The organism is Micromonospora echinospora (assembly GCF_900091495.1).
Taxonomy (GTDB): domain Bacteria; phylum Actinomycetota; class Actinomycetes; order Mycobacteriales; family Micromonosporaceae; genus Micromonospora; species Micromonospora echinospora.
Genome location: NZ_LT607413.1, coordinates 5,459,839 through 5,517,509, shown reverse-complemented (window position 1 = coordinate 5,517,509; position 57,671 = coordinate 5,459,839). Strand labels below are relative to the sequence as shown.

39 protein-coding genes and 1 pseudogene (1 of these 40 running past the window's edge) are annotated in these 57,671 nt (G+C 73.9%); 20 read left to right on the top strand and 20 right to left on the bottom strand.

The features are described from left to right. Positions 1–171 precede the first annotated feature (171 nt). Positions 172–930 carry a thioesterase II family protein gene (locus GA0070618_RS24390; protein WP_088983701.1) on the top strand — a complete coding sequence of 253 codons (759 nt, stop codon included), beginning with the start codon at positions 172–174 and terminating at the stop codon, positions 928–930. A gap of 70 nt (positions 931–1,000) precedes the next feature. On the opposite strand, the gene GA0070618_RS24385 is transcribed toward GA0070618_RS24390, so the two are convergent. The 3 genes from GA0070618_RS24385 to GA0070618_RS24375 are packed head-to-tail and all read right to left on the bottom strand — an operon-like array spanning position 1,001 to position 18,308. Beyond that, positions 1,001–1,888, bottom strand: a complete 888-nt coding sequence (locus GA0070618_RS24385) for an SAM-dependent methyltransferase (protein ID WP_088983700.1) — start codon at positions 1,886–1,888, stop codon at positions 1,001–1,003. Between the two features lie 27 nt (positions 1,889–1,915). Then, positions 1,916–3,508, bottom strand: a complete 1,593-nt coding sequence (mhpA, locus tag GA0070618_RS24380) for a bifunctional 3-(3-hydroxy-phenyl)propionate/3-hydroxycinnamic acid hydroxylase MhpA (RefSeq protein WP_088983699.1) — start codon at positions 3,506–3,508, stop codon at positions 1,916–1,918. 34 nt (positions 3,509–3,542) lie between these two features. After that, positions 3,543–18,308 (bottom strand): type I polyketide synthase, encoded by a 14,766-nt coding sequence (locus tag GA0070618_RS24375; protein ID WP_088983698.1) that lies wholly within the window; start codon positions 18,306–18,308, stop codon positions 3,543–3,545. Positions 18,309–18,497: 189 nt separating this feature from the next. On the opposite strand from GA0070618_RS24375, the gene GA0070618_RS24370 reads away from it, so the two are divergent. Beyond that, on the top strand, positions 18,498–19,319 hold the full coding sequence (locus GA0070618_RS24370) for a hypothetical protein (protein WP_231931437.1): 822 nt from the start codon (positions 18,498–18,500) through the stop codon (positions 19,317–19,319). After that, on the top strand, positions 19,316–20,347 hold the full coding sequence (locus GA0070618_RS24365; protein WP_088983697.1) for a 3-dehydroquinate synthase family protein: 1,032 nt from the start codon (positions 19,316–19,318) through the stop codon (positions 20,345–20,347). Before GA0070618_RS24370 ends, GA0070618_RS24365 begins: the two co-directional genes overlap by 4 nt. A gap of 150 nt (positions 20,348–20,497) precedes the next feature. Here the strand turns inward: GA0070618_RS24365 and GA0070618_RS24360 are convergent, their stop codons facing one another. From GA0070618_RS24360 to GA0070618_RS24350, 3 genes are read right to left on the bottom strand one after another with little or no spacing between them, the layout of a single operon-like run. Further along, positions 20,498–21,193 carry an HAD-IA family hydrolase gene (locus tag GA0070618_RS24360; protein ID WP_088983696.1) on the bottom strand — a complete coding sequence of 232 codons (696 nt, stop codon included), beginning with the start codon at positions 21,191–21,193 and terminating at the stop codon, positions 20,498–20,500. 31 nt (positions 21,194–21,224) lie between these two features. Beyond that, complete coding sequence (locus tag GA0070618_RS24355) at positions 21,225–22,349, bottom strand: Gfo/Idh/MocA family protein (RefSeq protein ID WP_088983695.1); 1,125 nt, start codon at positions 22,347–22,349, stop codon at positions 21,225–21,227. Then, entirely contained in the window at positions 22,346–23,509 is a 1,164-nt protein-coding gene (locus tag GA0070618_RS24350) for a DegT/DnrJ/EryC1/StrS family aminotransferase (protein WP_088985800.1), read from the bottom strand. The genes GA0070618_RS24355 and GA0070618_RS24350 overlap by 4 nt, the downstream gene beginning before the upstream one ends. A gap of 622 nt (positions 23,510–24,131) precedes the next feature. Here GA0070618_RS24350 and GA0070618_RS24345 point away from each other — a divergent pair. The 8 genes and pseudogenes from GA0070618_RS24345 to GA0070618_RS34865 form a co-directional block, all read left to right on the top strand. Beyond that, on the top strand, positions 24,132–24,563 hold the full coding sequence (locus GA0070618_RS24345) for a type II 3-dehydroquinate dehydratase (RefSeq protein ID WP_088983694.1): 432 nt from the start codon (positions 24,132–24,134) through the stop codon (positions 24,561–24,563). 69 nt (positions 24,564–24,632) lie between these two features. Continuing rightward, entirely contained in the window at positions 24,633–24,986 is a 354-nt protein-coding gene (locus GA0070618_RS24340; RefSeq protein ID WP_088983693.1) for a DoxX family protein, read from the top strand. An 8-nt stretch (positions 24,987–24,994) separates the two neighbouring features. Continuing rightward, on the top strand, positions 24,995–25,912 hold the full coding sequence (locus GA0070618_RS24335) for an ROK family protein (protein ID WP_088983692.1): 918 nt from the start codon (positions 24,995–24,997) through the stop codon (positions 25,910–25,912). A 25-nt stretch (positions 25,913–25,937) separates the two neighbouring features. Then, the gene (locus tag GA0070618_RS24330) at positions 25,938–26,759 is read left to right on the top strand and encodes a shikimate dehydrogenase family protein (protein WP_088983691.1); all 822 of its coding nucleotides are present in this window, start codon (positions 25,938–25,940) and stop codon (positions 26,757–26,759) included. 239 nt (positions 26,760–26,998) lie between these two features. Further along, a complete protein-coding gene (locus GA0070618_RS24325) occupies positions 26,999–27,400 on the top strand; it encodes an SH3 domain-containing protein (RefSeq protein WP_197701627.1) in 402 nt (133 codons plus the stop codon). 392 nt (positions 27,401–27,792) lie between these two features. Then, positions 27,793–28,002: a hypothetical protein gene (locus GA0070618_RS33655; RefSeq protein ID WP_157749001.1), complete on the top strand. Its 210-nt coding sequence runs from the start codon at positions 27,793–27,795 to the stop codon at positions 28,000–28,002. A gap of 553 nt (positions 28,003–28,555) precedes the next feature. Further along, the gene (locus GA0070618_RS24315) at positions 28,556–29,071 is read left to right on the top strand and encodes a fascin domain-containing protein (protein WP_088983689.1); all 516 of its coding nucleotides are present in this window, start codon (positions 28,556–28,558) and stop codon (positions 29,069–29,071) included. A gap of 117 nt (positions 29,072–29,188) precedes the next feature. Further along, positions 29,189–29,372: pseudogene (locus GA0070618_RS34865) on the top strand (IS701 family transposase); the annotation flags it as partial. Between the two features lie 142 nt (positions 29,373–29,514). Here the strand turns inward: GA0070618_RS34865 and GA0070618_RS24310 are convergent. Further along, complete coding sequence (locus tag GA0070618_RS24310) at positions 29,515–29,985, bottom strand: hemerythrin domain-containing protein (RefSeq protein WP_088983688.1); 471 nt, start codon at positions 29,983–29,985, stop codon at positions 29,515–29,517. Positions 29,986–30,292: 307 nt separating this feature from the next. Here GA0070618_RS24310 and GA0070618_RS24305 point away from each other — a divergent pair, with 307 nt between their 5' ends. Then, positions 30,293–30,562, top strand: coding sequence for a DUF4352 domain-containing protein (locus GA0070618_RS24305; RefSeq protein ID WP_088985798.1), 270 nt, complete (start codon positions 30,293–30,295; stop codon positions 30,560–30,562). A gap of 33 nt (positions 30,563–30,595) precedes the next feature. Then, complete coding sequence (locus GA0070618_RS24300) at positions 30,596–31,960, top strand: MATE family efflux transporter (protein WP_197701626.1); 1,365 nt, start codon at positions 30,596–30,598, stop codon at positions 31,958–31,960. A 106-nt stretch (positions 31,961–32,066) separates the two neighbouring features. On the opposite strand, the gene GA0070618_RS24295 is transcribed toward GA0070618_RS24300, so the two are convergent. The 6 genes from GA0070618_RS24295 to GA0070618_RS24270 all read right to left on the bottom strand — a co-directional run bounded on the left by GA0070618_RS24295 (position 32,067) and on the right by GA0070618_RS24270 (position 36,782). Further along, entirely contained in the window at positions 32,067–32,561 is a 495-nt protein-coding gene (locus GA0070618_RS24295) for an SRPBCC family protein (RefSeq protein WP_088983687.1), read from the bottom strand. Continuing rightward, positions 32,558–32,920, bottom strand: a complete 363-nt coding sequence (locus tag GA0070618_RS24290; protein ID WP_088983686.1) for a metalloregulator ArsR/SmtB family transcription factor — start codon at positions 32,918–32,920, stop codon at positions 32,558–32,560. The genes GA0070618_RS24295 and GA0070618_RS24290 overlap by 4 nt, the downstream gene beginning before the upstream one ends. Positions 32,921–33,034: 114 nt before the next feature. Beyond that, entirely contained in the window at positions 33,035–33,280 is a 246-nt protein-coding gene (locus GA0070618_RS24285) for a hypothetical protein (protein WP_143740361.1), read from the bottom strand. A gap of 160 nt (positions 33,281–33,440) precedes the next feature. Further along, positions 33,441–33,872, bottom strand: coding sequence for a hypothetical protein (locus GA0070618_RS24280; RefSeq protein WP_197701625.1), 432 nt, complete (start codon positions 33,870–33,872; stop codon positions 33,441–33,443). 58 nt (positions 33,873–33,930) lie between these two features. Then, on the bottom strand, positions 33,931–35,352 hold the full coding sequence (locus GA0070618_RS24275) for a condensation domain-containing protein (RefSeq protein WP_088983684.1): 1,422 nt from the start codon (positions 35,350–35,352) through the stop codon (positions 33,931–33,933). Positions 35,353–35,369: 17 nt separating this feature from the next. Beyond that, positions 35,370–36,782: a condensation domain-containing protein gene (locus tag GA0070618_RS24270; RefSeq protein ID WP_088983683.1), complete on the bottom strand. Its 1,413-nt coding sequence runs from the start codon at positions 36,780–36,782 to the stop codon at positions 35,370–35,372. Between the two features lie 182 nt (positions 36,783–36,964). Here GA0070618_RS24270 and GA0070618_RS24265 point away from each other — a divergent pair, with 182 nt between their 5' ends. Genes GA0070618_RS24265 through GA0070618_RS24250 form a run of 4 tightly spaced genes read left to right on the top strand, consistent with a single transcriptional unit; the run spans position 36,965 to position 47,553 of the window. Then, positions 36,965–42,586, top strand: a complete 5,622-nt coding sequence (locus GA0070618_RS24265; protein ID WP_231931436.1) for a non-ribosomal peptide synthetase/MFS transporter — start codon at positions 36,965–36,967, stop codon at positions 42,584–42,586. 1 nt (position 42,587) lies between these two features. Continuing rightward, the gene (locus GA0070618_RS24260; protein WP_088983681.1) at positions 42,588–44,102 is read left to right on the top strand and encodes a class I adenylate-forming enzyme family protein; all 1,515 of its coding nucleotides are present in this window, start codon (positions 42,588–42,590) and stop codon (positions 44,100–44,102) included. 26 nt (positions 44,103–44,128) lie between these two features. After that, complete coding sequence (locus tag GA0070618_RS24255) at positions 44,129–47,281, top strand: non-ribosomal peptide synthetase (RefSeq protein WP_197701624.1); 3,153 nt, start codon at positions 44,129–44,131, stop codon at positions 47,279–47,281. Beyond that, a complete protein-coding gene (locus tag GA0070618_RS24250) occupies positions 47,281–47,553 on the top strand; it encodes an acyl carrier protein (protein WP_088983680.1) in 273 nt (90 codons plus the stop codon). The genes GA0070618_RS24255 and GA0070618_RS24250 overlap by 1 nt, the downstream gene beginning before the upstream one ends. Before the next feature lie 96 nt (positions 47,554–47,649). Here GA0070618_RS24250 and GA0070618_RS24245 read toward each other — a convergent pair whose 3' ends face one another. Beyond that, the gene (locus GA0070618_RS24245) at positions 47,650–49,350 is read right to left on the bottom strand and encodes an amidase (protein WP_088983679.1); all 1,701 of its coding nucleotides are present in this window, start codon (positions 49,348–49,350) and stop codon (positions 47,650–47,652) included. A 241-nt stretch (positions 49,351–49,591) separates the two neighbouring features. On the opposite strand from GA0070618_RS24245, the gene GA0070618_RS24240 reads away from it, so the two are divergent. Further along, positions 49,592–50,326, top strand: coding sequence for a YqjF family protein (locus GA0070618_RS24240; protein WP_088983678.1), 735 nt, complete (start codon positions 49,592–49,594; stop codon positions 50,324–50,326). A gap of 108 nt (positions 50,327–50,434) precedes the next feature. After that, positions 50,435–50,740: an amphi-Trp domain-containing protein gene (locus GA0070618_RS24235; RefSeq protein WP_157749000.1), complete on the top strand. Its 306-nt coding sequence runs from the start codon at positions 50,435–50,437 to the stop codon at positions 50,738–50,740. Positions 50,741–50,912: 172 nt separating this feature from the next. Here the strand turns inward: GA0070618_RS24235 and GA0070618_RS24230 are convergent, their stop codons facing one another. The 3 genes from GA0070618_RS24230 to GA0070618_RS24220 all read right to left on the bottom strand — a co-directional run bounded on the left by GA0070618_RS24230 (position 50,913) and on the right by GA0070618_RS24220 (position 54,091). Then, entirely contained in the window at positions 50,913–52,694 is a 1,782-nt protein-coding gene (locus GA0070618_RS24230) for a vWA domain-containing protein (RefSeq protein WP_088983676.1), read from the bottom strand. Between the two features lie 87 nt (positions 52,695–52,781). After that, positions 52,782–53,345: a serine/threonine-protein kinase gene (locus tag GA0070618_RS24225; protein WP_088983675.1), complete on the bottom strand. Its 564-nt coding sequence runs from the start codon at positions 53,343–53,345 to the stop codon at positions 52,782–52,784. Positions 53,346–53,350: 5 nt separating this feature from the next. Beyond that, the gene (locus tag GA0070618_RS24220; protein ID WP_157748999.1) at positions 53,351–54,091 is read right to left on the bottom strand and encodes a serine/threonine-protein kinase; all 741 of its coding nucleotides are present in this window, start codon (positions 54,089–54,091) and stop codon (positions 53,351–53,353) included. A gap of 171 nt (positions 54,092–54,262) precedes the next feature. Here GA0070618_RS24220 and GA0070618_RS24215 point away from each other — a divergent pair, with 171 nt between their 5' ends. Beyond that, on the top strand, positions 54,263–55,051 hold the full coding sequence (locus GA0070618_RS24215; RefSeq protein ID WP_269148437.1) for an SIR2 family NAD-dependent protein deacylase: 789 nt from the start codon (positions 54,263–54,265) through the stop codon (positions 55,049–55,051). 121 nt (positions 55,052–55,172) lie between these two features. Here the strand turns inward: GA0070618_RS24215 and GA0070618_RS24210 are convergent, their stop codons facing one another. The 3 genes from GA0070618_RS24210 to GA0070618_RS24200 all read right to left on the bottom strand — a co-directional run. Then, positions 55,173–56,546, bottom strand: coding sequence for a glycosyl hydrolase family 18 protein (locus GA0070618_RS24210; protein ID WP_088983673.1), 1,374 nt, complete (start codon positions 56,544–56,546; stop codon positions 55,173–55,175). Between the two features lie 149 nt (positions 56,547–56,695). Next, the gene (prfH, locus tag GA0070618_RS24205) at positions 56,696–57,349 is read right to left on the bottom strand and encodes a peptide chain release factor H (protein WP_088983672.1); all 654 of its coding nucleotides are present in this window, start codon (positions 57,347–57,349) and stop codon (positions 56,696–56,698) included. Next, positions 57,346–57,671: the 3' portion of an RNA ligase RtcB family protein gene (locus GA0070618_RS24200; protein ID WP_088985795.1), read on the bottom strand. The gene runs 859 nt beyond the window's last position; 326 of the gene's 1,185 nt are visible here — the last part of the coding sequence; its start codon lies off the right edge, out of view; its stop codon occupies positions 57,346–57,348. The genes prfH and GA0070618_RS24200 overlap by 4 nt, the downstream gene beginning before the upstream one ends.

The window sequence follows — 57,671 nt, the reverse complement described above, 5'->3', positions numbered from 1 at the left end:
CCACGGGTCCCCTCTGCGGGGAAGTTATGGCGTCGTATGAGCTGCGACAACCCCTAACCGATGCGGCCCGTCCGCTAGGGGTGGCCCGGCTCCGGCGGCGCGGTTAGCGTCCGGTGCAATGGCCGGGTGCCCGGAGGTCCGGGCCCCATCGCTGGGAAGGACCACGCGAGAATGACCGACCACGACAACGGCCTGTGGGTACGCCGGTTCCACCCGGCCCCGGCCGGTGCGCCCCGGCTGGTGTGCCTGCCGCACGCCGGCGGGTCCGCGAGCTTCTACTTCCCGGTCTCCCGGGCGCTGTCGCCGGCCGTGGAGGTCCTCAGCGTCCAGTACCCGGGCCGGCAGGACCGGCGTCACGAGCCGTGCGTCGACAGCATCCCGGAGCTGGCCCGGCAGGTCTTCCGGGTGCTGCGGCCGTGGCTGGACCAGCCGCTGGCGATCTTCGGGCACAGCATGGGCGCGACCCTCGGGTTCGAGGTGGCGCGGCTGATGGAGGCGGAGACCGGCACGCCGGCCACGCACCTGTTCCCGTCCGGGCGGCGGGCGCCGTCGTGCCACCGGGACGAGACGGTGCACCTGCTCGACGACGAGGGGCTGCTCGCCGACGTGAAGAAGCTGAGCGGCACGAACTCGGCGGTGCTCGGTGACCCGGACATGCTGCGGGCCGCGTTGCCGGCGATCCGCAACGACTACCGGGCGGCGGAGACGTACGAGTACACGCCGGGGCCGAAGCTGAGCTGCCCGGTGACGGTGTTCACCGGTGACGACGACCCGAAGACCACGGTGGACGAGGCGCGGGCGTGGCAGGAGCACACCACCGGCCCGTTCGACATGCACGTCTTCCCGGGCGGACACTTCTTCCTGGCCCAGCACCAGCCGGCGATCCTGCGTACCCTCTCGGCGGCGCTGACCCGGACGGCGGTCGGCTGACCGCGCCGGCCCGACGCGCGTCGCGGCCCTCACCCGCCGGGTTCGTCCGGCTGGTGAGGGCCGCGTCGTGTCACGGCTTGTGGGCGACGGCGATGACGTAGTCGAGCAGGGCGATCTCCTTCTTGATCAGGTTCTCGTCGCGCCAGTGGTTGGCCATCCCCTTCACCGCGCTGCGGTCGGCGGCGGCCTGGAACGCCGGGTCGCTGGGCCGGGCGGCCTGGAACAGTCGCCAGCCCTCCCAGGTGCGGTCCTGGATCGACTGCACCTCGGCGTTGACGAACCCGGCCGAGGTGAGCTGCTCGGCGTAGACGGTCCGGTCGTGCCAGTTCTCGTCGGGGATGCTGAACTTGACGAAGCTGAGCGGGCCGGAGCTGATGGACATCCGGGGGGTCTCGTTGCTCAGCGGAATGATGTCGGCGGTGGCGAGGGTGCCGCCGGGCTTGAGTACCCGGAACGCCTCGGCGAAGAAGGCGCTGCGCGGATGGAAGTGGAAGGCCGACTCGAGCGCCACGACCCGGTCGAAGGTGTTGTCCGGGAAGGGCAGTTCGGTGGCGGTGCCGAGCTGGAAGTCGGCCTGCTCGGTCAGGCCCTCGCGGGCGGCGCGCTCGCGGGCGTGCGCGACGTGCCGGGGAGTGACGTTGATGCCGTGCACCTTGGCCACCCGGCGGTCGCGCAGCCAGGCGAAGTCCTGGTCGCCGTAGCCGAAGCCGACGTCGAGGACGGTGTCGTCGGGCTTGAACCCGGCGGCGTCGGCGAGTTTGGTGGCCAGCGCCTCGCCGGCCACGTCGATGCTGTTCACGCCCTCCTCCCAGTAGCCGACGTTCATGTACCGGCTGGTGCGGGCGGCGAACTCCACGTCCGGGGACTGGATCTCGTAGAAGCGGCGGACCCGGGTCACCGGGTCCTTGGTGGCCAGGGTGCGGATCACCCGGCCGAGGGTGCGGAGGTTCTCCAACATGTCTGTTCCTTCAGCAGCAGGGAGCGGTCAGGGATGGAGGGCGCGGGCGGCGACCTGCCGGCGCAGGTCGTCCACGAGGGCGGCCGGGCCGTCCGGTCCGGCCGCCACGCCGAAGACGTAGAAGTCGGGTCGGACCAGCACGGCGTCGGCGTTCGCGTCGGCCAGCCAGGCCAGGTGGACGCCGTCGAGGTCGACGACCTCGGTCGGCGCGGTGGCGTCGTCCGGCACCGGGCCGGCGTCGGAGTCGGCCGGTCGTACGGTGACCCGGTGGGCGCCGAGGGTGTCGAGGAACGCCATGGCGTCCGCGTCGAGCGCGGCCGGGTCACGGGTGAGCAGGACGAAGCCGGTGCCGACCACCTCGTCGAAGCGGCCGGTCCGGTCGCCGACGGTCACCCGGCCCTGCACGGCGGGTGCCCCCGCGTACGGGGCGGGGTTGCCGTCCGGGTCACGGCGCAGCACCCCGTCGACGATCGCCTCGCGCAGCGAGCGGGCGTGCCGTTGCTGGGTACGCCGGCGCAGCGCGGCCAGCATCACCGCGTCCCGGCCGGCGGCCTTCTTCTGGTCGGTCTCGCAGATGACAGCGCCGGAGTCCATGGACATCCGGATGGCGTGCTGCACGTGGGCCCGCCGCTCCACCTCGTAGGTGTCGAGGAGCGTCTCGTCGGCGACGCCCCGGTGCACCAGGTCCAGCTTCCAGGCGAGGTTGACCACGTCCCGGAAACCGGAGCTCATGCCCTGGCCGAGGAAGGGGGGCATGACGTGGGCGGCGTCGCCGGCCAGGAACACCCGCCCGGAGCGCCAGGTGTCGGCGTAGCAGGCCTGGGTGGTGTAGACGCCGTAGCGGTCCAGCCGGGCGGTCTCCGGGGTGATGTCGAACAGGCCCAGCAGCCGCCAGGCGCTGGCCTCGCTGCGGAACTCCTCCAGGGTCTCCCCCGGCACCCGCATGAACTCCCAGCGGCGGTGGTCGGGGCCGGCGGAGACGGCGGTGCGGGGCCGGGCCGGGTCGCAGATCTGGAGGTTGTTCGGCTTGAACTCGTGCGGCTCGTGCAGCACCACGTCGCAGACCAGCCAGTCGTAGCCGAAGCCCAGGTCGGTGACGGTCGCGCCGAGCCAGCGGCGGACGAAGCTGTTCGCGCCGTCGCAGCCGAGCACCCAGGAGGCGGTGAAGGCGTGCTCCGTGCCGTCGCCGTCGACGGCGGTCACGTCGACCCGGTCGCCCTGGTCGGTCAGCCCGGTGACCTCCAGCCCCCGGTGCACCTCGACGCCGGGCAGGGCGCGGCCCCGCTCGGCGAGGCGGTCCTCCAGGCCCGGCTGGTAGAAGGAGGTGGAGTCGGGCCAGCCGGCTGGGCCGTCCTCGGCGGCCTTGACGTGCAGCAGGGTCCGGCCGAAGCCGTTCTTCCAGGTGTACTCACCGGACAGCTCGGTGACGTCGTCGAGGCGGTCACCGAGGCCGCACGCGGCGAGAACGCGGCTGGCCTCGCCGTCGTAGGAGACCGCCCGGGGCATGCTGTACGGGGTCTGCCACTTCTCCACCACCCACACGGTGAGTCCGCGCTGGGCGAGCAGGATCGCCGCCACCTGGCCCACCGGGCCGTAGCCCACGATCAGTACGTCGGTCATCACCGTTTCCTCGTGGTCCGCGTCGGGCCGGTCATCAGAGCCCGAGTTCCGTGTCGATCAGGCTGAAGATCTCGTCGTCGCTGGCCTGGTCGAGGTCCAGGTCGTGGTCGGTGGTGGAGGCCCCGCGCATGGTCCGCCACTTGGCGACCAGCACCTCCAGCCGGGCCGTGACCTGGGTGTGCAGGTCCGCCTCGACGGTCGTCTCGGCGAGGGTGCGTTCCAGGTTCTCCAGTTCGACGAGGATCGCCGGGGCGGCCTCGCCGCCGTCGGGGGCGAGCCGGGAGCGCAGGAAGGCGGCGAGCGCGGTCGGATCCGGGTAGTCGAAGATCACCGTAGCCGGCAGCCGTTCGCCGGTCGCCCCGGTCAGCCGGTTGCGCAGCTCCACGGCGGTCAGCGAGTCGAAGCCGATCTCGTTGAACGCCTGTTCCGGCCGGATCGCGTCCGGGCTGCCGTGACCGAGCACGGTGGCCGCCTCGGTGCGGACCAGGTCGAGCAGGTACGCGGACTGCTCGGCCGCGGTGAGCGCGCGCAGCCGTACGGCGAGGTCCGGGCCGCCGGTGCTCGCCGTGGCGCGGGATCGGGGCCGTTCCTGCCGGACGAGGCCACGCATCAGCGCCGGCACCACGGCCCGCCCGGCGAGGGCGGACACGTCGACCCGGGTGGGCACCAGGTGTTCCTCGGCGACGACCAGGCCGGCGTCGAACAGGGCCATGCCGAGGTCGGTGGGGATGGCGAGCTGGCCGTCGCGGGCGGTGATCCGGGGGTCGGTGCGGTTCAACGCGCCGGTCATCGCGCTGGCCTGCTCCCACAGCCCCCAGGCGTACGACTGGGCGGGCAGGCCGGCTCCCCGCCGCCGCCGGGCCAGCGCGTCGAGGTACGCGTTGGCGGCGGCGTAGTTTCCCTGACCGGGGACGCCGAACACGCCCGCGCCGGAGGAGAAGAGCACGAACGCGGCGAGGTCGAGATGGCGGGTCGCCTCGTCGAGATGCCGGGCGGCGTCCACCTTGGGCCGGAAGACGGTGTCGATCCGGTCCGGGGTCAGCGCGGTGACCACCCCGTCGTCGAGCACCCCGGCGGCGTGCACGACGGCGGTGAGCGGGTGCGCGTCGGGCACCCCGGCGACGAGCCGGGCCACGTCGGCGCGGTCGGCGACGTCGGCGGCGACCACGGTGACCGTGGCACCGAGGGCGGTGAGGTCGGCGGTCAGGTCCGGCACGCCGGGGGCGTCCGGTCCACTGCGGCTGGCCAGCAGCAGGTGCCGTACGCCGTGCCCGGTGACCAGGCGGCGGGCGACCAGCCCGCCGAGCAGGCCGGTGCCGCCGGTGAGCAGCACGGTGCCGTCGGGGTCCCATTCGGCGGGCATGGTGAGCACCACCTTGCCGACGTGCCGGGCCTGGCTGACGTACCGGAAGGCGTCGGGTGCCTGGCGGACGTCCCAGGCGCGCACCGGCAGCGGCCGGAGGGTGCCGTCGGCGAAGAGGTCCATCAGGGTGACCAGCATCCGCTGGATCTCGTCGGGTGCCGCGGTGGTCAGGTCGTACGCCTGGTAGGCGACCCCGGGGTGGTCGACGGCGACCTGGGCCGGGTCGCGCAGGTCGGTCTTGCCCATCTCCAGGAACCGCCCGCCGCGTGGCAGCAGCCGCAACGACGCGTCGACGAACTCGCGGGCCAGCGCGTCGAGCACCACGTCGACGCCGCGTCCCCCGGTGGCAGCAAGGAAGCGGGCCTCGAAGTCGAGGGTGCGGGACGAGGCGAGGTGGTCCTCGGGGATGCCCATGGCCCGCAGCGCCGGCCACTTGCCGGGGCTGGCGGTGGCGTAGACGTCCGCGCCGAGGTGCCGGGCGAGTTGGACGGCGGCCATGCCCACGCCACCGGCGGCGGCGTGCACGAGCACGGACTCGCCGGCCCGCAGTCCGGCCAGGTCGACCAGCCCCCGGTAGGCGGTCAGGAAGACCACCGGCACCGAGGCGGCCTGGGCGAAGGTCCAGCCGTCGGGCACCGGGGCCAGCAGCCGGCGGTCGGTGACCGCCACCGGCCCGAAGCAGCCGAGGAAGACTCCGAGCACCCGGTCACCGGGGCGGAGGTCGGCCACGGCCGCGCCGACCTCGGTGACCACCCCTGCCGCCTCGCCGCCGGGCGGGCCGGGGTCGCCGGGGTAGAGGCCGAGCGCGTTGAGCACGTCCCGGAAGTTCAGGCCGGCGGCGCGGACCCGGACGCGGACCTCCCACGGGCCGAGCGGGGCGTCGGCCGCGTCGGTGGGGACCAGCGCCAGGTGCTCCAGGCTGCCCCGGGTCGGCACGTCGAGCCGCCACGCCGGGGTGGCCGGCGGGCTGAGGGTGGCCGCGTCGGCGCGGCGCGCCAGGCGCGGGACGTACGGGGTGCCGTCCCGCCAGGCCACCTGCGGTTCGCCGAGGGCGAGGACGGCGGCGACGGTGGCGGCGTCGGGCGTGTGGTCGGTGTCGAGCAGGACGAACCGGTCGGGGTGTTCGGACTGGGCGGAGCGGACCAGCCCCCAGGCGGTGGCCGCGTCCGGATCGTCGACCTCGGCGGCGCCGTGCACGCCGACCGCGCCCCGGGTGAGCAGGACCAGCGGGGTGTCCGCCCAGCGGGCGTCGGCGAGCCAGCCCTGCACCAGCGCGAGGGCCTCGGCCGCGACGAGTCGGGCCCGGTCGGCGTCCGGGGCGGGGTCGGTGGGGCTCGGTTCGGCCCAGCCCGGGGCGGCGAGGACGGCGTCGGGGGCGGGGGTGCCCTCGTCGACGGTCCGGGCGAGCGCGGCCGGGTCGGCGTGGTGCGGGAAGCCGTCGACGGGCCGGCCGAGTGCCACCACCCGGGCCGCCGGGACGGTTTCGGGCACGGCGAGGGGCTGCCAGTCGAGGCGGAACAGCGCGTCGTCGACGGCGGCGTCCCGGGCGCCCAGTTCGGCCCGGGAGATGGGACGCATGGCCAGCGAGGCGACCTCGGCGACCGGAGCGCCGGCCGCGTCGACGGCGGTCAGACTGAAGGCGTGCGGGGCCACCCGGCGCAGCCGGACCCGCAGCGCGCCGGCCCCGGCGGCGTGCAGGACGACGCCGTTCCAGGCGAACGGCAGCAGCATCCGGTCGGCTCCGGCGTCGGCGAGTCCGCCGAAGTGCGCGGCGTGCAGCGCGGCGTCGAGCAGCGCGGGGTGCAGGTTGTACCGGTCGGCGTCGGCGCGCGGCCCGGCGGGCAGCTCCACCTCGGCGTGGACCTCGTCGCCGGTGGTCCACACCGCGCGCAGGCCCTGGAACGTCGGCCCGTACGCGTATCCCTCGTCGGCCAGGCGGGCGTAGAAGTCGGTCAGGTCGACGGGGCGGGCGTCACGCGGGGGTCCGGCGGGGACCTCCGGCGGCGCGGTGCCGGTCGCGGCGAGGGTGGCGGTGGCGTGCCGGGTCCACGGTGCCCCGGGCGGACCGTCGGCGGGCCGGGAGTGCAGGGTCACCGGGCGGCGGCCGTCCTCCCCGGCCGGGCCGACGGCCACCTGCACCTGGGTCGCCGCGTCGGGCACGAGGGCCAGCGGCGCCTCGATGACCAGTTCGTCGAGGACGGGGCAGCCGACCTCGTCCCCGGCGCGCAGGCACAGCTCGACCAGGCCGGTGCCGGGCACCAGCACGGTCCCGGCGACCGCGTGGTCGGCCAGCCAGGGCTGGTCGGCGACGCAGAGGCGGCCGGTGAAGAGGTGACCGCGCGCCTCGGCCAGCGGCACGGACGCCCCCAGCATCGGGTGGTCGGCGGCGGCCAGGCCGACCGCGCCGACGTCACCGCGGCCGGTGACCGGGCGGGGCCAGTAGCGGCGGTGGGCGAAGGCGTACGTGGGCAGGTCCACCCGCCGCCCGCCGGCCAGGGCGGGACGCCAGTCGACCGGGACGCCGCGCACGTGGAGCTGGGCGAGGGAGAGCAGGAAGCGGTCCAGGCCGCCCTGGTCGCGCTGGACCGATCCGACCGTCACCGCCTCGGTGTCGTCGTCGGCGAAGGTCTGTTCGATCCCGACGGTGAGCACGGGGTGCGGGCTGCACTCGACGTACGTGTCGTGGCCCTCGGCGGACAACGCGCGGACCGCCTGTTCCAGCTCGACCGGCTGACGCAGGTTGCGGTACCAGTAGTCAGGGTCCATCTCGGGGCCGTCGAGCCAGCGCACGTCGGTCGTGGAGAAGAGCGGGACGGCGGCCGGGCCGGGCGTGATACCGGCCACCGCGGCGGCCAGCTCGTCGCGGATCCGCTCCGTCTGCGCGGAGTGGGAGGCGTAGTCGACCGCGATCCGGCGGACCCAGACCTGGTCGGCGGCGAGTTCGGTGAGCAGTTCCTCGACGGCGGCCTCCTCCCCGGAGACCACCACGGCGGACGGGCCGTTGACGGCGGCCACGGCGAGCCGGTCGCCGAACCGGGCGATCCGGTCCCGGACCACGTCGACGGGGAGCGCCAGGGAGGCCATCGTCCCCTGTCCGGCCAGGAGAAGGATCGCCCGGCCTCGCAACGCCACCACCCGGGCGGCGTCCGGCAGGGAGAGCACCCCGGCGACGCAGGCGGCGGCGATCTCGCCCTGCGAGTGGCCGACCACGGCGGCGGGCTGGACGCCGTACGAGCGCCACAGCTCGGCCAGGGACACCATCACCGCGAAGAGCACGGGCTGCACCACGTCGACCCGGTCCAGGCCGGGCGCACCGGGGACGCGGCGCAGCACGTCCAGCAGGGACCAGTCCACGTGGGGCCGGAGGGCGGCGTCGCAGGCGGCCATCCGCTCGGCGAAGACGGGTGCCTGGTCGAGCAGGTCCAGGGCCATGCCCTCCCACTGGGAGCCCTGCCCGGGGAAGACGAACACGCAGCGGCGGGCCGGGCCGGCGTCGCCGCGCACCAGCTCGGGCGCGGACCGGCCGTCGGCGAGTGCGTCGAGCGCGGCGTCGATCCGGTCCGCGTCGACGCCGACGAGCACCGCCCGGGTGTCGAAGGTGGCCCGGCTGGTGGCGAGCGACCAGGCCACGTCGAGGGGACGCAGGTCGGGCCGTTCGGCCAGGTGGGCACGGAGCCGCCGGGCCTGACCGGCCAGGGCCTCGGGGGTACGCGCCGACAGCAGCCACGGCAGGGCCCGCACGCCGTCGGTCGGGTCGGCGGGCACCGGGGCGGCAGCCGGCGGGACGGGGGATGCCTCGGTGGCCGGCTCGGTCGCGGTGGCCGCCTCGACGACGACGTGGGCGTTGGTGCCGCTGATGCCGAACGAGGAGACACCGGCCCGGACCGGCCGGTCGGTGCGGGGCCACGGGCGGGCCTCGGTGAGCAGGTCGACCGACCCGGCGGCCCAGTCGACGCGGGAGGTGCGGGCCTCGGCGTGCAGGGTGCGGGGCAGCCGGCCGTGCCGCATGGCGAGGACGACCTTCAGCACCCCGGCGACACCGGCGGCGGCCTGGGTGTGGCCGAGGTTGGACTTGACCGAGCCGAGCAGCAGCGGCGGGACGTCGGCCGGACGCTGCCCGTACGTGGCGAGGATCGCCTCCGCCTCGATCGGGTCGCCGAGCGGGGTGCCGGTGCCGTGCGCCTCGACGACGTCCACGTCGGCCGGGGTGAGCCCGGCGGCGCCCAGCGCGGCCCGGATGACCCGTTCCTGGGAGGGCCCGTTGGGGGCGGTGAGCCCGTTGGACGCCCCGTCCTGGTTGACGGCCGTGCCGCGCACCAGGGCGAGGACGGGGTGGCCGCGCCGCCGGGCGTCGGAGAGCCGCTCCACGACCAGCATCCCGACGCCCTCGGACATGCCGAACCCGTCGGCCTCCTCGGCGAACGCCTTGCACCGCCCGTCGGCGGCGAGGCCACGCTGACGGCTGAACCCGGTGAGACCGGCCGGGGTGGACATCACCGACACGCCACCGGCCAGCGCCAGGTCGCAGTCGCCCTGCCGGAGGGCCTGCACCGCCAGGTGCAGCGCGACCAGCGACGCCGAACAGGCGGTGTCCACGGTGACCGCCGGCCCCTCCAGCCCGAGGGCGTACGCCACCCGTCCGGAGAGGACGCTGCCGGCGGTGCCGGTGAGCAGGTGGCCCTCGTCGGCGGTGGTCTCCCCGTCGTCCGAGGTGGCGCCGGGGGCGATGTGGTCGGCGTAGTCCTGGCCGTGGGTGCCGGCGAAGACACCGGTACGGCTGCCGCGCAGCGTGCCCGGGTCGATGCCGGCGCGTTCCAGGGCCTCCCAGGAGGTCTCCAGCAGCAGCCGGTGCTGCGGGTCCATGGCGAGGGCCTCGCGGGGGCTGATGCCGAAGAACGCGGCGTCGAAGTCGGCGATGCCGGTGAGGAAGCCCCCGGCGCGCACGTACGTCCGTCCGGGTGTGCCGGGGGTGGGGTCGTACAGGTCCACGAGGGGCCAGCCCCGGTCGGTGGGCAGGTCGCCGATGACGTCACCACCGGCGTCGAGCAGCCGCCACAGTTCCTCCGGGGAGCCGATGCCACCGGGGAACCGGCAGGCCATGGCGACGATCGCCACCGGTTCGTCGAGGGCGACGGTGGTGGCGTCGGCGACTTCGGTGGCGGTGGTGCCGAGCAGCCGGGCGTGCAGGTGCGCGGCGAGCAGCTCCGGGGTGGGGTGGTTGAACACCGCGTGCGGGGCGAGCCGGACCCCGGTGACGGCGGAGAGCCGGTTGCTCAGCTCCACCGCGGTCAGCGAGTCGAAGCCGAGTTCCTTGAACGGGCGGTCCGGCTCGACGGCGGCGGGGTCGCTGTGCCCGACGACGGTGGCACAGCGGGCCCGGACCAGGTCCAGCAGGAGCGCGGCCCGTTCGGGCTCGGCGAGACCGGCGAGGCGGTCGGCGAACCCGGCGGCGGTGCGCGGGGCGGGGTCGGCGTTGACCGCCCGGCGAGGTGGCGGGGGCAGCAGCGCCCACAGCAGGGCGGGCACCTCCCCGGCGGCACGCACGGCGGCCAGGTCCAGTCCGATCGGCACCAGGGTCGCCCGGTCGGCGGCCAGCGCGGCGTCGAACAGGGCCAGCCCGGCGGCGGTGTCGAGGGGGCGGGTGCCGCCCCGGGCGAGGCGGGCCAGGTCGGCGGCGCCGAGGCTTCCGGCCATGCCCTCGGGCTCGGCCCAGAGGCCCCAGGCCAGCGCGGTGGCCGGCAGCCCGTGGGCACGCCGGTGCGCGGCGAGCGCGTCGAGGAAGGCATTGCCGGCGGCGTAGTTGCCCTGGCCGGGGCTGCCGAACACCGCCGACGCGGAGGAGAAGAGCACGAACGCGGCGAGGTCGAGGCCGGCGGTCAGCTCGTGCAGGTGCCACGCGCCGTGCACCTTGGCCCGCAGGGTGTTCTCCCACCGGGCCGGGTCGAGGTCGGTCAGCAGCGCGTCGTCGGTGACGCCGGCGGCGTGCACCACGGCGACGAGCCGGTCGGCGAGGGCGGCGACGACCGCTTCGAGGGCCGCGCGGTCGGCCACGTCGACGGCGACCACCCGGATAGTGACGCCGGTCCCGGCGAGCGTGTCCGTCCAGGGGGCCGGCCGGCCGGTCCGGCTGAGCAGGACCAGTTCGCTGACGCCGTACGCGGTGGCGAGGTGGGTGGCGACGTGCCGGCCGACGCCGCCGGTGCCGCCGGTGACCAGCACCGTTCCGCCGGCCAGCGCCGGTGCGGCGGGGTCGGGAGCGGGGTCGGCGGGGCGCAGCCGGGGCACCAGGGCCCGGCCGTCGCGGACGGCCACCTCCGGCTCGTCGGTGGCGGCGGCCAGCGCCGCCCGGACGGTGGCGTCGTCGGTGGCGTCGAGGCTGAGCAGCAGGAACCGGCCGGGGTGTTCGGCGCGGGCGACCCGGAGCAGGCCGACGACCGGCGCGTGCACCGGGTCGCCGTCGCGGACGGCCACGGCGAGCCGGGTGTCCTCGGCGCGCGGGTCGTCGAGCCAGCGCCGGAGCACGCCGAGCAGGTCGAGGCCGACCGTGTGGGCCCGCTCGGGAACGGCGGCGTCGGGGTCGCCGTCGCCGACGCGGAGCACGAGCAGCGGGGGCAGCGGCCCGGCCGGCGGCACGTTGTCGGCGACGGTCCAGGTGGGCACCGGTGTCGCCGGGGTGGCGGCCGGCAGCCAGTCGACCGTGTAGAGGCCGGCGGGACCGGCGTCGGCGGTCGCGGTCGCCGCGTCGGCGGTCACCGCGACGTCGCGCAGGACGACGCGGTCGACGTCGAGCACCGGGGCCCCGGCGTCGTCGACGGCGCTCAGCGTCACCGCGTCGGCCCCGGCACGGGCGAGGACGACCCGCAGCGCGTGCGCGCCGACGGCGTGCCGGCGGACGCCGGTCCACTCGGTGGGCACGGTCCGCCGGCCGTCGCCGGGGTACGGGGCGAGACCGGCGAGCGGCAGCAGGCGCAGGGCGGCGTCGAGCACCTGCGGGTGCACCCCGTAGCGCTCGGCGTCGGCGTCGGTGGTGTCCTCGGGCAGGCGTACGTCGACGAGGAGCCGGTCCCCGGCGATCCAGGCGGCCCGGGCCAGGTCACCGGCGAGCGCCCGGTGCGCCTCCACGGTGAGGTCCACCGGCTGGGCCCCGGCGGGCGGCCACGGCCCCCCGACGGCGCCCGGGGTGGCCGGTTCGGCCGGGGCGAGCAGCGCCTCGGCCACCTCCCGCCACGGCTGCCCGGCGGTGCGGACGTGGCAGCGGGCGGCCCGGTGGCCGTCGGGGTCCGGACCGGCGAGGTCGACCTGCACGTCGACGGTCAGGTCGGCGGGGAACGGAACCGGCTCGGGGACCCGCAGTCGCGCCACGGTGGGCACGCCGAACTGCTCGCCGAGGTGGGTGAGCACGTCCAGCAGCGCGGTGGCGGGCAGCAGCGGCGCGCCGTCGTCGATGGTGGTCGGACCGGGCTGGCCGGCGGTGATCCGGCCGGTGGCGACGACCTGGCCGGTGCCGGCGACCGGCAGCACCCCGTCGAGGAGCGGATGCCCGGTGTCGGCGAGCCGGCCGGAGCCCGGCCCGTCCGCGGGCAGCCAGTAGTGCCGGCGCTGGAAGGCGTAGGTGGGCAGGTCCACCCGGCGACGTGGGCCGGTGCTGGTGAGCGCGGTCCGGTCCACCGCGACGCCGCGTACGTGCAGTCGGGCGACGGCGGTGAGCAGCGCGTCCGGTTCCGGTTCGCCGGTGCGCAGGCTGGGGACGAACGCCAGGTGGTCACCGGCGTCGGCGAGGCACTCCTGGGCCGTGGCGGTGAGGATCCCGCCCGGTCCGACCTCCAGGAACGTGGTGACGCCGTGCCGGTGCAGGGCCCGCACCCCGTCGAGGAAGCGGACAGTGCCCCGGACGTGGTCGACCCAGTAGTCGGCGGAGCAGAGCCGCGCCGGGTCGACCAGCTCGCCGGTCAGGTTGGACACCAGAGGCAGCCGGGGGGCACGGTAGGTCAGACCGGCGGCGACCTCGCCGAACGCGTCGAGCATCGGCTCCATACGGGCCGAGTGGAAGGCGTGCGACACCCGCAGCCGACTGGTGCGGCGGCCGGCCGCGCGCAGGGTCGCCGCGACGGCCAGCACCGCGTCGGTGTCCCCGGAGAGGACCACGCTGGTGGGGCCGTTGACGGCGGCGAGCCCGACCCGGTCGGTGAGGTGGCCGGCCACCTCGGCCTCGGCGGCCTCGACGGCGACCATCGCGCCCCCGGTCGGGAGCTGCTGCATGAGCCGGGCCCGCGCGGCGACCAGGGCGGCGGCGTCGGCGAGCGGGAACACCCCGGCCACGTGGGCGGCGGCCAGCTCACCGACGGAGTGACCGATCAGCAGGTCCGGTCGGACGCCCCAGGACTCCACGAGCCGGTACAGCGCCACCTCGACGGCGAACAGCGCCGGTTGGGTGTAGAGGGTCTGGTCGAGCAGGGCGGCGCGTTCGTCGCCGTCGGGAGCGCGGACGACGTCGGCGACCGGGTGCGGGGCCGTCCCGGCGAGGTGCCGGTCGAGTTCCGCGCAGGCGGCGTCGAACGCCTCGGCGAAGACGGGGTACGCGGCGTGCAGCCCGACGCCCATGCCGGGACGTTGGCCGCCCTGGCCGCCGAAGAGCACGGCGAGCAGCCCGTCCCCGGTCCGGCCGGTGACGACGGTGGGCAGGTCGGCGTCGCCCCGGGTGAGCGCGGTCAGCCCGGTCCGGGCGCCGGCCGGGTCGGTGACCAGCAGGACGGCCCGGTGGTCCAGCGCGGCCCGGGTGGTCGCCAGGGCGTGCGCGACGTCGCCCGGGTCGGCGTCCGCGCCGGGGCCGTCGAGCCAGCCGAGCAGGCGGGCGGCCTGGTCCCGCAGGCCCTCCCGGCTGGCGGCGGAGAGCAGCCACGGCACGGCCGTGCCGGCCCCGGCGGACTCCGCCCCGGCGTCCCCGGCGGGGTGCGGCGCGGCGTCCCCGGTGGCGGCCGGGGCGTCGGCTTCGGGCGCCTCCACGATGACGTGGGCGTTGGTGCCGCTGATGCCGAACGACGAGACGGCGGCCCGGCGGGGCCGGTCGACCGCCGGCCAGGGGCGGGCCTCGGTGAGCAGTTCCACCGCCCCGGCGGTCCAGTCCACCTCGGAGGTCGGGGTGTCCACGTGCAGGGTGCGGGGCAGCGTGCCGTGCCGCATCGCGAGGACCATCTTCATCACCCCGGCCGCGCCGGCGGCGGCCTGGGTGTGCCCGAGGTTGGACTTCAGGGAGCCGAGCAGCAGCGGCCGGTCCGCCGGCCGGCCCTGCCCGTACGTGGCGAGCAGCGCCTGTGCCTCGATCGGGTCGCCGAGGCGGGTGCCGGTGCCGTGCGCCTCGACGGCGTCCACGTCGGCCGGACCCAGGCCGGCGGCGGCCAGCGCCCGCCGGATCACCCGCTCCTGGGCGGGCCCGTTGGGGGCGGTCAGCCCGTTGGAGGCCCCGTCCTGGTTGACGGCGGTGGCGCGCAGCACCGCGAGGACCGGATGCCCGTTGCGGCGGGCGTCGGAGAGCCGTTCCAGCAGCAGGACGGCGACGCCCTCGGACCAGCCGGTGCCGTCGGCGGCCTCGGCGAACGCCTTGCACCGCCCGTCCGGCGCGAGACCGCGCTGGCGGCTGAACTCGACGAACGCCTGCGGGGTGCCCATCACCGCGACGCCGCCGGCCACCGCGAGGGAGCAGTCCCCGGCGCGCAGCGCCTGGGCGGCGAGGTGCAGCGCCACCAGCGACGACGAGCAGGCGGTGTCGACGGTGACCGCCGGCCCCTCCAGCCCGAGGGCGTACGCGACGCGACCGGAGACGACGCTGCCGGCGGTGCCGACACCGAGGTAGCCCTCCACACCGGGCGGCGCCTGGCGCAGGTTCGCGGCGTAGTCGTGGTGCATCACGCCGGTGAAGACCCCGGTGGCGGTGCCCCGCAACCCGGTCGGGTCGATGCCGGCGCGCTCGAACAGCTCCCACGAGCTCTCCAGCAGCAGCCGCTGCTGGGGATCCATGGCCAGCGCCTCGCGGGGGCTGATCGCGAACAGGGTGGCGTCGAAGTCGGCCGCGTCGGCGAGGAACCCACCGACCCGCGCGTACGAGGTGCCCGGCTGGTCGGGGTCGTCGGAGAACAGGTGGGCGAGGTCCCAGCCCCGGTCGGTGGGGAACCCGGTCAGCCCCTCCCGGCCCTGGTCGAGCAGCTCCCACAGCTCCTCGGGCGCGGTGACGCCGCCGGGGAGCCGGCAGGCCATCGCGACGATCGCCACCGGCTCGTCGGTCGACGACGGCCCGGTCGCCGCGGTCGCCGCCACCGGGGCGGCACCGCGCAGCCGGGCGGCGAGATGACGGGCGAGCGCCTCCGGCGTCGGATGGTCGAAGGCGGCCGTGGCGGAGAGTCGGGCCCCGGTCTCCCGGGCCAGCCGGTCGCGCAGGGCGACCGCGCCGACCGAGGTGAACCCGAGTTCCTTGAAGGCCCGCCCGGGGCGGACCGCGACCGGGCCGGGCAGTCCGGCGACCTCGGCGGTGGCCGCCCGGACCAGGTCCAGCAGGATGCGGTCGCCCTCGGCGGCGGTCAGCACGGCCAGCCGTCGGCGCAACGTCCCGGCCATCTCGGCGGTGTCACCGGTCGGCCGTACGGGTTCCCGCCAGGCCGGGTGGCCGGCGGTGGGCCGGGCGAGCAGGACCAGGTCGGCGCCGTCCTGGGCCACGTCGAAGGCGTCGAGGTCGCGCCGGAGAGCGGCGGCCGTCGGAGCGGGGCCGTGGGTCCCGGTGCCGGCCAGCCGGGCGGGCAGCCCGGCCGCGCGCCGTCGGGCGAGCAGGGCGTGCAGGGAACCGACGACGGCGGCGGCCCGGTGGCCGTCGGCCGCCCCGAGCAGCGGGTCGGTCGGGACGAGCACGGTGAAGGTGGTGACGTCGGCGTGCCGGGTCCGCCGGTGCAGCCCGTCGGCGAGGGTGAGCAGCCACCCGCCCTGGTCAACGTCGTCGGCGGCGCGGTGCCGGCCCGGGCGGTCGTCGAGGTCGTGGGCGGCGGTGAGGGCGTCGGCGGTGAGGCAGAGCACGGCCGCCCCGATCTCCTCGTCGCCGACCGAGGCGGCCGGGTCCGAGGCGGGTCCGGAGGCCAGCGGGGTGGCCTCGGCGCCGGCGGCGGTCAGCTCGGCGGTCAGGGCGGCCAGGGCGGGGGCGTCCACCGGTCCGGTGGCGAGCAGCCGCAACCGTCGCACGCCGTACGCGGTGACCAGGTGCCGGGCCAGCGCAGCCCCCAGCGGGGTGTCCGCGCCGGCCAGCACGACCGGTTCGGCGACCGTGGCCGCACGCTCCCCGGTCGGGACGGGCACGGGTCCGAGGTGCGCGTGGCGGGCCTCACCGGCCCGCAGGGCGACCTGGGCGGCACCGGTGGCCACCACGGCCGGCAGCAGCGCGTACGGGTCCGCGTCGGCGTCCCGGTCGACCAGCACGATCCGGTCCGGGTGGGCGGCCTGGAGGCTCCGGGCCGCTGCCCAGGTCGCCACGGCCGCCGGGTCGAGGTCGGGGTCGTCGGCGCGCTCCGGGGTCGAGGCGTCCACCGCCCCGGTGGTCAGCAGGACCAGCCGGGTGGCGGCGAACCGGTCGTCGGCGAGCCAGCCTCCGAGCGACACCGGATCCGCGTCCGGCGACCCGATCGGCAGGACCACCACGTCCGGCACCTGCCCGCCCTCGCGCAGGTCGGCCAGGTCGGGGTGGAACCGGAGACGGTCCGGATCGGCCGCGTCCCGCTGCGGCGCGGCCCCGGCGCCGACGTGTGGCGCGTGGTCGGCGCCGACGACCGCCCAACGCCGGTCCGGCACCGGCACACCGGCCAGGTCCAGGGGGGCCCAGCCGAACCGGACCAGTTCGTCGTGGTGGCTGCCGTTGACCGCGCGCAGCCGGGCCGGCTGGTCGGGCAGCAGCCGACGGGTGACCTTCCCGGACGCGGTGCGCGGTACGGCGGCGATCTCGTACAGCTCCTGCGGGACCTTGTGGTAGGCCAGCCGTTCCCGGCAGGCGGCCAGGGCGGCCCGGGGCGCGAAACCCTCCGGCCCGGCGACGACGTACGCCACCGGAACCTCGCCGAGCACCTCGTGCGGACGGCCGGTGACCGCCACGTCGGCGACGCCGGGGACGGTCCGCAGCACCTCCTCCACCTCGACCGGGTGGATCTTCTCGCCACCCCGGATGATCAGCTCCCGGTGCCGTCCGGTGACGAAGAGGTTGCCGGCGTCGTCGCGGCGGGCCAGGTCACCGGTGCGGTACCAGCCGTCGCGCAGCACCGCGTCGGTGTCGGCGGGCCGGCCGTGGTAGCCGAGCATGACGCTCGGTCCGCGCACCCACACCTCGCCTTCCACCCCGACGGGCACGTCCCGGCCGGTCTCCGGGTCGACCAGGCGGACGTCCACGCCGGGCACCGGACGGCCGCAGGATCCTTCGACCCGGGGCTCGTCGGGGCGGGTGACGGCGATCGAGCCGCAGGTCTCCGTGCTGCCGTACGCGTCGAGCAGCGGCGCGTCGAAGACCTCCTCGAAGGCCCGGCGCAGCGGCCCGGTGGTGATCGCGCCACCGACCAGGCACACACGCAGGGCCGGGGCGCGGAAGCCGGTGTCCCGGGCGGCGGTGACCAGGTGGTGGTACATGGCCGGCACACCGGCGAGCACCGTGGCCTCGTCCTGCTCGACCGCGCGCAGGACGTCCTCGGCGGAGAACCCGTCGACGAGCCGGGCGGTCGCGCCGACCGCGGTCACACTGAGCACGCAGCCGATGTGGGAGAGGCTGTGGAACAACGGCAGCGGCCAGACCACCCGGTCGTCGGAGGTGAGTCCGGGGATCGGCACGTAGCAGGAGGCGACCGACCACAGGCAGGTGCGCTGGGTGGAGAGCACGCCCTTGGGGCGGCCGGTGGTGCCCGAGGTGTAGAGCATCCAGGCGACCTCGTCGAGGCCGAGGTCGTCGCGGGCGTCCACCGGCGGCTCGGCCTCGACCAGCTCCGACCAGGCGGCGACGCCGGCCGGGACCGGACCGGTGCCGGTGACCCAGACCCGCAGGTCGGGGCGGTCCTGGCGCAGCCGGAGCAGCTGGTCGAGGTGCTGCGGGTCGGTGACCACCAGCACCGCGCCGGAGTCGTCCAGCAGGTGGGCCAGCTCGGCGTCCGTGCTGCGCGGGTTCACCGGCACGCCGACCGCCGCCGCCCGGGTGACGGCCAGCCACGTCTCCACGGTCTCCACCCGGTTGCCCAGGCAGAAGGCGACCCGGTCGCCACGGGCCACCCCCGTCGCGACGAGGTGCCCGGCCAGCCGGCGGGTCCGCTCGGCGAGCGCGGCGTAGCTGACCGACCGGTGGTCGTCGCGGAACGCGACCCTGTCCCCCAGCCGGGCGGCGTGGGCCCTCAGCAGATCGGGCAACGGCTGGACCAGGTCGCTCCGAAGCATGTCGTCACCACATCCGTCCCTCGCCGTAACGGCCCAAGTCTTCCCAGCGACCTCCCGGTGACCTACCCCTGTCACCCCCTAAGTGCTCCCCAGATCCACCCGTGGAGGCGGTGACCAGGCGCGTCGTCGGCCGATGATGGGGTGGCCCGAGGACCGTCGCACCCGTGCCCGCCCCGCCGACCAGTCGAGGTGCCGTCGTTGGAACGCTCCTGGATGTTCGCCCACCTCGCCGTACCCGTCGGGGGTTGTCCGGACGCCCGCGCGGCCGAGCTCGTCGGCACCGTCGTGGCGGGACTGGTCGCCACCGTGCGCGCCGCCGACCCCCGGTCACGGTGGTTCTACGACCGACTCGGTCCCCGGACCAACCCACGCCTCCGCGTCGGCCTGCACGCGAGCGCCGTCGGCCTCGACGCGGCCCGTCGGCGGCTGGGCGGCGACCCGGCGGCATCGCTGGCCCCGGACCCGTACGCCGTCCGCGACGCCGCGCGCGGCGGACCGCTGGCCCAGGCCAGCAGCGAGGTGGCCCTGACCCTGCTGGGTGGGGACGCGCCCTGGCTGGCCGGCATGGAACTGCCCCTGACCGTGGCCCACCTGCGGCACCTGTGCGACCTCATGCCGGTCGCCGACCGGCCGGCCTTCCTCTTCCTGCACTGGCAGGACCGCAGCCGGTCGCTGAGCGCCGCGAGCCGCCGTGACCTCGCCGCCCAGGCGGACACCGGGGCCGAGAAGATCGTCCTGGCCGCCGGGGACCTGCCGTCGACCGGTCCGGTCGCGGCGGCCTGGCAGCGCTACCTGGACCGGGTCACCGAGGTGATGGGCGCGGACCACGCGGCTACCCCACGCGGTTTCCTGCTCGCCGAACACGCCCAGCTCACCCACGAGCGGTGGGGCATCGACCCGGCCGTCGACTCGCTGGCCGCCATGGCCCTGCGGCTGGCCCTGCGGCGGGACGGTCCCCCGTCCGTACCGACCGCCCCGCCCGCTGCGACGAGGAGAATCCCGACCCGATGAACACCCGCACCGACGGTCCCGAGGCGACCGGCCGCGTCGACGTCCTCCTCGGCGACCGGAGCTATCCGGTGTTCGTCGGCCCGGGGGTCCGCCACCGGCTGCCCGAGGAGGTGGCCCGGATCGGCGCCCGCCGGGTCGTGGTGGTCTCGGCCCGGCCACCCGAGTGGACCCCGGACCCGGGCGTGCCGCACCGGGTCGTGCCGGCCCGCGACGGCGAGCACGACAAGACCCTGGCCACGGTGGAGCACCTGTGCCGGGCGTTCGCCGACTTCGGACTGACCCGCGCCGACGCGGTGGTCTCCTGCGGCGGCGGGACCACCACCGACGTGGTCGGTCTGGCCGCCGGCCTCTACCACCGGGGGATCGCGGTGATCCACCTGCCGACGTCGCTGCTCGCGCAGGTGGACGCCAGCGTCGGCGGCAAGACCGCGGTGAACCTTCCCGAGGGCAAGAACCTGGTCGGCGTGTACTGGCAGCCCCGCGCGGTGCTCTGCGACACCGAGCAGTTGGACACGCTGCCCGCCGTCGAGTGGCGCAACGGCTACGGGGAGATCGCCCGCGCCCACTTCATCGGCGCGGGCGAGCTGCGCGACCGCCCGGTGACCGAACAGATCACCGCCTGTGTGGCGCTCAAGGCGCGGGTGGTGGCCGCCGACGAGCGGGACGCCGGCCTGCGGCACATCCTGAATTACGGCCACACCCTGGGGCACGCGCTGGAACGGGCCACCGACTTCCAGCTGCGTCACGGCGAGGCGGTCGGCGTGGGCACGGTGTTCGCCGGTCGGCTGGCCGGCCTGCTGGGCCGGATCCCGGCCGACCGGGTCGACGAGCACCGTGCGGTGGTGGCCGGCTACGGCCTCGACACGCGCCTGCCCGACGGGGTGGACCACGACGACCTGCTGGCGTTCATGCGGCGGGACAAGAAGTCCACCTCGGGGCTGTCCTTCGTGCTCGACGGCCCGTCCGGTCCGGAACTCGTCGCGGACGTCGACGAGACCGCCGTCCGTGCCGCCCTCGCCGACATGTGAGGCCGGGGTTGGTTGGTAGCAGGTTTGGCTGGTAGCAGGGGCCCCCTGTTACCGCTTTTTGATGAGCAGGGGTCCCCTGCTACCACCCGGACAACCCGCACCGGGCAGGAGCAGCGGGCGGGGCGGCGGGGACGGGCGGCGAGGCGGTGGTCAGGTGGCGGGCACAGCCGGGCAGTGGACGAGCAGTTCCTCCGGCTTGTGCGCGACCAGGTCCGGGGCGGCGGCGAGCAGGCCCTCGACGTCCCCGCCGTGCCAGGTAGTGGCGACGGTCGTCACCCCGGCGTCCCGTCCACTGGTCAGGTCGGTGATCGCGTCACCGACCATCATCGCCTGGTGCGGGGGCATCCCGAGCAGCTCCAGCGCCCGGAGCACGATGTCCGGCGCGGGCTTCGGACGGGGCACCTCGTCGGAGCCGATCACGTGGTCGAACAGGTGGAGCACACCGAGCAGGTCGAGCAGCGACCGGGCCCGGGGGCCGCTCTTGCCGGTGGCGACCGCCATCCGGATGCCCCGCTCGGACAACTCCTCCAGCGTCTCGCGGACGCCGGGGAACAGTGGCACCTGGTGGGCGAGCCGGTAGCTCTCCCGGACGAACGGCTCCTCCATCTCCAGCGGCAGCCCCATCAGGCGCATGATGTCCGGGAAGTACCGCCCCATGTGCTTGTTGTACTCCTCGAACGGCGCCGGACCCGGCCCGACCACCTCGGCGTAGGCGACGCTGAACGCCGCGCGCATCACCGCCGAACTGTCGACCACGACACCGTCGAGGTCGAAGACGACCGCCCGGATCGGCCCCGGCCGGGTGGGGGTTGTGCTGACCTCGAGGGTGGACGGCGGATGGCTCATGGCTGCTCCCGAGTGGGTTCGCCGGTGGTTCTCACCGGTCGAGGGTTCCCGCCAGCGCGTACGTCGGCGCGGTGGGCCGGGCGCAGCGGTAGATCCGTTCGATGACGTCGATGGTCCGGCGGGCCTCGGCCGCGGCCACGCCCCGGCTGTCCGGCCCGGCGAGCAGGTCGGGCAGTACGTCGAGCTGACGGTCGTACTCGGCGCCGATCGGCTCCACCGGAAGCGGCAGGCGGACGGTCTCGCCGTCGCGGGTCCGGGTGAGCACCGGCGTCGGTTCCCGGTTGGGGCTGAACCCGAACGTGCAGTGCAGGGTCGCCGAGCCGCCGGTGCCGTGCACGGCGATGGTGGTGCGGTCCCGCGCCTCGTGCGACGCCCAGCAGGCATGCAGGCCGGCGGAGGCCCCGTCGGCGGTGAGCAGGAACGCGCGGGCGGTGTCCTCCACGTCGCCCCGGGCCCGGCCGGTGTCGGTGGCCGTGCCGCGCCACGCCGCCGCGGCGGCGTCGTCGTTGACGAAGTCGTCGGAGACGCTGCCCACCGCGTGCACCACCGGGGCCGGCCCGAGCAGCGGCAGCACCGTGTCGAGCAGGTGCCAGCCGAGGTCGACCAGGGCACCGCCGCCGGCCAGCTCCCGCCGGGTGAACCAGCCACCGGCGTCGGGAACGCCGCGCGCCCGTACCCAGGCCACGTCGACGTGGCGGACGGCGCCCAGGTCGGCGGTCGCCTCGACCAGGGCGCGGACGTCCGCCCGGTAGCGGGCGGCGCTACCGGCGAGCAGCACCGCGCCGCCGGCCCGCTCCGCCTCGGCCAGTTCGTCCGCCTCGGCGGAGGTGAGACAGACCGGCTTCTCCAGGAAGACCGGTACGCCCCGGCGCAGCAGCCGGGCCGCCACGCCCGCGTGCAGGTGGTTGGGGACGGCGACGACGACCAGGTCCACCGTGTCGGCGGGGATGTCGTCGACGTCGGCGTACGCGGACGGAACCCCGTGGGTGGCACGGGCCCGGTCACGTGCCGCCGGGTCGGGGTCGACCACGGCGGTCACCGCGAAGCGTGGGTGCGTGGCGAGTCGGGGCAGCCAGATCTCCCGTCCGGCCCAGCCCAGGCCGGCCACGGCGACCCGGACGCGCCCCGGTGTGGCGGCCGACGGCGACGCGCTCATTCGCCGAGGACGTCCGCGAGCACGGCGGCGATCTGGTGCATCTGCTCCTCGGTGCCGAGCAGCGTGCGGTGGTGCAGCCAGATGCAGTCGGCGTGGATCTGCTCGACGTTCGGGCACCGGGCGGCGACCTGGTCGACCGTCTCGTCCGGGGCGCCGGCGAGCCAGAAACCCTCGCACCGGTAGATCGCGCGGAACGCCACGAAGGCGGGGATGCCCCGGGCGATCAGCTCGTCCACCACGACCCGGCGGCGCTGCTCGCCGATGCCGGGAACCCGGAACATGGCCATGTAGTGCGGGTTGCGGTCGCCCCGGTCGTCGCGGCCCTGCGGCACCACGCCGGGGATCTGGGCGAGCAGGCTCGCCAGCAGCGGCCAACGCTGCTCGCGCAGCTCGATCTGGCTGTCCAGCCGGGACAGTTGGGCCCGCAGGACGGCGGCGCTGAACTCGTTCATCCGGTAGTTCGACCCGGTGGTGCGGTGCAGGTAGTCGCGGTCGGTGCGCGGCCGGCCGCAGCTGTGCACGAGGAACGCCCGCTCGTACAGCTCCTGGTCGGGGAAGAGGACCGCGCCGCCCTCACCGGCGGTCATCAGCTTGCCGTTCTGGAAGCTGAACGCGGCCACCGAGCCCAGCTCACCGACGCGCTTGCCCTGCCACTGTGCGCCGTGGGCGTGCGCGGCGTCCTGGAGGATCGCGACCCCGGCGTCGGCGGCGATCTTGTCGAGGGCGTCCATGTCGGCCATCTGCCCGGCCATGTGCACCGGCATGATCACCCGGGTGCGGTCGGTGATCGCGGCGGCGACGGCCTCCGGCTGGATGCAGTAGGTGTCGAGGTCGACGTCGACCGGTACGGCCACCGCGCCGAGCCGCTGCGCGGCCAGCGACGACGAGATGAACGTGAACGCCGGGACGATCACCTCGGTGCCGGGTCCGACCCCGAGCACCTCCAGGGCCACCTCCAGGGCGTGGGTGCCGTTGGTGACGGCGAGCGCGTGCGGGGTGCCGTGGTACGCCCCGAACTCCGCCTCGAAGGTGTCGACCTCACTGCCGCCGACGCGCCACCACTGGCCCTGCTCCAGGGCCCGGACCAGGCCGGCCCGTTCCTCGTCACCGAACTGCGGCCACTCGGGGAACTCCGGCACGCTCGCCGACAGACCACTCATGATGTCCCACTTCCCAATCCAGCTGGAACGGCGGTTCACTGGCCGTTCGTCGACAGCGGCGCGCCGCCCCGCGATCCCGGGCGTCGGATGCGACCCACGACCCGCACCGCCCGGCTGGTCCCTCGGGGCGGACGCCACCGTCGATCGCGGCGACGTACCTGGCTCGCGGTGGACGCTAACCGACCTGGCCGGCGGCTCAACTCCCCTAACGGCCCCTAACCGCCCCTTAGTCGGCCTGCTGGACGGCGTGTGGCGGCCGTCCGCGTAGTAGACCTGCGAACGCTGACGCGACCCACCCTGCGCGCCCCGAGGACGCACTCCGCCCACGGCGCGCCCCCGGGGTGGCGGCGTGGGCGACCTGAGGTGGCGCGGCAGCCTCCAGGTGGCGCGCGGGCAGCTTCCAGGTGGTTGCAGGGGCACCTTGCAGTGCAAAAATCACCTGCAGGGGGCCCTTCCTCACACCTCAACCACCTCAGCCGGGCGCACGGCAGCGCCCCTAGCTGCCCCTATCCGCCCCTTGTTTCGGGTGGGCGGGCGCGGTCGACACCGGCCGCCGACGCGATACTGCCGGGGACCCGTCGTCGACCCCACGCCGACGGGACCGTTCCGCGCGAGGTGAACCGTGTCCAACGTGCTCCTGCTCAACGGCCCGAACCTGGGCATCCTCGGTCAGCGGGAGCCGGAGATCTACGGCACCGACACGCTGGCCGACATCGAGCGGGCGGTCGCCGAGGAGGTCGCGCCGCGCGGCTGGCGGGTGACGGCCGAGCAGCACGACTGCGAGGGCGCCCTGATCCGCGCCATCCAAGGCAACTACGACACGGTCGGCGCGATCGTCAATCCCGGTGCCCTGATGATCGCCGGTTGGAGCCTGCGGGACGCGCTGGCCAACTACCCCCGCCCCTGGATGGAGGTCCACCTCTCCAACGTGTGGGCGCGGGAGAGCTTCCGGCACGACTCGGTGCTCGCTCCGCTCGCCAGCGGGGTGATCGTCGGACTCGGGGCGCTGGGCTACCGGCTGGCCGCCCGCGCGCTCGTCGCCACCGTCGCGTGACCGATCCCCTTCCACGGCCGGAGCCAGCACGGTCGTCCGTCCGTCTACCCCCGACCTGAGGACAGCTTCGTGCGTATCCCGATCATCACCCTGACCGTCATCCTCGCCTCCGTCCTCATCGCCGTGGCGCTGCCGAAGCTCCTCGGCCAGTTGGAGATGCGGAACCGGATGGCCCGCATCGGCGTCTCGGCCGGCCTCACCCGGACGATCGGCATCCTGGAGATCGCCGGGATCGCCGGGTTGCTGCTCGGCCTGCTCTGGTGGCCGGTGGGCGTCGCGGCGGCCGTCGGGCTGACCCTGCTGCTGATCGGCGCGGCCGTCTACCACATCCGGGCCAAGGACCCCGTGCCGATGGCGGTGGTGCCGGTGGCGTTCGCCGTGGCGGCGGCGGCGATCGCCGTCCTGCACGTCCTCGCCAACTGACCACCGTCATGACGGACCGGCCGGACGTCGGCGTCCTGGGGGTCGACGTCGGCGGCACGAAGGTCGCGCTGCGCGCCGAGGCGGCCGGGCGGCCCGCGTACGAGCGGACCTTCGTCTGGCCGTCCGGCGGCGGCCCGGCCGGCGACCTGGCGGCGCTCGACGCGGAGGTCGCCGCGCTGCGGGCCACCTGGGGACCGGTCGACGCGGTCGGGATGGCGATGCCGGCCATCACCGGCTCCGACGGCACGGTCCTGACCTGGCCGGGTCGGCCGAGCTGGACCGGACTCGACCTCGCCGGCGCGCTGCGGCAGCTCTTCCCCGACGTCCCGACCGGGTACGCCGACGACGGTGACCTGGCCGCGCTGGCCGAGGCCCGGCACGCCGGCCACGACGACCTGGTGTACCTGGGCGTGGGCACCGGGGTCGGTGGCGGGATCGTGCTGAAGGGCCGGCCCGTCCCGGCCGGCACCTCCGCCGAGGTCGGACACATGGTCGTCGACCTCGACGGCGTGCCCTGCGACTGCGGTCGCGTCGGTTGCCTCCAGTCGGTCGCCTCCGGCCCGGCCACGCTGCGGCGGGCGGCCCGGGAGCACGGCGGCGAGGTCACCTTCGACCAGTTGCGGGCCGGGTTGCGGGACCGCCGGCCCTGGGCGGTCGCGGCGGTGCACGAGAGCTGCGCCGCCCTAGCTGCGGCGGTGGTCAGCCTCGGCGAGTTGCTGGCCGTTCCGGTGGCGGTCGTGGGCGGCGGCTTCGCCGACGGTCTGCCCGGCTTCGTACCGCTCGTCGCGGACCTGGCCCGGCAGGCGGGACGCCCCGGACGACCGGCCCCGACGGTGCGGGCCGCCGCCCTCGGCGGCCTCTCCTCGCTGCACGGCGCGCTCTGGCTGGCCCGTGACCTGACGGCCGGCGGCACCGGCTCCCGGTGAACCACACCCGGAAGGAACCCCTCCGATGACCGCTGTCGACGCCCCCGTCACGGCCGTGCCGGCGATCAGCGGCACGACGCGCCTGTACGCGCTGCTCGGCGACCCGATCACGCAGGTCCGCGCGCCCGGCCTGCTCAACCCGGTGCTCGCCCGCCGGGGTACGGACGCCGTCCTGGTCCCGGTACACGTCACGGCGGCCGACCTCGAAGCGGTGGTACGCGGCCTGCGGCAGATGGCGAACCTGGACGGGCTCCTCGTGACCGTGCCGCACAAGGCGGCCGTCCTCGCCCTGGCCGACCGGGTCACCGACCGCGCCCGCCTGGCCGGCAGCGCCAACGCGTTGCGCCGCGAGCCGGACGGCACCTGGACGGCCGACACGTTCGACGGCGACGGGTTCGTCCGTGGCCTGGTCGAGGCCGGGCACGACCCACGGGGTCGCCGGGTGTGCGTGGTGGGCGCGGGTGGCGCGGGCAGCGCCATCGCGGTCGCGCTGCTCGACGCCGGTACGGCCGCGCTGCGCCTGGTCGACACCGACCCCGGACGGCTCGACACGCTGCATCGGCGGTTGTCGCCGGTCTACCCGGGCCGGGTCAGCACCTCGGCCCGCCCGATCCTGGACGACGTCGACCTCGCGGTCAACGCCACTCCCCTGGGCCTGCGTCCCGGCGACCCGCTGCCGTTCCCGGTGACCGGGCTGCCGACGCACACCGTGGTCGCCGACATCATCATGACCCCGGCGGAGACGGCGTTGCTGCGCGCGGCCTACCTCCGTGGCCTGCCGACGCAACCCGGCCTGCCGATGCTCGGCCACCAGATCGACGCCTACCTGGAGTTCTTCGGTCTCTGAGCCGAACTCCCTGGCGTCACGTCACGCCAAGCGAGTTGTTGACTACGCAACGCACCTGGCCTAGCATTCACGCGTGTCGATCACAATCGGACGCGAACCGTTTCCTTGGCAGCGGCGATGCTGCGAACGGAGTCACCCGCGGAAGGTCTGACGCCTGCGGTCTTTCGGTGGGGCGGCTCCTGCACCCCGTTCCGGGACGCCTCCGTGCCCCCTGTCGTGCCGCCGGAAAGGGAATTCACGTGTCCATCAAAGCGCTCATCGCGGGACTTTCGCCCAAGCGCCTGGCCAGCATCGGAGTGGTGACGGCGACGGTGCTGGCCGCGACCCTGGCCCTCCCCTCGCCCGCACAGGCCGATGCCTTCAGGTGCGGATCCGCAGGCAGCGACCCCCGTGCTTGGTGCGCCTACATCAAGAACGTCGGGTCCGCCGGGCTCAACGCGCGCTCCGGCCCGGGAACCGGCTATCCGGTGGTCGCCGTGTACGCCAACGGGCAGATGGTCGAGGTCGATTGCTGGGCGTACGGGACCAGCGTGAACGGTTACAACATCTGGTCGAAGTTGTACACCCCGAGCCGCGTGACGTGGGTCAGTGACTATTACCTGACCACCGGTATCGTGCAGAATTACGTCCATCCCTGCTGAGTCGGACTCAGCCCCAACGGTCGACAAGCGGCAGCGAAACCTGCCGAGCGCGAGCGCACCGCTCCCCGCCGGTCGTAGAAGCCGACCCGTCGGCGTTGCACATTGGAAACGACGGACATCCCGATCGAGGACAGCGCCGACACCGTCGGGTTCGCCCCGGCGGTGACCGACCGCCACCGCTTCAGCCGGACCATGCCGACCTCGCCGTCGGCGCGTACCGCCGGGCACTCCGCATCCGTCCCCTACGAGCCTCCCAAGACACACTCCTGGGCTGGCCGTGATCAGCAGGACGGGGCCTACCCGACACGAGGACGGGTCAGGCCGAGTGTGGTGGCGAGGCGGGTGAGATCGACCGGGTTCGCACCAGCACGGAGGACAGCCGCCAGGGCGGCGTGGGCAACGGGCCGGAGTCGCATCTCGGCCAAGGCGATGCGGTCGACGGCGACGAGTGCCCGGCCGGCGGGCCGGTGATCGCCGAGGTCGAGGTGAGCCCGGGTGATGTCGATCAGGTGGGCGGCCCGGTGTTCGGCGGGGAGCCGCGCCAGCAGCCCGGCCACGAAGTCCCGGACCCGGCGCCGTGGTTCCGACCGGGCAAAGCGTGATCCGACCGGGTCCATCAGCCCGTCAAACAACGCGGCCCATCGCTGAACGTCTACTCGGTAGGCGGCAGCCACCGCCGCATCCTGTTTGGTCCACACAACCTCAGGCTCGACGGTGGCTGCTCACTGTCGACGGACAAAACCACACCGTCACAGCAGGTCAGAACGGTTCTCCTGCTGAAGCATTAGCCCTATCCGGTTCCCAGGACGAGGGATTTTGCCATTTATTATAGGCGATCGTTGCTCGGCAGCGACTCGCCCACAGGTCAACAGCGGTCGAGCGTCAGCGCCAACCGCACTAATTAGTTGGCGGATTCGGCGCGACCAGAACTACTGGTGGAAAAGACGCGACGCTGATCGCGCTCGCACTCGGCTCTGACCAACCGGAACCGCCAGTCCTCGCCTCGGAGAATCCCGGCATGGTGTTGCATTTCGGTATTGTCACATCCGTCCGCCATCGTCGTTACGTTCGCCCTTCGCCAAACGCCAGGGTTCATCTCTCCGTGACGATCCGACTATCGTGAGTAAGAATTCCCGAAGAAGGAGAGGACCTCTCATGCCGTTGTCAGTGGCGGACCTCGCGGCGCTCGGAAACACACCGATCACGATCCTTTCGACGACCTTTCCGAACGTGTATCTGCGCATGGACGGCACCGGGGTGACGACCTGGAACGGGTCTGGCAGTGGGGTCGTCAACTGCCAATTTGGCGCGGGACCTTACGAGAAGTTCAAGGTTCTCCCGCAGGCCGACGGCTCGTTCGCCTTCGCGTCGGCGACCTTTTCGAACGTGTATCTGCGCATGGACGCCGCCGAGTTGCCGCAGATCCCCGGAGGGCCGGGCGGTGGGACCGTCAACTGCCAGGTCCACGTGGGTACCCACGAGACGTTCAAGCTTCTCCCGCAGGCAGGCGGCTCGTTCTCCTTCGAGTCGACGTTTTTTCCGAATTCGTTTCTGCGCCTGGTCGGCTTCGGGGTGACAGCCTCCACCAACGGTGGCGGTGGGGTAGTCAACTGCCAGTTCGGCGCCCCGGGTGGCGATCACGAAAAGTTCTTTCTCAACGTGGCCGCCTAGCCACGGACCCGTCAAGTCCCTGGAATGCCTTGGCTAAACGGCCCTGACCGGGCATGCCTGGTGTGGTGATGAGCGGATAGGGCTAATACTTCAGCAGGAGAACCGTTCTGACCTGCTGTGGCCGGATCACGCTTTGCCCGCCCGGAACCACGGCGCCGGGTCCGGGACTTCGTGGCCGGGCTGCTGGCGCCGTTGCCGGTCAAGAACTGCTGGACGATCGCGGAACACGCGGGCGACACCCGGTCCGGGCGGTATGCAGGACTTGATCGGCCGGGCCAGTTGGGATGACGCCTCCGCACGGCAAGCACCGCGGCGGCAGCGAGGCCTGCCCCGTCGATCATGGAGTTGTGGCGCACGGTCAGCGACCTTGGTGGAGGTTTGGCTGGTGCCCGAACTCGAAGATCGACGGGGCGAGGCGATGCGGGGCGGTGGGGGTGGGGCGACTACAGGGGTCCCAGGACTGCGCCTGGGTCCGCGTCGAGGTCCAGGGTCTTCAGCACGGCGAGGAGTTGCCGTTCCTCGTAACGGAAGTGCGACTCCATGATCGCCGCCAGCCCCTCCAGATGGCGCTCCAGTTCGGCGGGCGGGGCGGCCCGCGTCACGGCGTCCTGCAACCCGGACAACAGGTGAGCCATCATCGAGTGGTCCTGCCGCAGGTAGCGCAGCGCCTCGCGCAGTTCGGGGTGCTGCTCGGCGATCGCGGGGAACAGCTCGCGATCCTCACCCTCGTGGTGAGCGGTCAGGGCGGCGCAGAACCCGTGACAAAACAGCAGCAAATCTCTGGTCGCCGGTTCCGCCGGCTTGCCGGCCGCCAGGGCCTGTCGGGTCAGTGCCAACGCCTCGCGAAGCCTGTCGTGCACGTCGCGCAGCTCGCGATGCCAGGCCACCAGCCTGCTCTTCTCGCCCTCACGCATAGGTCGAGGGCGAAGGGACAACGATCATCGTCGCCGTATTCCCTTCGGTCCGGCGCCTCCATGCCTGACACGGTCTGCCACCGGCACGCGACGCTGGGGCTGACGCTACCACGCACGCTGCGGAACCCTGGTGGGGCCGGGCATCGGGGTCGGCTCGACAGCGGAACACCCGTTCGTCGAGCACGCCGCCTCCCTGTGGGCCGACGCAGAGTCCGCCGGCCCGCGGCACTAGCGAACCGCCGGGTGAGGCAGGCCAGGACAGTTGTGCGGGCGGTGAGCGGTGGCGCGGTTCCACAAGGAGGCGCAGATGTTCGACGGCAGTAGCCAGAAGGCGTACGCGGCCGACGACACCGAGTACTCTACCGACGGTGCTGCTGCCGCCTACGCCAACAAGAACGCCGAGACGTTCTTCGACGACATCGACCCCGGCAACCAGGTCACCGGCGTAATCGTCTTCGACATTCCGGAAGGCGTAGAGCTCACCAAGCTCGAACTGCACGACTCGCCGTTCTCCTGTCGACGGCCCTGGCACTGGCCGGCGGCGCAGCGGTACGGCGAGTGGCGTCCCGCACGCTGACTCATCCTGCTTCCGAGATGCCAGGAGGGCATCGTGCCGACGGTGGAGGGCTTCCTCAACCAGCGACGAACGGCGGGCCTCGGCGGCGACGGGTGGCGAATCGTCGCGGTGGCGGCTCCGCTGTACCTGTCGATGATCGCCGCGTCCGTCGGTTCGATGGTGGTCACGGCGGCACTGGGACGGTTCGACACGGCCGCCCTTGCCGCGTTCGCCCTGGCCAGTGCCGTCCACGTCCCCACCACGGCGGCGGTGACCGGCGCGGTGCGTGGTGTGCTGCCCTTCGTGTCGTCGGCCGCCCACGACCGCGACGGCGTGCTGTGCGTGGTCCGTGACGGCACGTGGCTAGCCGTCGCCGTCGGGGTGCCCGGTGCGGTCGCCGTGTCCGGTGTGCCGCTGCTGGCCCGCGTCGGCGGAGTACCGGCCGAGACGGTCGCCGAACTCGGGGTCCTCCCGCTGCTGCTGGCCGGATCCGTGCTGCTGGGATCGGTCGGGGCGATGGCCTCGTCGAGCCTGGTCGGGCTCGGTCGCACCAGGACCGTGATGCGGGCCGGTCTGGTCGCCGCGACGTGCGCCGCCGGCCTGTCGTCGCTGCTGGTCAACGGGTTCGGGCCGGTGCCCGCGCTCGGCCTGGCCGGTGCCGGCACCGCCGTGCTCGTCGCCAACCTGGCCGCCTGCGCCATGAACCTGTCCGGTCTGCGGTCGACGCTCGGCAATCCGCTGGCCGGTCTGGTGACGGTCCGTCCCGACCCGCGTCGGGTGCGGGAGCTGGCCACGGTCGGCATTCCGATGGCGGGCACTGTCCTGGTCAAGTTCGGGGTGCTCGGCCTCCTCGCCTTCGCCGCCGCCCGGATCAGCCCGCCCGCCACGGCGGCGCACGGGATCGCGACCTCGCTGGTCGGCCTGATCTTCACGGCGGCGGTCGCGGTCGGCCAGGCCGGCGTACCGCTCGTCAGCAGCCGGGCCACGGCGGGCGACCTCCCGGGCGCGCGGCGCGGGGTCCGGGCCGGGCTGGTGGTCACCACCGCCACCGTGGGTGCTTCGGGTGCCCTGCTGGTGATCCTGCGTCCGGTCTTCCTTCCCCTGTTCACCGACGACCCTGTGGTCCGCTCCCTCACGACCGTACTGGTGCCGGTCGTGGCGCTGGCCGTCCTCGGCGACGGGTTGCAGGCGGTCCTCGGGTTCGGTCTGACCGGACTCCGGCGCACGGCACCGAGCTTCGTGGTGTTCTCCGTCGCCTACGGCATCCTCGCTCTGGTCGCGCTGCCGGTCGCGTCGGCCACGGGCATCGTCGGGCTCTGGATCGCCCTCGTCGTGACCAACGCACTGGTCGCGCTCGGCCAGGGCACCGCGTTCCTGAGAGTCAGTGGCCGCCTGGGGGCAGCTGCGGAGACGCGGTGACCGGTAAGCGGAAAGGGCCGCGAGACGGAGCAGGCGGCGGCACGTCCGACGGCAACGGGAGCCACCACTCCCTGAGTGACGGCTCCGCCGCGACGGCGGCGTGCCGTCAGGAGCGCAGCCCGTCGTAGTACGGCTTCATCGCCGGGTAGTAGTCGCCGAAGTCGGGCAGGGCCGTGCCGTCGCGGGATGCGACCAGCAGGTCGAGGTAGTACTCCCAGCCGGGACCGACCTCGCCGATCGCCTCCTCCGTGTCGAGGTGGTGGGTGAACCGCAGCTCGGTCACTCCGTCGGCCTCGGCCAGCAGCATCTCCAGGCGCCACGAGCCCTGCTCGTCGAGCGTCGCGACGGCCAGCCGGCGGGGCGGTTCGCACGCCTCGATCAGCATGTCGCACCAGGGCTCCCCCTCCTCGTACGCCATCTGTACCCGGATGGTGCGGCCGGGCCCGGGGTCGCCCTCCCACGGGCCGAACCAGCGCGCGGTGCGATCCGGCTCGGTGAGGCTCGCCCAGACGTCCTCCATCGGGGCCCGGAAGGCGCGGGTCAGCACCAGGTCACTGCCGGCGTCCGTACGGAACAACCGGCCGACGGGTAGGCGGTTCATGCGGTCCTCTTCTTCTCGGCGGGGCGTCCGGTGCTGCCCCGGCGTTCGCGGCGGGTGCGGTACACCTCGGTCTCCAACGCGTCGAGGCGGTGCTCCCAGCCGCGCGGCTGGTCGAACCGGGCGAGCCACTCGACCAGGGCGGTGAACGGCTCGGACTCCAGCTGGTAGAGCCGCTGCCGGCCGACCAGTTCGTCGCGGACCAGACCGGCCTGGCGGAGCACCCGCAGGTGTCGGCTCACCGCAGGCCGGCTGACCGGGAAGTGGGCGGCGATGTCGCCGGCGGTCAGCCGCCCGTCCCGCAACATCTCCAGGATGTTGCGCCGGATCGGATCCGCGATCGCCTCGACCACCTCGTCCACACCCGGAAGCGTAACCTATAGGTTACGCGTCAGGCGACCCGCCGCACGGGTCACGGCCCCGGAGGGTAGAACCCAGGTTGCGCGTCGCCGACCGGGGACCTTGGGGAAGACAGTTCAGATCAGGAAATTCCACATCAGCAGCACACCGGGGATGAGCCCGGACAGTGCGAGCACGGCGAGCACCACGCAGCCCGAATGTGGGTTGGAGACGGCTCCGGTGTCAATGTTTCGCCTCAGGTTGGAGTTGGGGATGCGCACATCCCTTTTTCCGGCGTGGTAGTCCGCCCCCGCCTCCAGGCCCCAGCAGTACATGCATTCGCCCGAGTCCTTGCGCCTGCCGCACTTCGGACATTCGCTCATAGACGCCTCCTTGGAGTGTCGAGTTGACGGCTGACTGGCCGTTGAGGTGGTCAGGGTTTGGCCGGAGCGAGGCCCTCGAAGGCAGCCTTGGAGGCGTTCCGGGGCGCTGGCCAGCGCGTGGCCCACCGCCTGCGTCCGGCACCGGTGGAATCCAATCTCATCAACGCATATGCCGGCACTTGAGCGCTGTCGTCAAGGTGACCGGACGCCGGTCGTCCACCCCGACCCACCGGACGCTGCGGTGGTCGCCCGGCTTCGCGTGCAACGTCTTCTCCGCCGAGGCGAACGCGTCGAACAGCGCGAGCCCGGACGAACGGTCGACGTGCTCGTCGTCCCACGGCAGCAGGAACTGGACCGGCACGGTGATCTGCCGCGCGGCCATGATCACCGGTTCGTCCACGAAGAACCCGCCGCCGAAGATCGCGGCGGTGATCCGGGGCTCGGCCGCGGCCAGCCGCACCCCGATCGCCGTGCCCATCGCGATGCCCCCGCCGTAGCCGACCGGCGCGTCCGGGCCGATCTGCGGCAACACCCGCAGGGCGTCCAGCGTCGACCGCCATTCGGCGACGGCCTGTTCCGCCAGCGAGGCCACGAAGCGGAGGCTGGCCGCCGCGAACCGCGGGGTGTCAGGAGAGCCGTCCGGCCCACGGTCAGGGTGCCGCGGACCGGGCCGCCTGGACCAACCGGTCCTCGATGTCCCGCAGCAGCCGTTCCGCGCGGTCCGGTGGCAGGTGGACGGTGTCGGCGGTGACCGCCAGTTCCACCGCGCCGGGCGCGTCCATCACCTGGATCCGGCAGCGCCAGGCGAACCGGTCCAACTCCTCCAGCCAGCGGAAGGAGCCGGGGGTGCGCAGCGTCGGCTCGTCCGGTCCGGCCACGTCGGCCGGCACGTCGTGGGGCAGGCGGATGTCGTTGAGGTAGCAGAACGGGGCGAGCGCCGTGCCGTAGTCGTAGCCGTGGTCGGCGAAGCCCTGCGCGAGCGCGAGCGGATCGTAGTAGGCGTGCCGGTACCCGTCCAACGACGCCTGCCGGGCCCGCCGCAGCAACTCGGCGAAGTCCGGTCGGCCGGTGAGGTCGACCCGGCAGAGCCCGATCTGGTTGAGCTTGCTGATCGCGGTGTCGTACTCGGGCTGGAAGCGGTTGTTGGCCATGGTGAAGATGCCGACGGCCTCGGACCCGCCGCGGGCCTGGCCGGCGACCTCCGGTCCGCCGCCGGCCTGGAGCGCGGCGGCGGTGGCCGCGAGCAGGACGGTGGAGCTGCTTGTCCGGTGCCGGGCGGCGAGCAGCCGGGCCGCGTGGTGGATCGCCGGCGAGGTGAGCGCGCCGCGCCGGTAACGCGGGGTGAGCCCGGTCCCCACCGGTTCGGCGAAGCTGCCCGCCCCGAGCGTGGGGAACTGCCGGAGCCAGTACGCCACCGCCCGGTCGGACCGTCGCCGTTCGACCTGCCGTTCGCGGTCGGCCACGTCCAGCGACTGGAGACCCGGCGGGGTGGGCGCCGCCCCGCGCAACAGCAGCATCCGCAGGTCCCGGAGCACCGTCTCGGTGGCGTGGAAGTCGACGGTGGAGTGGCTGAAGACCACGACGACCTGTCGGACCAGCCCGTCGACGACCACCACGGCGGCCCGCAGCGGCCACTCGGCGGCGTGGTCGAACCGCGGGTCGCCGAAGCGCGCGGCGAGCGCGCCGGCCGCCACCTGCCCGTCCGGATCGGCCCCGGCGGCCGGCACGGTGTGCACCAGCACCGGCAGTCGCCCCTCGGCGGCGGCCACCTGGCGCAGCTCGCCGTCGCTCGGGCGGACCCGGGTGCGCAGCGACTCGTGCCGGCCGACCAGGGCGGCGAGCGCGCGTACCGCACGCGCCGGGTCCACCCCGGCCCGCCGCGAGACGGCGAGCGTACGACGCAGGTTCAGGAAGCTGTGCCGGGTGGACTCGAACTCCACCACCGCCCGCCACATCGCGCGCTGCCCCCAGGTCAGCGGCCCGGTGGCGGCCCGACCGCCGTGGAAGTCCGCGTACGCCATCTCCTCGGTGCGCGCCGTGGCCTGGTCCGTGGGTTGGGAAGTGAGCACCATTCAGGTTACCCCGGCGGTCAGCGGGGCAGGACGGGCGACGAGGGCGCCCAGGGCCAGGCCACCTCCCGGAAGACCGCCGTGACCAGCAGATCCTCCAGGTCGCGCAGGAACGGCTCGACCGACTCGACGGGCACGAACCGGGTGTCGACGCTGACCGTGACGCCCACCGCCCCCGGCTCGTCGACGACGTGGGTCAGCCGGTGCCAGGCCGCCTTGGCCATGCCGTCGATCCACTGGAAGCTGCTCTCCGCCATGGTGGCGCGCAGGTCGCTTTCGGTCACCGTCGGGGTCGTTCCGGCGCTTCCGCCGGCCAGCCGCACGTCGTTGAAATAGTAGTACGGCAGAAATGCGGTGGTCGGGTCGTGACCGTCCGCCAGTAAACGGTTCCGCAGGGCTACCGGATCGTAATAGGCGTGTCGGTACGCCCCCAGCGCACCGCGCCAGATGCGGGGCAGCAACTCGGTGAACGCGGGCCGGTCGCCCAGGTCCACCACGCATATTCCGATCTGCCCGAGATTCGCCACCGCGTCGGCGTACTCGGCCCGGAAACGGTTGTGCGCCATCGTGAAGAGACCACACACCGACGACCCGTCGCGGCCGGCGGCCAGCGCGGTGGTGGCGGCCAGCAGCACCGCGGAGGCGCTGACCCGGTGGCGGGCGGCGAGCAGCCGGGCCGCCCGGTCGGCGGCCGGGGAGACCAGCGTCCCCCGGCGCAGTCGCGGGGTCAGTTCGGGGTGGGTGGGGGTCATCGGCGGCTGCGGCAGCTGGGCGAGCGCCCGCGCCCAGTGTTCCACCGCTCGGGCGGAACCGTCCTGGTCCGGCCCGTGCTGGTCCCGGGCCACCTGCGCCGACTGCGGGCCGGGCGGGGTGGCGATCTCCCCCCGCAGCAGGAGCAGCCGCAGGTCCCGGAGCACCACCTCGACCCCGTACGCGTCCACGGTGGAGTGGCTGAAGACGATGACGATCTGGCGTACCCGGTCGTCGACGGTGACCAGGGCGACCCGCAGTGGCCACTCGGCCGCGTGGTCGAACGCGACGTCGGCGAGCCGCTCGGCCGCCGCCCCGGCCGCCGCCACGCCGTCCCCCTCACCGGGCACCACCAGCAGGGGCAGTTGGCCGGCCGCCGCAGTCTCCTGCCGGAACTCACCGTCGACCGACCGGACCCGGGTCCGCAACGACCCGTGCCGGCTGACCAGGGCTCCGAGCGCGCGGGTCACGCCGGGCAGGTCCGCGCGGACCCGCCCGGACACCGGCACGGTACGGCGCAGGTTCAGGAACCGGTGGTTCGCGACGGACCGCGCGGCGGCCCGGAACATGACGCCCTGCGCCCAGGTCGTCGGGGCCGTTTCGGTGCGCCCACCGCCGAACTCGGCCAGGACCAGCGTCTCGGTGGCCCACTCGGCCGGCACCACGGCATCCGCGAATCGCATTCCTGACGGTAAAACGACGCCCGGTCACCCGGATCGCTCGTTCGGGCTTTCCACAGTGCACGTCAGGGGCTCTTTCCCACGCCGGACAGGCGTCCGTCTGTGCGCCGTTCAGTTGATTACATGCGTCGTTTGCATTCGGCACACTGCTTGCCTCGCCCGCCATCGACGTAAGGCCTCGCCGCGTGACCAATGTAGACCTTCCGGCCCGGGTTGTCCGTTCCTCCTCGAATGGGATTCCCGACACCGTCGGGGCGAGCCCGTCGTTGTCGTTCGGCCAGGAGCGGATCTGGTTCACCGAACAACTGACTCCCGGCACGGCGGGCTACCTCGTCTACGCGACGCTGCGGTTGACCGGTCCCCTCGATCCGGACCTGCTGACCGCCGCCATCGACGCCACCGCCGGACGGCACGACAGCCTGCGGATGCGGTTCACCGAGAACGAGCTCGGCGAGCCGGTGGTCGAGGTGGTGCCCGCCGTGCAGGTGCCGGTCACCGTCACCGGCGTGGTCGACGAGACGACCGCCCGTGCCCTGGTGGCCGAGTCCGCACGCACCCCGTTCGACCTGGCCACCGCTCCCCTGCTGCGGGCGCTGGTGATCCGGCTCGGCGACGACGACAACGTGCTGCACCTGGCCATGCACCACATCGTCAGCGACGGCTGGTCGCTGGACCTGCTGCTCACCGAGATCGCCACGCTCTACGGCGCACTGCGCGACGGCGGTCCGGTGCCCGCGCCGCCGACCGTCTCGTACGTCGACTACGCGGCGTGGCAGCGGCACCGCGTCGACGGGCCGGACGCCGGGTCCGAGCTGGCCTGGTGGACCACGGCGCTGGCCGGGGTGCCGGCGCTGGAACTGCCCACCGACCGGCCCCGCCCGGCCGTACAGACGTACGCCGGGGCCACCCACCGCTTCCGGATCGACGCCGACCTCACCACCGGGCTGCGCGAGCTGGCCCGTAGCCAGCGGGCCACCCTCTACATGACGCTGCTCACGGGTCTCCAGGCGCTGCTGTTCCGGCACAGCGGCCAACGGGACTTCGCCATCGGCTCGCCGGTGGCCGGCCGCGTGGTGCCCGAGTTGGAGAGCCTGATCGGGCTCTTCGTCAACACCCTGGCGATGCGCGCGGACCTCTCGCCGAGCGGAGCCTCCGCCGACTCCCCCGGCGAGGAGCCGAGCTTCGCGACGCTGCTGCGCCGGACCCGCACCGGGGTGGTCAAGGCGCTGGCGCGCCAGGAGGTGCCGTTCGAGCGCCTGGTCAAGGAACTGAACGTGACCCGGGACGTGAGCCGGTCGCCGGTGTTCCAGGTGCTGTTCACCCTCCAGAACTACGACCGGGGCAGCGGAAGCCGGTGGCCCGCCGGGCTGATCGCCGAGAGCTTCGGCGCCGACGGCAACGCCGCCCGGTTCGACCTGTCGCTGTACCTCGGCGAGGTCGACGACGGCCTGCGGGGGATGTTCGTCTACAACACCGACTTGTTCGACGCGGCCACCGTCGACCGGTTGGCCGAGCGGTTCACCACCCTGCTCCGCGCGGCGGTGGCCCGCCCGGACCTGCCCATCGTCGACCTGGACCTGCTGGAGGCCGGCGAGCGGGACCGGGTGCTGGCGTTCAGCGCGCCGGACGCGCCGGCAGCGCCCGCCGTCGCGGTGACCGGCACCGCCACCACCCTGGCCGACCTGGTGACCCCGCACGTGGCGGCCACCCCGGACGCGCCGGCCGTGATCTGCGGCCCGGACGCGGTGGCCTACCGGGACCTGGACCGGCGGGCCAACCGGCTGGCCCACTGGCTGCGCTCCCGCGGCGTCGGCCCGGACGCGCTGGTCGGCGTGCTGCTGGAGCAGTCCGCCGAGCTGGCCGTGGCGCTGCTCGGCGTGCTGCGGGCCGGCGGGGCGTACCTGCCCCTGGATCCGGAGCAGCCGCCGAACCGGCTGGCCGCCATGCTCGCCGACGCCCGGCCGACGGTGGTGCTGACCAGCGACGACCTGCGCGACCGACTCGCCCCGACCGACCCGGCGATCCCGGTCCCGGCGGCCCCGGCCTGCCTCGACGAGATCGCCGGGGAGGTGGCCGGCTGCCCGGAGACCGCGCCGGACGCCGACGTCCACGGCGGGAACCTGGCCTACGTCATCTACACCTCCGGGTCCACCGGCACTCCGAAGGGGGTGGCGGTGGCGCACCGGCAGGTGTTGCGCTACCTCGACGGGGTGGCCGACCGGTTCGGCGTCGTCCCGGCCGGCCGCTACGCGCTGCTCCAGTCGATGTCGTTCGACTTCAGCGTCACCATCTTCTACCTGGCCCTGGCCACCGGTGGGGTGGTGCACCTGCTCCCCCGGCGCGGCACCGGCGCGGAACTCGCCGAACAGTTGCGGGAACACCGGATCGACTACCTGAAGATCACCCCGTCGCACCTGGCGGCGTTGACCGCCGACGCCGAACCGGCCGAGCTGCTGCCGGCCCGGGCGCTGATCCTCGGTGGCGAGGCCTCCGACCTGGCGCGGGTGCGGCCGCTGGCCGCCGCCGGCCCGGCCCGGGTGTTCAACCACTACGGACCGACCGAGGCGACGGTCGGCATCGCCACCCACGAGGTGGCCGCCGACGGGGACGACAGCGGACCGGTGCCGACCGGCCGGCCGCTGCCGTACGCCCGGGTGCACGTGCTCGACGACCGGATGCGTCCGGTGCCGATCGGCGTGCCCGGCGAGATCCACCTCGGCGGGGACCGGCTCGCCCGGGGCTACCTCAACCGTCCTGGGCTGACCGCCGAGCGGTTCGTGCCCGACCCGTTCGGGCCGCCCGGCGCCCGCCTCTACCGCACCGGTGACCTCGGCCGGTGGCGGGCCGACGGCCAGTTGGTGTTCCTCGGGCGCACCGACCACCAGGTCAAGATCCGGGGTTACCGGGTGGAGTTGGGCGAGGTGGAGGCCGCGCTGCGCGACTGCCCGCCGGTGCGCCAGGCGGTGGTGGTGCTGCGCGACGACCGGCTGGTGGCCTACCTGGAGCCGGTGCCCGGCGCGGACACCCCGGAGGCCACCGAGCTGCGCCGCACGCTCGCCGACCGGCTGCCGGACCACATGGTGCCGCAGCGGTTCGTCTGGTTGGCGAAGCTGCCGTTGCAGGAGCACGGCAAGGTGGACCGCCGGGCGCTGCCCGAGCCGACCGTCGAGACGCCGACCGGCGAGCGGGTCGCCCCGGTCGGCCCGGTGGAGAACCTGGTCGCCGGGATCTGGCGGGAGGTGCTCGGGCTGGCGGAGGTCGGGGCCACCGACGACTTCTTCGACCTCGGCGGGCACTCGCTGCTGGCCACCCAGGTGGTGGCCCGGCTGCGCCGGGAGCTGCCGGCCGCCGAAGGCGCCGCCCCCCGGGTCAGTGTGATGGACCTGTTCCGCCACCGGACGGTCCGCGAACTCGCCGCCCGGGTGTCGACGGCCGACGCCGAGCCGGTCGGCCTGCTGCACGAACTGACCCCGCCGGTGCCGGTCGCCGAACGGGTCGCCACCCTGGTCTGCGTCCCGTACGGCGGCGGCAGCGCGGTGGTGTACCAGCCGCTCGCGGACGCCCTGCCGCCCGGCTACCGGCTGCTGTCGGTCTCCATGCCCGGCCACGACATCGGCCTGGCCGACGACCCGGCCCCGATCGACGAGGTCGCCGGGGACGTGGTCGCGGAGATCCTCGCCCGGGTCGAGGGTCCGCTGGTGCTCTACGGGCACTGCGGTCCCGGCGGGGCCCTCGCGGTCGAGGTGGCCCGGCGGCTGGAGGCGGCCGGCCGGGAGCTGACCGCGGTCTACCTCGGTGCGGTGTTCCCCTTCGCCCGGCCGGTGGGCGGGCTGCTCGGTCCGCTGCTGCGCCTGCGCCTGTCCGAGCGGATCCGCAGCGACCGGATCTACCGCACCTGGTTGCAGGCCCAGGGCACGTCGATCGGCGCGTTGGACCCGGACGAGGTGGCGTTCCTGATCCGGGCGATGCGGCACGACGCCCAGGTCTCCGAGGAGTACTTCACCGAGCTGATGGAACGGCGGGTGACCCCGCTTCGGGCGCCGGTGATCTCGGTGGTCGGCGACCGGGACCGGGGCACCGAGTTCCACGAGGAGCGGTTCCGGGAGTGGCACTTCCTCAGCGACCGGACCGCGCTGGCGGTGATCGACGAGGGCGGGCACTACTTCCTCAAGTACCGGGCCGGGGAGCTGGCCGAGATCGTCACCGGTGTGCACCACCGGATCGCCGACCCGGCCGGCGTCGACGGTCCGCCCCCGGCCGACGCGACCGGGGCGTCCGTGCCGGACGGGTCGGATCCACCCTGGACGCTGGCCGCCGTGTCCGATCGCGGGCGCGAACCGGCGTCGTCTCCCGGCCCGGCCGCGCCGCCGGACCGGCCGGAGCGGCCCGGTGGTCGCCGCCGGACCGCCGACCGGGACCCGCAGCCGAGCATGGCCCGGTTCGGCCTGGTCGCGGCCGGTCAGATCGTGTCCAGTACGGGAACCGCGCTGACCAACTTCGCCATCCCCCTCTGGATCTACCTGGAGACCGGGTCACTGGCCCGGTTCGCGCTCTTCGCGGTGCTCGGGCTGGTGCCCGGCCTGCTGGTCGCCCCGATCGCCGGCGCGCTGATCGACCGCACCAGCCGACGCAAGGTGCTGCTGCTGGCCGGCACCGCCGCCGGGGCGGCCAACGCCGCGCTGGCCGCGCTGGTGCTCACCGACCGCATCCAGGTCTGGCACTTCTACGTGCTGGTGGGCTGGCTCTCGGTGGCCCTGTCGTTCCAACGGCTGGCGTTCGTCTCCGCCGTACCGCAACTGGTGCCGAAACGCTTCCTCGGCCACGCCAACGGACTGGCGCAGACCGCCACCGGCATCACCCAGTTCCTGGTGCCGCTGATCGCGGTGGCCCTGCTGGAGGCGGTCGGCCTCGCCGGCATCCTGGTCATCGACGTCGCGTCGTACGTGTTCGCGATCGGGGTGCTGCTGCTCCTCCGGTTCCCCCGGACGCTGGCCTTGCAACGCCGGGAGGGCATCGGCGAGGAGATCCTCGGCGGCCTGCGCTACTCGGTGCGCCGCCGCGAGTTCCGGTCCATGCTGGTCTTCTTCGCCGCGCTGAACCTGTTCCTGTTCCCGGTGCTCTACCTGCTCTCCCCGCTGGTGCTCGGCTTCGCCGAGCTGGCCGAGGTGGCCAAGGTGGCGCTGACCGGCGGGGTCGGCGCCGCCGTCGGGGGCGTGGTGATGCTCGTCTGGGGCGGCCCCCGCCGCCGGCGGATGCGGGCGGTGCTGCTGGGCACCCTCGGCATCGCGGTGGCCTGCCTGGTCACCGGGCTGCGGCCCAGCCTGGTCACGGTCGCTGCCGGCGCGTTCGGCGTCTACCTCGCGCTCGGCATCGTCAACGGCGTCTACAACACGATCATCCAGACCAAGGTGCCGCCCCGGTTCCACGGCCGGGTGTTCGCGCTCAACCAGATGGTGGCCTGGTCCACCATGCCGCTGGGCTGGGGGGTGATCGCCCCGTTCGCGTCGCAGGCCCTGGAGCCGCTGCTGATGCCCGGTGGCGCGCTGGCCGGCAGCGTCGGCGCGGTGATCGGGGTCGGGCCGGGTCGGGGCATCGCCCTGCTCTACCTGGTCTTCGGCGGGTGCATCGCGCTCACCGCGCTGGTGTCGCTGCGCACGCCGGTGCTGGCCCGGTTCGACGACGAGGTGCCGGACGCCCCGCCGGACGACCTGATCGGCATCGAGGCCCGACAGGCGCGTGCCGCCGGAGTCCAGCCGTCGCCGGTCGGCACCGCGACCGGCGACGTGACGGCACGGAGGGCGGCCTGACATGAGCGCCGCGACGCCCGTCCGCCGGCCGGCCCCGCCGGCCGCCCGGACCGTGCCCGAGCTGCTGACCTGGCGTCACGGCGTGCACCCCGACCGGGTGGCGGTCGAGGTGCACGGGGTGGCCGCGTTGACCTTCGCCGAGTGGGAGTCCGACGCGACCGCCGTGGCCCGGTCGCTGCTGCGCCGTGGGATCCGCCCCGGCGACCGGGTCGGGCTGGTCTTCGGCCCGGCCGGCTGGACGGAGTACGCGGTGGCGTACTGCGGGGTGCTGCGGGCCGGCGCGGTGGCGGTGCCGTTGTCGGACCGGCTCGCCGCCGGCCAGCTCGACCACGCGCTGACCCACTGCGCGGCGGGCGCGCTGGTGCACGGAGGTGACACCGCCGCGCCGGCGCCGGCCGGCGTGCCGGTGTGGACCGTGGCCGAGCTGCGCGCCGAGCGCGGCGACGAGGTGGAACTGCCGACGGTCCGCCCGGCCGACCTGGCCCAGATCCTCTACACCTCGGGGACGACCGGCCGGCCCAAGGGGGTGGGAGCGAGTCACGCCAACCTGACCGTGGGCGCGCCCAGCCACGTCCGGCGGCTGGCGTTGGCCCACTCCGAACGGTTCCTGCACGCCTTCGCGATCGGCACGAACGCCGGGCAGACCATGCTGTTCAACGCGCTCACCGCCAAGCCGACCGCGCTCACCCTGCCCCGGTTCACCCCGCTGCGGTTCGCCCGGGTGATCGAGACGGCCGGCGTCGGGACGCTGTTCGTGGTGCCGTCGGTCGCGATCGAGCTGCTCGACTCCGGGGCGCTGCGGGACCGGGACCTGTCCGGCGTACACCTGGTCGGGTCGACCGCGGCGGCGCTGCCACCGGCGGTGGCGGCCCGGCTGGCGGCGGCCCTCCCGGCGGCCACGATCGTCAACTACTACACGTCCACCGAGGCGGCCCCGGCCCAGACCACGATGATCTACGACCCGGCACGGCGGGACGCGGTGGGCCGCCCGGTCGGCGGGCAGCTGATGATCGCCGGCCCCGACGGGGATCCACTGCCGGTCGGGGCGACCGGGGACGTGTGGCTGCGGGCCCCGCATCCCCGGGCCTACTACCGCGACGAGGCGGCCAACCGGGCCACCTTCCGGGACGGGTGGGTGCGGATGGGCGACGTCGGCCGGTTGGACGCCGACGGCTATCTGTATCTCACCGACCGGCACCAGGACGTCATCAAGTCCGGCGCGTTCAAGATCTCCTCGCTGGAGGTCGAGGCGGCCCTGCACGAGCACCCCGGGATCACCGGGGCGGCCGTGGTGGGGGTGCCGCACCCGGTGCTCGGCTCGGCGGTGGCCGCCGTGCTGGTGCCCCGCCCCGGCACGGCCCCGGACGAGCTGTCCCTGGCCGCGCTGCGCGGCTTCCTCGCCGACCGGCTCGCCGACTACCAGCTGCCGTCGCGGGTGCTGCTGGTCGACGAGCTGCCCCGCAACGCGGGCGGCAAGGTTCTCAAGCGCCACCTGACCAGCCAGTTCGACAACTGACCACCCGAAGATCGTTGGGAGAGCACGTGGGCACCGCCGAGGCGACATACGCGCAGCACGCCGTCTGGTTCACCGAGCAGGCCGGGGTGGCCGGCACGGCGTACCACATGGCGCTCGGCGTCCGGTTCGGCGCCGAGCTGGACCGGTCGGCGCTGGTCGAGGCGTGTGCGGTGGTGACCGCGCGGCATCCGGTCCTGGCGACCCGGGTCGTCGCCGACCACGACGGCACGCCGCGACTCGTCCCGGCCGACGGACGGCCGGCGGTGACCTTCGGCGAGCTGACCGACGACCGGACCGCCGAGGAGATCGCCCGCCGTTACGACCCGGCCAGCGGGCCGCTGTCCCGGTTCACGCTGCTGACCGGGGCGGACGGGACGCACCTGCTGCTGGTCACCGCGCACCACCTGGTCTTCGACGGGATGAGCAAGGACGTGCTGGTCCGGGACCTGGCCGCCGCCTACGCCGCCGCGCTCACCGGCACGCCGGCCGAGTTCGCGCCGACCGACGACGGGTACCCGGCGCACGCGACCGCCGAGCGGGAGCGGGTGGAGGCCCGACTGCCGGACGCCCGGGCGTACTGGGAGCGGCACTGGTCCGGCCCGGGTGACGTGGTCCTGCCCGGCCTGCGGCGAGTGCCGACCGCCGCCGAGCCGGGCGCGACGGTCGAGGTGGGGCTCCCCGGCGAACTGGTCGAGGGCGTCGACCGGACCGCCCGGTCGCTCGGGGTGACCCGGTTCGAGGTGCTGCTCGCCGTGGTGCACGCGCTGCTCGCCCGGTACGGCAACCGGGACGTGCCGGTCGGGGTGGGGCTCTCCACCCGGACCGCCGCCCAGGCCGACCAGGTCGGGCTCTTCGTCAACGAGCTGCCGGTCGGGGTCGCCCCGGCCACCGGCGACGTCGCCGGGTACGTCCGCGCGGTCCGGGCCCGGCTCCGCGAGCTGTACCGGTTCCGGGACGTGCCGCTGGCCCACGCGGTCTCCGGGCTGCGGCCGGCACCGGCGCTGACCCCGGTGTCGGTCGGCTACCGGCGGCGCGGCGCGGAGCCGACCTTCACCGGCGTGTCGAGCCGCGTCGAGTGGACGCTGTTCGGCGGCGCGGCCCGCAACGCGCTGCACGTGCAGATCGTGGACGCCCCGACCGGGCTGACCGTGGGCTTGCAGTACAGCCCGGCGGCGATCGACGCCGACTCGGTGGACCGCATCGGCGGACACCTGCGGACCATGCTCGCCGCCGTCGTCACCGACCCCGGGCAGCCGGTGGCCGGGCTGCCGCTGCTGCCCGCCGGGGAACGCGACCGGGTGCTGCGGTCCTGGAACGACACCGGGCGGACGTACCCGCTCGACGCCACCGTGCCGGCGCTGGTCGCCGAGCGGGTCCGCACCGATCCGGACGCGGTGGCCGTGGTCGACGGCGACCGGACGCTGACCTACGCCCAGCTCGACGCGGCCAGCGCCCGGCTGGCCGGGCTGCTGGGCGACCGGGGGGTCGGCCCGGGAACCCTGGTCGCGGTCGCCCTGGACCGGTCCTGGTCGGCGGTGGTGACGCTGTTGGCGGTGCTCCGCCGTCGGGCGGCGTACCTGCCGGTCGATCCCGGTCACCCGGTGGCCCGGCAGGAGCTGGTCCTCGCCGACGCCGCCCCGGCCCTGGTGGTGACCACCGCCGCCACGGGCGCCCGGCTCGACCCGGCCCGGCCGGTGCTGGTGCTCGACGGGGTCGACCTGGACGCCCCCGCCGGTGCCGACGACGTGCCGCCGGCCGACCCGCCGACCGCCGACGACCTGGCCTACGTGCTCTACACCTCCGGTTCGACCGGCCGTCCGAAGGGGGTCGCCGTCCGGCACGGCGCGCTGGCGAACCTGCTGCTGGCGGTGCGGGACACGCTGGACAGCCGGCCGGAGCACCGCTGGCTGCACCTGACCTCGTTGTCGTTCGACATCTCCGGGGTGGAGATCTTCCTGCCCCTGGTCACCGGTGGCCGGGTGGTGGTCGCCTCGGCGGTGAGCGCGCTCGACGGGGCCGGGGTGCTGCGGCTGGTCCGCGACGCCGGGGTGACCCACGTGCAGGCCACCCCGTCCGGGTGGCGGGTGCTGCTGGAGGCGGGACTCGGCGGGACCCCGGACGCGGTGACGCCCGAGCCGCTGGTGGCGGTCACCGGTGGCGAGGCGCTGCCGGTGACGCTGGCCCGGGACCTGCGGGCCCGGGTGGACCGGCTGGTCAACGGGTACGGCCCGACCGAGGCGACGATCTACGCCACCATGGCCGACATCCCGGCCGACCCGGACGAGGTGACCATCGGCCGGCCGCTGCCCAACACCCGCGCCTACCTGCTCGACGACGACCTGCGGCCGGTGCCGGTGGGACTTCCCGGTGAGCTGTGCCTCGCCGGTGCCGGGCTGGCCGCCGGTTACCTGGGCCGCGACGACCTGACCGCCGAGCGCTTCGTCACCGTGGCCCTCGGCGCGGGCGAGGACGCCGACGCCGGTGGTCCGGACGGAAACGTCGACGGTCCGGTCGGGGCGACCGGGGGCGTCGAGCGGATCTACCGCACCGGGGACCGGTGCCGCTGGCAGCCGGACGGCCGGATCGCCTACCTGGGCCGGGCCGACGACCAGGTCAAGATCCGGGGGCACCGGGTCGAGCTGGGCGAGATCACCGCCCGGCTGTTGGACCACCCGACAGTCGCCGAGGCGGTGGTGCTGCTGCACGACCCGGTCGACGGCGACCCGCGCCTGGTGGCGTACCTGGTGCCCCGCCCGGGAGCGGGCGCGCCGGAGCCGGCCGACCTGCGCGGGCACCTGGCGCTCACCCTGCCCCCGGTGATGCTGCCGGCGGACTGGGTGGTCCTGGACCGGTTGCCGGTCGGGCCGAACGGCAAGGTCGACCGGGCGGCGCTGCCCGCGCCGTCCGCCCGCGACACGGCGGTCGCCGCCGAGTCGGCGACCGCCGTCGACCCGCTGGTCGAGACGCTTCAGGAGATCTGGCAGGACGTGCTGAAGATCCCGGACATCGGCCCGCACGAGGACCTGTTCGACCTGGGCGGGCACTCGTTGACGATCACCCGGATCAGTGGCCGGATCGTGCAACGACTCGGCGTCGAGGTGCCGCTGGACGCGTTCTTCGACACCCCTACCATCGCGGAGATCGCCGAGATCATCCGGCAGTCCGGAGAGGAGTTCTGATGGGTGTCACCCCCGAGCTGCGGCAACGCGTCGCCGAGCTGGTCAGCACGGCAACCGGCGGCGAGGTGTCCGTCGCCGACCTGATGGCCGGCGGCTCGATGGTCGCGTTGGGCCTGGACTCGCTGGGCCTGCTGCGTCTCGTCGACGCGATCGAGCTGGAGTACGGCGTCGAGGTCGACCTCCAGGCCCCGGGCCGGGGTCTGGACACGCTGGACGAGCTGGCCGCCCTGGTGGCCGAGGCGCGACCGGAGCAGAGCGCGGCCGTGCGGTAGGCCGAGTGGGCCAGCACGGCAGGGGTGCCTGCCTCGCGGTCGCGAGGCAGGCACCCCTTTCGGACGGACGACAGGCTGAGGCAGCGCTGTTCCTGACTACCGCGGGTAGCGGTGGTACCAGGGGTTGTGCCTTTCGTAGGCAGCGGCGGCGGTGATGACCTCGTCGTCGCGCTTCATTCGACCGATGACCTGCAGACCGACCGGCAGATCCGGGCCCTGGAGGGGGTTCGGCGCGAAGCCGGCCGGCAGGCTCATCGCCGGATGGCCGCTGAAGTTGACCGGATAGGTCAGGCACCAACCGATCTGCGGATCGACGGCGACACCGTTGACGGCCGACGGGCCGAGGGTGTTGCCGTCGTCCGCGTTCGGGACGCCCACGACGGCGATCGTCGGCGTGACGATGTAGTCGTACGTCCCCAGGACGACGTTGAGCTTGTGCAGCACGTCGGCGCGCAGGAAGTCCAGGTGCCGGTACTCTTCGGCCAGGAGCCGCTCCGACCGGTCGAGCATGGCGGCGAACTCCGGGGTCAGCTGCTCCTTGTGCTCGCGCAGGTCCATCGGAATGCCGAACTCCAGGAACAGGTCCCGGGCGTGGCCGTACAGTCCGGCCTGCATGAGGACCCAGGTGTCGGCGAAGTGCTGGCTGGTCAGCGGCCGCCGGTTCCGGCCGCCCAGATCGGTTACCTGGATCTCGTCGAGCCCCAGCTTCACCTGGTCGACCCTTGCCCCGGCCCGCTCGAAGGCCTGGAGTGCCTGGCGGACGACACGCTCGACCGACGCCTCCACCGGGAACAGGTCCATGTCCGGTGAGTAGGCGATGCGCCTACCCGCGAGCGGACTCTTCCCGTCCACGCCCGCCCGGAACGCGCCGACGTAGTCCAGCAAGCCGTCCATGCTCAACGGGTCGCCCTCGGAGGGACCGCTGATCGCCTGCATCAGCATGGCCACGTCCGCCACCGTCCGTGCCATGGGCCCGGGGGTGAAGAACGGCGCTGCGGCGATCGGCGGCGCATCCTGTGGCCAGCGGCCGACACTCGGCTTCAGTGCCGCGATGTTGCACATGGCCGCCGGGATGCGAACGCTGCCACCCGCGTCGGAGCCCTGGGTGAGGGCCGTCATGAAGGAGGCCACGGCCGCAGCCGCCCCGCCGCTGGAGCCACCGGCGTTGAACCGGGGGTCGAACGGGGTGCCCGTCGGGCCGTGGACCTTGTTGTCGGTGGTGCCCTTGTGGCCGAACTCGGGCGTGTTGGTCTTGCCCGGCACCACCACGCCCGCGTCGAGTGCGCGCTGGATGTACACCGCGGTGAAGGGCGGCACGAAACCCAGGTCCGCCATCGGCTTGGAGCCGAAGTCGTTGGGCACGCCCGCCAGGAAGTCGAACAGCGCCTTGACGCCGAAGGTCAGCCCCTCCAGCATCCGTGGCCGGCCCTGCCGGTACCGTTCGTCGGACCGCACCGCGGCTTCACGCGCCAACGCCTCCGTGACGTGCACGAAGGCGTTCAATCTCGGGTTGACCAGCCGCAGCCGGCGCAGGTGCGCCTCGGTCAGATCCACCGCCGAGACGCGGTTCTGGCTGCGGCCCAGCAGCGCCAGCTGCTCGTAGGCAGGCAGGAACACCAGTTCGTCGGCTGCGGGTATCGCCTTCTTGACGTCGCCGTACTGGGCGAACCGCCGTAGCAGCCAGCTCCAGTTGTCGGATGGGGTGCTAGCGCTCGCCGGCTGGGACACCAGTCCCGAACCGGCGACCGCAGCCGTCGAGCTTGCCAGCGCGATGACACGCCTACGGGTCAACCGCATGAAGGGGTCCTCTCTGGAACAGCAAAAAAAGGTGGGGGTGGAGAAGGGTCTCGCTGCTGTCTACTCCGCCGTGCGAAGACTGTCCACGGTCGCCTCACCTGCTGGAATGTGCCCTGGGGCCCGGTGCGCCGAGCGGCGCGGCCACCGATGCCGTCGGGTTGCGTCCGGTCACGGGGCGTCACGACGCAGGGCGCCGAAGCCGCTGGCCGAGATGGCGACGATGGCACGGCACGATGGAGACGTGGACATCGAACCGATCGCCGCCGCGCCGGAACAGGCGTTCCGCCGGGCGGTCCTGCGGCAGCGGTGGCAGGACGCCACCTTCCTGCACTGGGCGGTGGCGCCGGAGGTCGTCGCGCCGCTGCTGCCCGTCGGCACCCGACCGGACACCCTCGACGGGCACACCTACGTCGGCCTGGTCGGCTTCCGGATGGTCGGGGTGGGCCTGGGACGGGGTCCGGGGGTTCCGTACCTCGGCAGCTTCTGGGAGACCAACGTCCGGCTCTACTCCGTCGACCACACCGGCCGGCGCGCCGTGGTGTTCCGTTCCCTCGACGCGTCCCGGCTGGTTCCGGTGCTGGTCGGCCGGGTGTCCCTGCGGCTGCCGTACCTGTGGTCGGCGATGCGGCTGGACCGCGACGGCGACCGCTACACCTACCACTGCCGGCGCCGCTGGCCCGGACCGGCCGGCGCGACGAGCCGGATGACGGTCCGGGTGGGTGGCCCGATCGACGACCCGACCCCGCTGGAGCACTTCCTCACCGCCCGCTGGGCCCTGCACACCTCGGCGTACGGACGCACCCTACGGCTGCCGAACTGGCATCCCCGCTGGCCGCTGCACCGGGCGGAATTGCTGCACCTGGACGACGAGCTGGTCACCGCAGCCGGGCTCCCGGCACCGTCCGGCCCACCGGTGAGCGTGCTCCACTCCCCCGGTGTGCCGGCGGTGTTCGGCCCACCCGTCGTCGTCCGTTGACCGGTACGGACGATCAGACGGCCGGGTCGTCCACCCCCGAGGATGTCGCGGTCCCGGTGGCCGGATGCCCCTCGCCGCCCGTCCACGGTCGAATGGGAGCATGACGGCATGGACATCTACGAGGACGCCCGGACCGTGTCCCGGGCGGATCTGGCCGCATGGCTGCGGCAGCTCGCGAGCCAGCTGGAGACCACCGGACAGGTCTTCTACGGCGCTGCGGGCACCATCGCCGTCGCCGACCAGGTGCGGTGCGAGCTGGAGATCGAGCAGGAGGACCAGGACGAGTTCTCCATCGAGATCGAGTTCTCCTGGGTGAACCCGAAGGCCGCCACGACGACCGACGCCCCTGGCGTCCGGAAGACCGAGGCGGCCACGGAGGAGCCCGAGTCGGCGGAGGAGACGACCGGCGAGTAGTCCGGCGCGTCTTCGGCGGGGCGGACTGGCTCGACTACGCGGTCGCCTACGCCGTGCCGTGAACCGACACACCTGACCGCGAACCCACGGCGGCGCCGCACCCTGGCCTGAGCGGATGCCCCAAGGCCAGGGTGCGGCGCCGCCCTCGGGTGTCGGGGGAACCCGGCCGCGGTCAGAAACTGCTGACCAGCTTGACGAACGCTTCGTCGATCTTGGTTGGGTCGGTGGCGTCGAAGGCCTTGCCGGACGAGGCCTTGGCGATCTGGTCCAGGGTGGCGAAGTTGGAGTCCCGGTCGAAGGCGATGCAGAAGACCTTGACCGGGCGGTCCGGGTCCAGGGCTACGTCGGCGAGCAGTCGAGCCAGGTCGTTGTCCCGGTTGTACTCGTTCTTGCCGTCGGTCAGCACCACGACGGCGTTGATCCGCTCCGGGTCGTACCGGTCGAGCAGGTGCCGATGGGCGGCCCGGACCGTCGCGTAGAGAGCAGTGCTTCCCTCGACGTGCAGGCCGGCGATCCGGCTGTTGATCCGCTTCTGGTCGAAGTCGCCGAGCCGGACCTCCTCCCGGTACGGGCCCTCCGGCCGCTTCGACGTCTCCGAGGAGAACGACCAGAGCCCCACCCGGTCCTCGGAGTTGAGCAGCGCGAGCCCCTTGGTCGCCGCCGCCGAGGCGACCTGGAAGCGGGTCTTGTCACCGACCGACTTCTCCATCGACCCGGAGGTGTCCAGCGCGATCAGGATGTTGGCCTTCTTGCGCAGCGTGCCCCAGCCGTCCAGCATCGCCTCGACCACCGCCGGGTCCGGTGGCTCGAAGTAGTTCAGTCCGCCACTCGGCTCCGGGCCCACGCTGGCCAGCAACTCCTTCGGTGCCCGGTGTTCGTGGTCCCGGAAGCCGAGGTTGCCGAATTTGCGCTGTTGGTCGTCCTCGGTCAGGAACTCCAGGAAGTCGGCCGCCGCCACCCGCTGCCGTTCGTCGGCGGTCGGCAGCACCACGAAGGGGTGGTCCAGGTTGAAGGTGCCCTCCTTCGGGTGGACGGCGACCAGCGGGACGTTCGGCCGGCGGCCCCGGTCCTCGCCGTCCTGCTTGGGGCTCAGCTCACCCTCGTTGTAGAGGTGGACCAGTTCCTCCTGCATGACGATGGCGCTCATGTCGTCCGTGCTGGCGCCCCCGCCGGCCAGGTCGGCTTCGGCGAGGTCCCGCAGCAGGTCCACCACGTCGTCGCTGTAGTGCGACACGTTGGCCTCGATCCGCCGGACGAACTGGGTGACCGCCGGGTTCGTCAGGTCGGACCGGGTCAGGTCGCTGGACCGCTGCACGGCGGCGTAGTAGGTGGCGATGGTCGCCGCCAGGCCCGACGTGGAGAGGTTCGGGTTGTCCTTGCCGAAGGTGAACCGTCCCCACTCCGGCTTGCCGAAGCTGGCCCACCCCTGGCGTCCGGAGAGGCCGAGGACCTCCCCCCAGCCCACCGGCCCGCGCTGGCGGACCAGCTCGCCCTTGGGCTTGGGCATCGCGATCACCAGCGGGCTGTTCGCGATCGACGGGTAGTTGTCCGGGGTCTGCGGCGCCCGGCCGGCGGCCTGGTCGAGCAACCGGAGCTGGCCGGTCCAGAGGCTCGACGTCGGCAACCAGACCTGCGGCACCGGCAGGTTGGTGCCGGTCCAGCCGGCGGCCAGCGCCTCGGCGGCCTTGCCCGAGGTCAGTCCGCTGACGTGCACCTGGGCGCAGCCGCCGCCGTCGAGCGACCGGTCGCTGGTGTTGTACTGCTCGGCCAGCTCGCCCAGCAGCGCCGACTTCTCGGTCGAGGAGTTGACTTCCAGCTTGACGGCGCAGTCGCGGGAGCGTTCGGTGTCCGTCTCCTGCTGCCGGACGAGCACGAACGCCCCGGTGATGACCACTAGCCCGGCGGTGACGGCGGCAGTGTACGGCAACCACTGTCGAGTGTGGGTGGGGGCCATGGGGACGTCCTCCTCGGCGGCCGACTGATGGCAGTCAACCTACCGCTCCGGTGCCACCCGGATGAGGCCGGAGCCGGGCGCGTCCGGTCAGGGGCGGTCGGACCGGCCGCCGAGGGCCGCCGCGAGCAGCATCCGGACCAGGTAGACCACGACGAAGGTGGCCGTCCCGGCCGCCACGGCCATGGCGGCCGCGCTCGACGCGACGTACCCGGCGGCACCGCCGACCGCGCCGAGGAAGATCGCGGTCGAGATGCCCCAGGCGTCGCCGGCCTCGTGCCGGAGCCGCCGTCCCCAGTCGCCACCCGTCGGGGCGGGCGGGACGAATCCACCCGGTGCCGTGGACCGGTCGGACGGCACGGACCGGGCAGGCCCCGGTGCCGCCGACCGGTCGGGAGACACCGGCTGGGCCTGCGCCACCGTCCGGTCCGTCAGTGTCGGTCGTGCCGGAGTGGCGGGCGGGTCGGGTTCGGAGCGGGGCAACGGCAGCGGCTGGTTCGGCGTCGGCGCCCCGGCGGTCTCGTTGCCCACCTGGAGCACGGTCTCCCGGCGGAGCGGGGCGGTGACCCTGGCGTCCTGCCCGAGCAGCCGCATCAGCACCTGCTCGGCCTCCGGCCGGTCCCCCGGCTCCTTGGCCAGGCACTGTTGGATCAACTCGTCTAGACCCGGCGGGAGCGGCGGCAGGTCGGGGGATCGTTCAGCACCCGGTGCATCACCGCGAAGAGCGAGTCGTTGCCGAACGGCGGCCGCCCACCGGCGGCGTAGGCGATGGTGCCGGCCCAGGCGAAGACGTCGCAGGCCGGGCCGACCGGGTCGTTGCGGAAGCGTTCCGGGGCCATGTAGGCGGTGGTCCCCATGACCCGGCTGGTCACGGTCTCGGTGACGCCCAGGGCGCGGGCGATGCCGAAGTCGATCACCCGGGGGCCGTCCGGGCCGAGCACCACGTTGTCCGGCTTGAGGTCACAGTGCACCACGTCGGAACGGTGGATCGCGGCGAGCGCGGTGGCGGTGCCGATGGCGAGCCGGTGCAGCGCGTTGCCGGCGACCGGGCCGTGTTCGCGTACGTGCCGGTGGAGGGTGGGCCCCTGGATGAACTCGCTGACCACGTAGGGCTGCTCACCGTCCACGTCGGCGAAGAGCACCTGCGCGGTGCAGAAGGGGGCGACCCGGCGCGCCGCCGCGATCTCCTTCATGAACTGGGACCGGATTCGGAGGTCGCTCAGGTCGGTGTTGATCATCTTGACCGCCACCCGGTGGCCCTCGTCGTCCTCACCGAGGTAGACCACGCCCTGGCCGCCCGCGCCCAGCCGGCCGAGCAGCCGGTAGGGACCGGCGGCGACCGGATCGTGCGTCCACAGCGGCGCCAGCCCCGGCACCGGCGCGTCGGCCACTCCTGTCATCGGCGACTCCATCAGCGTCGTTTTCCGGCCACCGGATGGCGGAGGACACGGGTCATGGTGCCACGCTCCCACCCGGTCGTGGCGGACCGCCCGCCCGGCCGGCGCCCCAACCGTCGAGCAGGACCCACCCCGGCGGGTGGAAACCGTCCGGTCGGACGGTAGGTTCTCCGGGTGGAGAGTATCCCGGTGGACCAGCCGGTACGTGAGGCCGCGGAACTGCTCGGACGGGCCCGCCGGGTCGTGGTGTTCACCGGGGCGGGAATGTCCGCCGAGAGCGGGGTGCCCACCTTCCGCGACGCCCTCACCGGGCTGTGGCAGCGGTACGACGCCCAGGCGCTCGCCACGCCGGAGGCCTTCCGGGCCGATCCCGCCCTCGTCTGGGGCTGGTACGAGTGGCGTCGGCACACCGTACGGCTGGCCCGGCCGAACCCGGGTCACCGGGCCGTGGCCGCGATCCAGGCCCGCGTCCCGGGCACCGTCCTGATCACCCAGAACGTCGACGACCTGCACGAACGCGCCGGTTCATCCGACCCGGTCCACCTGCACGGCAGTCTGTTCGCCCCCCGCTGCTCGGCCTGCGCCCATCCGGCACCGACGCCGGACGACGCGGAGGGCGAGCCGGCGGACGGCCGGCGGGTGCCACCTCCGGACTGCGCACGCTGCGCGGCCCCGGTCCGACCCGGCGTGGTGTGGTTCGGCGAGGCACTGCCCGGCGCGGCGCTGGAGGCGGCCGTCGAGGCGGCCTCCTCCTGCGATCTGCTGGTGACCGTCGGCACGTCCGGCCTGGTGTACCCGGCGGCCGAGATTCCCCAGGTGGCCGCCCGCCTCGGTGCCGCCGTGATCCAGGTCAATCCCGAGCAGACCCCGCTGGACCCAATCGCCGAGGTCAACCTGCGTGGCCCGGCGGCAACCGTGCTCCCCGCCCTCGTCGACGCGGCGTGGGGTGACCCGGCGGGTTAGGACGGCGTGACCGGACGGGTCCGGCTCCGTGGCCGGAGACCTGCCTACGGTGGGCGCGGAGCGGGCCGCCACACGGCGGCCCCGGCCGCGCCGACGGGAGCGGCCGGGGTCACCGGTCAGGTCAGGCCGGCAGGCGCCACACCTGGTTGGCACCGCCGAAGCAGTCCCAGATCTGCAACCGCGTGCCGTTGGCGGAGCTGTTGTCGGTGGCGTCCAGGCACCGGTTCGACTGCGGGTTGCGCAGCGTTCCGTTGGACTGCGGCTGCCACACCTGGGCACCGGTGCCGTTGCAGTCCCAGAGCTGGATCTTCGCCCCGTTGGCGGTGGAGGCGCTGGTGACGTCGGCACACTTCCCGAGCGCGCGCAGGGTGCCGTCGGAGCCGACGGTCCAGGTCTGCGCGGCGGTGCCGTTGCAGTCGTAGAGCTGGACGGCGGTGCCGTTGGCGGTGCCGGCCGCGGCGACGTCCACGCACTTGCCGCCGATGCCGGTGATCGGGCCGGTGCGTCCCGGCGGCGTGGTGCCACCCATGACGGTGGCGTAGATCGCGCTGACCAGGGAGGTCGAGCCCGTGGTGTCCTGGGAGAGTTCCCAGTTCATCATGCCGCCGGCGTTGGCCAGCGCCCACTGGGTCTTGCGCTTGACGGTCGGGATGCCGTTGTAGCACTGCTGGGCTCCGCCAACCGTGGTGCAGTCCCGGTTGGCGTTGGCCGGGTCCATGCCGACCAGCGCGGCGTAGGTGTAGTAGCCGGGCCGGCTGTAGAAGGGCACCCCGAGCACCGCCTTGCTGGCCGGCAGGCCGCGTGCCTTCCATCCGTTCACCGCGTTGATCGACCAGTCGTAGTTGGCGTGCGGGCTGCCGCCGTCGTACGCCATGATGTTCAGCCAGTCGACGTGGCCGAACACCGAGGTCGGCACGCCCTGCACGTAGTAGCCCTCGCTGACCACGGCGGCGGTGAGCAGTTTGCCCCGGCTGCGCAGCGCACCGCTCAGCTGTTGCATCAGCAGGCCGTAGTTGGTGGCCGAGGCACCGGGGTCCGGGTACTCCCAGTCCATGTCGACGCCGTCGAGGTTGTACTGGTTGACGAAGGTGACCACGTTGTTGACGAACGTGGTGCGGGTGGCGGAGTTGGCGGCGAGCGCCTCGAAGGCCGAGTCGTCGCCGTTGTTCCAGCCGCCGATCGCGATGGACACCTTGACGTCGTTGGCGTGGCTGAGCGACACCAGGGAGGACAGTTTGCCGGGGTTCTCCACCGGACGCAGGGTGCCGTTGCTGTTGGGCAGCACGAACGCGTAGTTGATATGGGTCAGCTTGCGGTACTGGACGGTGTTGACGTCGCCGCTCCAGGACGGCATGTAGCCGACGCTCTTGAAGTTGTTCGGCAGCACGACCGCCTCGGCCGCGCTCGGGGTCAGGGTGAGGGTCGCGGCGGCGGTGGCGAGTGCGAGCAGGCCGGCGGTCAGGACGGACCGGCGGCGGGGACGTGGTGAGAACATCGAGGGCCTTCCCGTGGGCGGGACGCCGTGCCGCCCCGGCCGGCGCTGGGCGGCCAGCCACCGGTCGGGCGTACGGGCGGGACGGGGACGGTCTTCCTCGAGGCAGCCAAATCCTAAAGAGTATTAACTATTGACGTCAATGACATTGGTCAATGTTTGGGGCCGGTGTCCGGCCGCTCGACCCGGACGGGGTCGCCGCGTACGAGCTCGTCGTGGACGCGCCAACGGGCGGCGGTGACGGCCCGGCCCGCTTCCCGGTCGTCGTGCGCGATGCGCTGCCGAAGCAACTCCAGGGCGAGACGGCGGTTCTGGCTGAACTGCCGTTCGGTGTCCACCACGACGACCAGCCCCGAGGGACGGTGGGTCGCCCGTACCGCGGTGCTGGCCTTGTTCCGGTGCTGCCCGCCGGGTCCGCCGGTACGGCACCCGACCACGTCGACGTCGGTCTCGCGGAAGGACGTGCGCGGCGCGTCGACCTCGCACGGCCGGGCGACGACGTACCAGTTCTTGCGCCCGGTGTCCGCCCGGTAGGGACTGGGCGCCTGCCAGCACAGCGTCCCGGTCCACGAGCCGACGAACGGTCCGACACCGTCACCCGAGATCCGCAGCAGGACCGACCGGTGAGTGCCGGGTCGGTCGCCGGGAACGGTCTGGACCCGACGGGTGACCAGGCCCCGCCGGCTGGCTTCGGCTTCCAGGCGGCGGACGAGCTGGGCGACCGCCCAGGCGCACTCCTGCGGCCCCCGTCCGGCGGACAGGAGCAGGTGCTGGTCGGTGCCCGGCCCGGCGGGTGCCCCGCTCACGACCGGCCCCGGCCGCGCCGGTGGTCCCGGTGGTCCCGTCGCCAGTCGGGTCGGGTGTCACCCCGGGGACGGTCGGCCGTCTTGTAGGTGACCAGGGGGACCGTCGCGACCACGGGGGTGGCCAGACCGTGCGCGGTGAGGTCGGCGATCACCTGCTCGATCCGCTTGTACGCCGTCGGAGCCTCCTCGAAGAGCAGTTGACGGTCACCGCAGACCACCAGCGATCCCACCGGCGTCCGGCGCAGTTCCTCGACTGTGTGCTTGGCCCGGCCCCGGCGCAGGGCGTCGGCGCGGGACATCTTGCGGCCCGCGCCGTGGGCCA

Bases quoted from the DNA above. Each gene is read 5' to 3' on its own strand.
- GA0070618_RS24385 (WP_088983700.1), bottom strand. From the start codon at position 1,888: ATGTTGGAGAACCTCCGCACCCTCGGCCGGGTGATCCGCACCCTGGCC.
- GA0070618_RS24355 (WP_088983695.1), bottom strand. From the start codon at position 22,349: ATGAGCGCGTCGCCGTCGGCCGCCACACCGGGGCGCGTCCGGGTCGCC.
- GA0070618_RS24390 (WP_088983701.1), top strand. From the start codon at position 172: ATGACCGACCACGACAACGGCCTGTGGGTACGCCGGTTCCACCCGGCC.
- GA0070618_RS24260 (WP_088983681.1), top strand. From the start codon at position 42,588: ATGAGCGCCGCGACGCCCGTCCGCCGGCCGGCCCCGCCGGCCGCCCGG.
- GA0070618_RS24230 (WP_088983676.1), bottom strand. From the start codon at position 52,694: ATGGCCCCCACCCACACTCGACAGTGGTTGCCGTACACTGCCGCCGTC.
- GA0070618_RS24335 (WP_088983692.1), top strand. From the start codon at position 24,995: ATGACGGACCGGCCGGACGTCGGCGTCCTGGGGGTCGACGTCGGCGGC.
- GA0070618_RS24245 (WP_088983679.1), bottom strand. From the start codon at position 49,350: ATGCGGTTGACCCGTAGGCGTGTCATCGCGCTGGCAAGCTCGACGGCT.
- GA0070618_RS24360 (WP_088983696.1), bottom strand. From the start codon at position 21,193: ATGAGCCATCCGCCGTCCACCCTCGAGGTCAGCACAACCCCCACCCGG.
- GA0070618_RS24330 (WP_088983691.1), top strand. From the start codon at position 25,938: ATGACCGCTGTCGACGCCCCCGTCACGGCCGTGCCGGCGATCAGCGGC.
- GA0070618_RS24295 (WP_088983687.1), bottom strand. From the start codon at position 32,561: ATGAACCGCCTACCCGTCGGCCGGTTGTTCCGTACGGACGCCGGCAGT.
- GA0070618_RS24275 (WP_088983684.1), bottom strand. From the start codon at position 35,352: ATGGTGCTCACTTCCCAACCCACGGACCAGGCCACGGCGCGCACCGAG.
- GA0070618_RS24365 (WP_088983697.1), top strand. From the start codon at position 19,316: ATGAACACCCGCACCGACGGTCCCGAGGCGACCGGCCGCGTCGACGTC.
- GA0070618_RS24250 (WP_088983680.1), top strand. From the start codon at position 47,281: ATGGGTGTCACCCCCGAGCTGCGGCAACGCGTCGCCGAGCTGGTCAGC.
- GA0070618_RS24220 (WP_157748999.1), bottom strand. From the start codon at position 54,091: ATGACAGGAGTGGCCGACGCGCCGGTGCCGGGGCTGGCGCCGCTGTGG.
- GA0070618_RS24315 (WP_088983689.1), top strand. From the start codon at position 28,556: ATGCCGTTGTCAGTGGCGGACCTCGCGGCGCTCGGAAACACACCGATC.
- GA0070618_RS24235 (WP_157749000.1), top strand. From the start codon at position 50,435: ATGGACATCTACGAGGACGCCCGGACCGTGTCCCGGGCGGATCTGGCC.
- GA0070618_RS24375 (WP_088983698.1), bottom strand. From the start codon at position 18,308: ATGCTTCGGAGCGACCTGGTCCAGCCGTTGCCCGATCTGCTGAGGGCC.
- GA0070618_RS24270 (WP_088983683.1), bottom strand. From the start codon at position 36,782: ATGCGATTCGCGGATGCCGTGGTGCCGGCCGAGTGGGCCACCGAGACG.
- GA0070618_RS24310 (WP_088983688.1), bottom strand. From the start codon at position 29,985: ATGCGTGAGGGCGAGAAGAGCAGGCTGGTGGCCTGGCATCGCGAGCTG.
- GA0070618_RS24305 (WP_088985798.1), top strand. From the start codon at position 30,293: ATGTTCGACGGCAGTAGCCAGAAGGCGTACGCGGCCGACGACACCGAG.
- GA0070618_RS24350 (WP_088985800.1), bottom strand. From the start codon at position 23,509: ATGAGTGGTCTGTCGGCGAGCGTGCCGGAGTTCCCCGAGTGGCCGCAG.
- GA0070618_RS24210 (WP_088983673.1), bottom strand. From the start codon at position 56,546: ATGTTCTCACCACGTCCCCGCCGCCGGTCCGTCCTGACCGCCGGCCTG.
- mhpA (WP_088983699.1), bottom strand. From the start codon at position 3,508: ATGACCGACGTACTGATCGTGGGCTACGGCCCGGTGGGCCAGGTGGCG.
- GA0070618_RS24285 (WP_143740361.1), bottom strand. From the start codon at position 33,280: ATGAGCGAATGTCCGAAGTGCGGCAGGCGCAAGGACTCGGGCGAATGC.